The following is a 55,624-nucleotide window of genomic DNA, read 5'->3' on the forward strand; positions in this document are numbered from 1 at the left end:
CACTCACCGCATCACGGTACTCCTTTACACCTTCTGCGAGTTTCTTTTTCAGTTCACTTTCAAATTCTTTATCTCCCAGAATCCGGAATGTTCCTTTTTTCCCCGCCTGCTCAAGGAGTTCTGGTATTTTATCACGGACTAATTTATTGTAATACGCCATTGACCTTTTTCCCTTCCAGCAATTTCAATTCAAAACCTTTTTAATCCAATCTATTCATCAATTCAGTTTTTTAGCAGAAATAACGATTAAAAAGATAAGAGCGATCATTCCGAAGACTGGGTATAAATAATGCAGCAATTCTGCGTAACCCACCTGGCTCAGCAAATAGCTCCCCAGCATCAAGGAAAGTAAAATCACATTGTTCGATAGTCTCATATTTTTTCCGAGAGATCCCGCAAGACCAAATAAGTTTCCGATTAATGTAGAGAAAATCTCGCCATAGATCACAAGAACAAAAAAGTAATGAACGAATAACCCAAGTCCGCCGACTATTTCAGCAATTGGAATTTCGTAACTTAGGACGCGCGGAACCGAATAAAGAACATACTGGCTGTTTAATAAAATACAGGTCAGACCCAATCCGCCTAAGAATCCTCCCCATTTTATAACAGACTCATCAGCTGCTTCCCGCGATAATGGGACTAGCACAGCCTGAGCCAGCGTTAAGTTGAAAGCAGCATAAGTAAAAGGACTTAAAAGCCACTTCCAATTACGCGTGAAGTCCTCTGCTACTAAGAGCTGCCTTCCACCAGAAAAATCAAAAATGGAAAAAGTCAGAATCAATGAAAACAAAATCATAATCGGGACGATCAGAGAGTTCGTCCACAGAATACCATCTATTCCTTTTTTCATAACCACATATGTCACGATAAGTGTAAGCACTACACCCGCTTGAAAAGGGAGATTTAGTTGCTCTCGAAATAAAGCACCTGTTCCTGACAGCATGACACCCGTTACCCCAAAAAGCATGATGAGCATTAATACGTTCACAACACGAGATGCTGCCGAACCGAATAAATAATGGTTCATATCATCAAAGGAAGATGCGTTTATCCTTCTAGCCATCAGCATCAGTTTTGTCCCGATGGCTATAAACAGAAATCCGCTGATTAAAATTCCAGCAAAGCCAGCTGAACCATACTTTGTAAAAAACTCTACGATTTCCCTTCCGGTTGCAAACCCAGCACCTACAACAGTGCCGATGTAAGTGGCGGCAATCTGTAATATTTGTTTTATCCGTCCACTCATGCCCTCACCTCCATGGCCATATCTTTACAAACATATGCATGGACAAGAGTTTTAGAAGAAAAAGAAAACAGCAAGGATCTCTCCGTGCTGTTTCAAACAATTTTTATTAAATTTCTATAGCCTGATTGCATTCCTGAATGATTACGCGATTCTTCCCCTGGCGCTTGGCAACATATAAGCTGTTATCAGCACCTTCAAAAAAAGCTTGTTTGTGCATACCCGTCCTGTATGTTTGCAAACCAACACTTATCGTTACACTTTCTTCCTTGATCTCAGGATGTTCAATATTCTGTACGACTGTTCTTATTTTATCGAGTGTTTGAAACGCATTTTCTTCATTCACATCATTCAAAATAACGACAAACTCTTCACCGCCGTAGCGAGCTACAAAATCATCATTTGATGTATTTTCTTTTATAGCGGCAGTGATTCTTTTTAAAACGATATCGCCAATACCATGTCCGTATGTATCATTTACATTTTTAAAATTATCAATATCAATTATCGCCAGATGAACCGGATAATGATACGTGTCAGCTTGCAGGAGCAAAACTTCCATATATTCATAAAAAGCCATATGATTATATAATCCCGTCAATGCATCAGTCTTCACTTGTTTTTCCATAATCGTTGATTTAACCATAAGCTCTTGATGTTCAGCCTGCGTTTTTATTAAATACTGTGCAATTTCATAGCCTCTGCTCATGATTCCGATACATATCGCAGATGCAGTTAACAAAATGCACGTCATTGACAGCTGTGCCATAATATCATTCAACTCTCGCACAATGGGATGGAAAGTTGTTAATCCTAAATAAATCGTCAAACTGAAACCGAATGAGACCCATACTTTTTTCTTCTCAAAATAGATCGTTGAGATCAGCATCGGGAAAAATAAGCAGGCATTCATCACATACATTTCAGAATGCACCCCGACTAGGATACCTGAAATAAGACTGGCTGATCCGATAATGATATAGTCTGTGTATTTTCCTCGTTTACGATAACCCCACTCAGCGATCAACGTCGTCAGTGATAAAAGCAGCGTCGGCAACAAAATATATTCTAAATAAAATTCCATTAACGGTCTTTCAGTAATAAAGCTGTTGATTACCTCAACGCACACTGACACAAAGACAATAACCCAAAAAACATTTAAAATTTTCCGGTTCCACGCGATGTGATTTAAGTGTGCAGGCAGGTGTGTCATTCCCAATTTATTCACCCCATCTACACGAATACAACTTTTATTATAACATTATTTTCCTTAACAACCGTTTTGCTTCATAAAAAAATATTTCCTTGCAATGGCTCTTTTTTGCAGGTGTATACGATTTATAAAATGAAAACGCACAGCCAGAATGAACCAGCTGTGCGGCAGTTTTTATTTTAATTTTACGCGTTTCTTTTTCGGTAACTTATCTAGAAGCCAGCCTCTTCCCACTTCACAAAAACGAATAGGCATTTCAAGAGTTGCCAGTATCTTATCCTTTCCATGAATCGTAAGCAGTCCTGTTTCTTCGTTCACTTGGTCGACGACCGCATTCTCTGTTCCAGAGAGCGGAAACGTCCATTTGTTATTTCCAGAGTCTTTAATTTTGATCATTCTTCCGTCACAAGATACTTTGTGGCAATGTGGAGGCAAGCCCAACGTAATTTTGTTCATTGCATTTCTTTCCTCCCTTTCCGAATTTATCTCATTGTAACAGATATAGTGCGTGTCTGACTCGTTATTTTTTAAATTTTTTGACTATTTAACACATTTGAAATATACCTTCTAAAAAATAGGAGGACAACCCTTAGGCATTCGCCATTTCGGTTTATAAAGTACAAGCATATACTAAATTATTGGGAGATAAGGGAGGAAAAAAAAAGTGGAAAAATGGTCAATGTTCTACCATACGGCAGTTGTTACGTTAGGTGCTGTTTCCAGCTACCTTTTTGGGACACCTGGCATTTTACTAAAAACACTAGTTCTATTCGTTGTTTTAGATTACATCACAGGCATGGCTGCATCAGCATATGAAGGAAAATTAAACAGTAAGGTTGGCTTTAAAGGAATATTAAAAAAGGTTATGGTTTTTGCCATAGTTGCAGTAGCCCATTCTCTCGATCAATTAATAGGCGGTTACTATATTCAATCCGCCACCATCTTTTTCTATTTATCGAATGAACTATTATCCATGATTGAAAATGCTGGCAGGTTAAATGTACCGATACCGCCATTCATAAAAAATGCCGTTTCCCTGTTAAGACAGAAAAGCGGCATGAACAATAAAAAATAAATTAAGTTGTGTAAAACTGTGAAATTTTCTTTGCTATTTCATGCGCATTGATCTGGTACTCGCCTGCATCGATGCGCTTTTTGATATCCAAAAGTTTCATTTCTCGTATATTTAGCTGAGCATTATCATTCAATTGCTTAGCTTCATTCGATATGTAGAGTTCGTCTTTGGCAAATGACGGGGGCTTAACAGAAGGCTGCTGATACATTTTATTTACATCATATTTTCTTTGTACCGGTTGTTGTCCATCAATTCTCATGATTTCACCTCTCCTGTGTTATTAAAAGTTCCGAGCCATTTCCATTGACCATCGTGATCCAGGTTGTCCAGAAGTCTGAAGAATAGCTCCTGACCAGACGTATCCCATTTTATTTCGAATTCATTTCCGTTTTCTTTATCCTTGCAAAAAGAATGAATCCATTGGGATGTAAACAAGTAAGGGGTAAACTGTTCAAAGTCCAATAGATGTTTCTCTAACCATTGAATTACATCATCGTGAGTAAGTTTCTGCATCATAGATCGTCCTTTGTTTAGGTTCGTCATTACCTGTGACTATATGTTTCGACTATTTCATATGATTTATGAGGATAGCCGAAAAAATATTTACAGAAAATTCAAACCTCATATTAAAATTGCATCTTACCAAGAAATACCCTCATAAAGCATTCCTTTAAACTTCTTTTCTTCTGCTAATCTGTTATAAGGTCTATAATGAATAAGAAGAAATACATAACAGTAGGTGTTTATATGAAACTAACATTCTCCTCCCTGCAATGGATGGTCTTTATACTGGCTGGCAGCCTGGTAGCTCCGATCGCAATTGGAGATGCATTCGGAATGACACAAGCAGAGACTGCAGATCTGCTGCAGCGATCGTTCTTCATCATCGGTTTATCTGCTATTTTACAAGTCTTGTTTGGTCATAAACTTCCTATCAATGAAGGTCCAGCAGGATTATGGTGGGGTGTTTTTACCGTATATGCCGGAATTGTTGCTTCAGGCGCATTAACGGCTGCGGATGGACTTCAGCAGCTGACAGCCGGTATGCTTATCAGTGGAATTCTCTTTTTTCTGCTAGGAGCCTTTCGTGTGATTACTTCGGTCAGAGCGCTTTTTACACCTCTTGTTACCGGTACTTATCTTATCTTACTCGTTTCACAGTTAAGCGGTTCTTTTATAAAAGGAATGCTGGGGATCGGCTATTTGCAAGAACGTGCAGATGCAAAGGTAGCTGTTGCCTCTCTTTTTGTTCTTGTCTTATCGATTGTCTTAGGGAAATCACGGGTAAAAGGGTTAAGAAGCTATTCTATTCTTATTTCATTAATCATTGGGTGGGGGCTCTTTAAACTATTAAACTTAACAAAGGATACGATGAATGCTGTAAAGGTGATTTCATTTCCGGAATGGCTGGCATGGGGAATGCCGGAGCTTTCTGGAGGGGCAATTCTTACTTCCCTTTTTGTTGGATTGTTATTGCTGACAAATATGGTGGCAAGTATCAACGTGGTTGAAAAAGCTTACGAATCGGAAAATGAAAAATATGAACCTATTAACTATAATCGTTCCTCTATTATAATGGGTCTGAATACTTGGATCGCCGGTCTGTTCTCTGCTGTTGCTAGTGTTCCTATTTCTGGAGCATCTGGGTTCATCTTAACAACAAAAATGTTTAGCCGATTAGCGTTCATACTTGGAAATGCACTTATTATCGTGATCAGCTTCTTACCGCCGCTAACCTTTTTCTTTGCTGGAATTCCAGCACCAGTAGGCTATGCAACTATATTCCTGCCGTTCTCAAGTATGATCGGCCTTGCATTCAAAGAATATAAATCAGAGCTAAAATCCGATACAAATTTGTTTATCATCAGTACGTCGTTGATGGTTGGTATCGGCAGCTTATTTATTCCTGCTGCCGCACTCAAAGAGTGGCCAAGCGTAATCGTCACCCTGCTCAGCAACGGACTTATCATGGGAATGCTGACCTGTATGGCATTAGAACAATTCTATAAACGAAAAAACGGACGCAAAGAACAACATTCATAAAAAAAGGGCTGCCTTAAAAAATAAGGTGCCCTTTCGTTTTATTTTGAGATTGATGTAACTGGCATTTCGGCATAAAAATCTTTAATTGTTTGTACGAGTTCTGATTCATGATCGTACATCATTAAATGTGTTGTGCCAGGAATGAAGACCGTCTTGCAAACGGAAAGCACTTTAGATGCTTTTTCAATAAATCTCTTCTTTTTTTCCAGATCTCCTTCTTGTTCTGCAGGTAAAAAAAGGACGGGACACTTCACTTTTTCATACAACGTTAAAAAGTTCGTGTAAAAAATTTCTGAAATAATCTTCTCCATGGTTTTACCTGTCGTGCACGGCCCCACTTTCCCGTTCTCCTTCACACGAGGCTGATAGTGTTCTACAAAATATGCTCTTGCCTCATTCCAAGGCTTCCAATTTTCGCGATAATATTGTTTATATGACTCAACTGAATCATAATCGGGGTCTAATTGATCTCTAAACTTCGCGATATGTTCTTCAAAAGATTCTTCATATCTGCCATCTTCCCCGGTATCATTTACAAGTGCACCTTCGGAATTCACCAGGGACAGGACCCGGTCAGTACGGGTTGAAGCAAAGAATGCTCCTACCATGCTGCCGTATGAACTTCCAACAAGATGTGCGCTATTAATAGAAAAGAAGTCCAATACTGATTCCAGATCCTTAGCAGTATCTTCAAACGTATATCCTTCATCCGGTTGACCAGATAATCCGTGCCCGCGCAAATCATAGGTAACTACCCGGTATTTATCCAAAAAATGCGGAATAACAGGGTGCCACAAATGCGCACTTCCACCTAAATAATGAATAAAAATAAGAGCCTCTCCTGTACCGCCATGGTCATATGCTGTTATCTTTGTTCCATCATTTGACGTTAATTCGTATCTGTCAGCCTTAATGTTCACTTTTTCATCTCCTCTTTCATCCGTTTTTGCAAATTTGGCTTACTGCGGTTATTAATTTCCTCAAGCTTGTTTCGAATATCTACTTCGATGTCCCGGTTAAAGAACGTTGCAAACTTACACAGGTATGCAATGCTGTCAGCAATTTCTTTCCCAATATCCTCTGCCACTTCCTTTTTAGCTAATAAAAACGCATGTTCTTTATCGATGCCATCTTCCTTTAATTCGTATGTAAGATTCATCAGTTTCCTGAGTTCTTCTGCAATTTCAGCGATTTCTGTGGTTAAAAGCATATGATTAAGCAAAAGTGATTCTATACTGCTCTCTGAGTTCTCCTTACTAATCTCCCAACCTTTTTCCAATTGAAATGCTTCTAATTCTTTATGTATGTAATTCATTGTGTCTTTCCTCCGATCTATTCCTATACTTTTACTTTCTTCTTGTTTCTTGCTTTTCCTTCCCTTAAGAATGAAAAATTGCTATAATTTTACAAAATCTGGAGGTGCTTATGGAACATAAAACGGCTGATAGACCGAATTGGAAAAGAGTAACAGAACGATCGTTTGAAGTAGTGCATAGAGAAGATGGCTGTTTTAAGGGGAAAGTGACAGCTACTCATCTAAAAAAAGTTTCCTATCCACTTATCGTACAATATAAAAATTACGAACTTTGCATTGCAGATTCTGGATACACATGGCTGCAGCACTTTCCGGAAGGAAAAAACTATACGGTAACAACAGTACTGGATCAAAAGGGAGATGTTGTTCAGTTCTATATCGATATGTGTTTGGAACACGGTGTTAACGATGAGGGTATTCCGTGGTTTTTAGACCTTTATTTAGATATCGTTATACTTCCTGATAAGGGGATTTTTATTTTGGATGACAATGAGTTGATGGAAGCTTTCAACAATGAAAACATTACAGAAAAGGAATTAATACTAGCCCATCAAACTTCAGAAGAAATCATTGATAAGTATAAAAAAGGAAAATTTGAGGAGCTCGAAATATGTGAAAAACATTCGGCAGAATGGCTTCACGAAAAAAAATTCACTAAAAGTAAACGTACTGAAAACAACTCTTCAAGCCAGCCTAAGTTGCACTTCAGCTAACTAGTATTCGGGCAATTAAAAACCAGAGGTTTTCGTCCTCTGGTTTCATTAATTTACGGGTTGATTCTTTTCTAAAAAACGCTGCGCATCTTCTACTTCATCAAGAACTTGCGACCCAATAATCCCTTCTTCTTCATCTAAATAAGTCACTTGAAAATATCCGCCTTCACCTTGTGGGACATATCGCATTCTAACAAGCTCCCGTTGCTGGTCTTCTTCTCTCCAAAACTCCAACTCTTGTTCCGGATCACTCATCAGCTTTTCTATTTGATTTTTCTCCATGTTTGTTAGACACCTCTAAATTATCTGTGATATTGTACATTCATTTTTACCCTAAAATGAAACCTCTAAACCATTAACAGTATCCGACATTTCCTGGGGAATATTGTCTACGTCTGCTATTGAATATAATGGGAAGATCTTACCCATTTCACCAAAACTTCCTCAGTACTCAATATTTCAGCAAATTCATTATTTAAATGTGATAGTGCTGATTCATGTACATCCTGAGCTGAGAATATCCTTCCATTGTAGGACACCGTTCTAAAAGCTGCTGTAGCATCATGAACTAATGAAACGCCAAAACCATAGTTAGCTGCCATCCTTACTGTGGTAGATACACAATGATTGGTCGTCAGCCCCGCTATAATAAGCTGCTGAATCCCATTCTTGTCCAGTTCTTCCTTTAACGACGTTCCAATAAACGCACTATTCACACTCTTTATAAAAAGCGGTTCATTCTCTTTCGGTTCGAAGCCTGTTTTCAGTTGATAACCTAACTTCGTTGGATGAAGTGGTGCATTTTTATTCTCAGATTGGTGCTGAACATGAAAAATCGGTAATTTTGAATTTCTAAAAGCATCGATCAACGTAAGCATATTCACTTCTGCATTGGGATTGTTTCGCTCTCCCCAAAAATCGACATCATCAAAACCTTTTTGAACATCAATGATAAGCAAACATGCTTTTTTCACGGAAACGGCTCCTTTGTACAGATGATAGTTAGACCTTTATGTAATTCTTCGTTGAATTTTTTACATTTCCTGCCGTAATATTCTTTTTCAAGCATTCATAATCTGTACAAATGATAGACAAGCCCTATAATCAGGAGGAGTACCTTGGGTGACATTTGGGTAATATGCATTCATTTTATGATGCTCGGTATAAGTTTAGCGGTTCCGGTGGGTCCGATTAAACTTGAAATGATAAAAAGAGGGTTAACTGGCGGTTTCTGGTCCTCCTGGCTTGTTGGGCTTGGAGCAGTAAGTGCAGATTTTATTTTTATGTTTACTATTTTTTTAGGTCTTTCCCCCTTCCTTCAAAATAATATGGTTCAGATCGGCATGCTTATTGCCGGGACAATCATTTTGTCGTATTTAGGAACTTCTACGTTAATCGATTCATTTTCGAAAAAAAATATACTTTTATTAAATGAAAACAAACTTCGTCAACATCCCTTTTGGACAGGTTTTATACTTGCATTGATGAATCCTTTTAATTTTGTATTCTGGTTTGGTGTTTATGGAGGCACGCTACAAAGTATTCCTCCTCAATTTAGCAGGTGGATCACAGCTGGTTTAAGTTTGTTTATTATTGCTGGCATTATTTTATGGAATATAAACATTGCGTTTACCGTTCACTACTTTCGCACACTTATCAATGAAAAAGTGATTAGATGGATGACAGGTTTAGCAGGGGCAGGTCTGCTGGGGTTTGCTTGTCATTTGTTTTTAAAGCTTTTAAAAAACATATAAAAACAGTCCGTGCTTCAAGAACACGGACTGTTTTTTACTTATCATATTTATCTCGGTCTAACTGTCTTTCTTCCTCTCGATCCAGTTCTTCTTCATACTCTTCGTGTTTACGGTTTTGTACAACGTTTACTTCTGTCCCTGTAATATCCGTTGTTACAAACCCCTCATAGTTTTCTACATAACCGTCATCGTCATCGGAGTCCTCATACATCTCATTATAATCTTGTTTTTCATGATCAGTAAAATCCGATGGTGTTTCACTTGTTCCGTATCTAGCTACTGTTTGCCAAGTGTCTTCCGCGTCATAGAAAGTTGCATCATTATTATCGTTGCTTCTCCTAGAATAATCTGGGCCAGAGACAGCTTCCTCAACTGGCCTGTCATCTGAAGAATGCTGACCAGGACTGTGTTCTTTACAATAAAGCGTAGAGGGTATCGCCTCCAACCGTTCTTTAGGAATGTCAACTCCGCATGTTTTACAAACGCCGTATTTTCCTCTTTCAATGCTGTTTAGTGCGGCATCGATATCTTCTAGCTCTTTTTCATGAAGGTCGTTTAATGCAATATCTTTTTCTTTTTCAAACAACTCAGTTGCTAAGTCACCGGGATGGTTATCATAATTTGATAATTCTCCCACTGATTCTTTCGGAAATTCATTATCGCTTCCAAAAGAGTCGTTCCTTTCTCTCATTTCTTTTATTTCATTTTTACGAGAAGTTAAGATTTGTTTAAAATGATCCATTTCTTGTGTAGATAATGACATTTTTCAAGCTCCCTTCCTACATCCTTATACCATTTCATACCCTATTTCCGAAGAATATATCCATCCCGTGTATTTTGTACATTTCCCACCCATGCTATACTTTAAAGAATTCTCCTGATCCCCTTTACTTACTTCATTTATTTAAAAAATACACGATAATCATCATACAACCTTTATTCCTTTAATCCCTTGAATAGTTAAAATGGACTAAAAGATGCGAATAAAATGTAAAAAAGTGTAGAAAAATAGCTTTTTTTCCAAGTTTTTGTAAGGTATGCTATTAGTATCTTTTTAAAAGTAACAGTAAGAATGGCGGGTGGGACTTTGACGATTTACGATCAATTTGAAAGACGTTTATTAAAGAACTATGTGATAGGATCAACTGCTGCAGTTTTAGGAGTTGGCGGCGTCTTTCTATTTACTACACTCCGTTTTTCTGCGCAAGAATTCCTTGTACTTTTCGGTATACTTGTGTCATCTTGCTTAATTATGTTTTCATTAGAATATCTGTTTTTTCGTATGCATACATCCGTTTTTAGAACATATTTCAGCAAGAAGCATCCATCATTGCAGATGGCTGAAAAAGCATACTTTCATGCTCATCATTTTCCGATCAGAACGGTTAAACGGATCCTGGGACCACATCTTTTAGGACTTTCGATCCCCGCAGTTTGTTTAACCGCTGCTGCTATCTACTTTAACTATTTATCGTTGCCTTATTACTACATATATCTTGCCTCACTTGGGGCGATTTTAGTTGCTGGCATGCATGCAATTATTGAGTTCTTTTTAACGACAAAAGCTGTTCAGCCAGTATTAAAGAATATTCAGGAACGGACATTGAGGGATCACGGTGTTATCCTGTCCCTTGCAACATCAAGACATATTTCGATCCAGAGAAAAATTCAGTGGAGCACACTTTTCATTGGTACTTTTCCGCTTTTATTGTTCGCACTTGCCAATCAGGTTCGACTATATCAAATCTCTGCACCAATTAATGATTCTTATTGGAGCTGGGCATTTTTTGTACTGTTAATCGGCATTTCTTTTGCTATATTTGGTGCATATCTTCTGTTCAAAGATATACAGCAGCCTATGAATGAACTTCAAGCGGGCATGTATGAAGTCCGGACAGGGAATTCAAATGCAAAAGTAGATGATCTTTATTCAGATGAATTTTCAAAGCTCATCAAAGGCTTTAATCATATGGCACGGGCTATCCAGTCGCGTGAACATGAAAACAAACAGCTGCTCGAAAGTTTTTTTGCGACCATGGCTGCTACATTAGACGCGAGAGATCCCTATACAGCAGGGCATAGTTTACGTGTTGCCGATTATGCGATGAAAATCGGGCAGATGGCCGGTCTTCCGTTTCAGCAGCTGCTCCAACTGAGAAAAGCTGCACTTCTGCATGATATAGGTAAGATCGGCATACCAGATATTGTTCTTTTAAAAGAAGAACAGCTTACTCCCGAGGAATTTGAGCAGATTAAAAAACATCCAGTTATCGGTGCTGACATCCTTGCACAAGTTCAGCCTTATGAAGCGATGAAACCCCTCCTTCCTGGTGTGCGTTATCACCATGAACGATATGATGGCAAAGGATATCCTGAACAGCTCTCAGGTGATGAGATTCCGATCTTCGGCAGAATCATCGCCGTAGCCGATGCTTATGATGCTATGACATCCGACAGACCGTATCGAAAAGGGATGACCCATGAAAAAGCATTAGGTATTTTAGAAAGCGGAAAAGGCACACAGTGGGATCCCTACTTAACAAAGCTGTTTATAGATGAGATGAAGCTTAAATCTATATCTTAAAAATGGAGGTGCTTTTTTGAACACTTACAATACTTTTCCTGTTATTGATACCGAACGGCTGAAACTTCGTCCAGTCCTTCAATCAGATATCGCAGAAATTTTCTCCACCTTTTCAGATGCCGATGCACTGAAATATTATGGGATGGAACCATTAAAATCTGAAGAAGATGCTTTTTCACTTATTGAAGCTTTTGAAAAAGGTTTTAAATCTGGGAGTGCGATCCGCTGGGGAATTACATTAAAGGAAGAAAACAAGCTGGTTGGTACATGCGGTTTTCATAACTGGAGCAAGTCAGATCAACGAACAGAACTTGGATACGAACTGAACCGAAGCTATTGGCATAAAGGATATATGAACGAAGCATTGCGCGCAATCCTTCATTATGGATTTAATGGACTTGAATTTAATAGGATTGCTGCAACGATCAGACCAGAAAATTCGTCTTCTCGTGTACTGGTAGAGAAGCTGGGCTTTACACAAGAAGCGCTTTTAAAAGAGTATCAAAAAGCAGAAAATGAATTTTTTGATATGTATGTTTATTCTTTATTAAAAAGAAATGCAGATCTATATTAAAAAGAAGCTGTCATCATGATAGCTTCTTTTCTTCTTCTTTAATCGTTTTCACTTTCTTATTTACATACTTCACACAAAAGATAACAAAGATGGTCATGATAACAAGAACTGCAGTCATCACATACAACGCGATGATGGGTCCGTTAAAGATTAACAACTCCAAATCATCACACTCCTCTTAACATAATTCCTTTGTAAAGACGCTGTATCCTTCATGTTTCGAAAACTCTTTCAGGAGGAATGGAAAGAAAAAGGAGGTTTTAAATATGGAACAAAAAGAAATATTCTTTGTAACCGCTAAAGGGGAAATTCAGCCGATTCCGGCAGATGATCATATTCACTATTTTGAAATTCAAGCTTCATACGATGAAAAAAAGCAGCTAGAGCACCTTTTTTATGAGATGAAAGCCAACAGCAAACAAGAAGGCCTAGACATTTTTTCACCTAAAAGACACTTCGAAGAATCGCATGCGGATTATCATCGCGGTAAAGACAGCAAACTCGTATACGAATTGTTCCGAAGCCTCTATTTACTCGGAACGGAAAAAACAAAGCGTGAAATTGAAGAGATGAATGTACTTCCAGAGCTTTATGAAGATAGTCATGAAAGAATCGAAAAAGTAAAATAGCACCGGAGAAATTCTCCGGTGCTTTCTTTAATCTCTTTTTACTCCCACTCAATACTTCCATCCTCTTTTACCCAGAACCGGATAACGCCAAGGTCATCTAGAGCTTGCTTCATGTTGTCTGCCAGTTTCCTTAATCGAGGGGTATCCGGGTTCGCCATCACCAGCGTCTTCGCCGGACTTTTTTCGTAGTTTCTAAGCAGTTTTACAAGCTGGCAGCCGAGATGTTGCTCCAGCTGGCTTCCTGTAAATACAATGTCTTTTGCATGATGTTCAACGTGGTTTCCTTGAGCCTCAATAACCAACGTGTGGTATTCGTTCGCAGCTGCAAGATCAATACCGCACAAATCTACAAGATCTCTTGTTTCATAGCCTTCACGTCCCAAGTATTCCTTTACTGCGTGTAGAACTTCGGATTTGCTCAAAACAAAAGGGTCTGCTTGAATCGATTGATCGTTTTGTATAGGCAAACCGATCCCTCCTTCTCATCTTTACAAATCATTCGATATCATTGCATATCAATTGAGGGGTACAAATTTCGTATACCCGCTATTGTATATAAAAAAACGACAGAAAAAGGTATTATCACGAAAAAGAAACTTTCTTTCCACTTCAAACGTATTTCCTTTAAGATAGATGTAAGAATTCATATTTGGGGGATTTATACATGGCTGAAAAAGCACACAAGCAAAACCAATCTAGGGCTTGGACCATCCTAGCTGGTGTTGGTATATTCTTAATGAGCAAATTAAAATGGGTATTTGGCCTATTAAAACTAGGTAAATTCGCAACACTTATTTCCATGTTTATATCACTTGGCGCATACGCGGCTTTTTATGGATGGAAATTTGCAGTAGCCATTGTCTATTTAATATTTGTACACGAAATGGGACATTTGGTCGCCGCTAAACAAAAAGGAATCAAAACTTCTCCTGCCATATTTATACCTTTTATGGGGGCAGCAATCGGAATGAAAGAAATGCCTAAGAACGCCAAGGATGAGGCATATATCGCTTATGCCGGCCCGTTGTTTGGTCTGTTATCGTTCTTACCGGCTGTTTTCTTATATGAAACGACTGGCCAGCCTTATTGGGGTCTCGTTATCTTTTTAGGAGCAATGATCAATTTATTTAATCTATTTCCTGTTTCACCGCTTGATGGAGGACGAATTGTAGGTGTCTTGTCTACAAAAATTTGGTTTATCGGTTTGCTTATCGTCATACCGTATTTATTCATTTCACCTGATCCGATTATCTTCTTAATCTTCCTTTTCGGTATCCTGACGTGGTGGAAACGGGTACGTGAAGACTTTGAACATAAAAAAACAGAACTTACACTCGAAGCGTTCGAGACAGAACAGCAAAAACTTGCGGATATTCAACAAGGATTGAACGAATATCGAGATATGCCAAACTTCTCGTATATTATCGGAACCTATATCGAAGAGGTACGCATTGCCAGAAACAGAGTTAAAGACAGTGTTCCAACCGGATTCACATTCCCAATATTGCAAGACAAGAAAAAGATTGAAAAACATCAAATAAGTGTAGAGCTGGAAATGCTTAATAACCGCGAACGCTTTTTAAAAACACTTCAAGATGAATATGATAAAAACTGCAGAAACAGAGAAAAAATAATAGAAGCATATCAAGAATCTGACCCTGAAGGAATTGCAACGCTTCCTCAGTTTCCTGATTTCAATATTGCTGCTTATTTCGAAGCGTATGAAAAAAGTTTACTAGCTGAAAAAGCAGAAACAGAAAAGGCTTATGCTCAGCAGAAAAATTATTACGTTTCAAACTTAAAAACAAAGATTGTTGTACTGATCTTATATCTTCTCCTTGCCGGTGTGTTATCTGCATTTGTTGTTTACGGAAACCACCTGATGGAAGTGAATCGTTTATTAATCAGTTAAAGGGCTGACTCAAAGGAAATATTCTTTTGAGTCAGTTTTTTTCATAATTAGATGCTCTTTAGTTCACAGTTTTACGGTACGTGTTCTCATATTTATTATCCTTTCACGCCATTTAATGTAGGTTGTCACCCCAAGTTCTATGAGTTTCACACCGAACACCTTTTGTTTCAACCATGTTCCTACATTTTCACATTTTCACCCAATCACCCTACTGTTTCATACCATGGCTTTTTATCCTTCTTTTGACCTGCAAATCCCCTTAATTAGTTCATTAGGTTGAGGGTATGATCCCTCCAGAAAAGGATATTTGGCTTATCTTTAAACTTTCCAAAAGGAAAACCTTAGCAAAGACACGAATGGTGAACAAAAAGAAAAAAAGGAGCGACAAAAAATGCGAAAACTAATGAAAATCCTTTTTTCGCTTGCGATGTTACTTGGCTTATTCACAAACACCGCTTCTGCTGAAAAAGGAACAACAGACTCCAATGTTGTAGGGACAGATTTGTATGTTGATGTAGCTGCAGCTACCCTATGGGTAGGGCCAGATGCTGCAAGAGAAGATATTGATGCACCTTCTCTCTCAAATCCCGTTGATCTCAGAAGCTGGACAACCAGTATGTCTTATGAAGAAAAACTTTGGCTTGTTGGAGAGCTTGAGACACAAGCTCTTTACGGACAAAAGGTACGAGTCTTAGAGCAGCAAGGAGAATGGGTGAAGGTGGCAGTCTACGGACAACCTACCCCAAGGAACTCGCTCGGTTATCCGGGATGGATGCCATTAGCGCAGCTGACAACTTCCGACCGTTTCGAGAGTGCTGAAGGTAAGCCTTTTGCTCTCATCACGAGTCCGACTGCATGGCTGTCTAAAGCACCATTCGGCCATAAACAAGACCTAGAGTTAAGTTATAATACAAAACTTCCTGTTGTAAAAGAATTTCCCCATACCATTGCCGTCTTAACACCAGAAGGCAAAGTACGCTGGCTGGATGCGAAGGATGCGAAGATTTATACAAGTGAAAGTGATATTCCTGTTCCAACGGGTGAGCAGCTTGTAGAGGAAGCGAAAAAGTTCCTCGGCCTTCCTTACCTTTGGGCAGGAGCGGCAGGTTTTGGCTTTGACTGTTCCGGATTTACACATACCGTTCACAAAGCTAACGGTATTACGATTCCAAGAGACTCCGGTCCCCAATCCAAAGAAGGTTTGATAGTAGATAAAGATCAGCTTCAACCAGGAGATCTGATGTTCTTTGCTTATGATGAAGGAAAGGGACGAGTGCATCATGTTGCTATGTACGCTGGAAATGGTATGATGATCCATTCGCCGAATACAGCATCTACAGTTCGTATGGACCCCATCTCAACTCCTGCATACGCAGTTGAGTTCTCTGGCGCAAGACGTTATGTGCCAGCTCAATAATAGGAATGAAAAAAGCAGCAGCATTTCCAACGCGAAATGCTCTGCTTTTTGTTTTACTCCAGACCTTTAATTTTCATTTCGGTTACAGGAAGGAACGCTTCTCCTGTATTTTGATAAGTCACTTCCACTTGATCTCCTTCTTTTAAGTAGATCGCGAGCGGATTATTTTCAGAGGAAGCCATATAGTTCTGACGATCGTCTAACAGAAATGACACGATGGTAACGTCTCCTGTTTTTTCTTTATAGACCCGAAGCACCGTTCCTTCTACTTGTTCCTCTTCAGCATTGGAACTTCCGTCAACAGAACCTCCTCCACGCTGCAAGGCTGTCTTGTATAATTTCAGTGCACTATTTGGCGAGTTTCCAAAAGCTGAAATCTCAGGATTTGCTGCAGATACAATAAAATAATTCTGAAGGAATCCATTTGAATCAAGTACAGGTGTCAGCCAGCTTGCTTCTCCGTAGAAGTTATAAAGAACTGGCATTTCACCGTCCCATTTCTTTTCGATGAACTTCTTCTGAATAATCTGCAGTGCACCTTGAGAGTCCATATAAGATTCCTCTAGATTAACAGTATAGTAGGTGGCCTTGCCGGTTCTCGCATTCGTCAGCGAGTAGCCCAGCATAGAATCGACTCCCTCTTTCGGACTCGTGAAATCTGTAAAATAGTACATATCTCCGTTTTCATCAAAGATCGGACTTACGTTAGCTTCTGTCCCTTCATCAGATGGCAGTTTTACATCTTTCTTGCCAAACAAGCTGTTCAAGAACCCGTGAACATAGTTTCCAAAATAACTGTTTTGCAGACTTACCGTCTCTGGTGAAACTGCACCGTCAATAAAGGATGGCACGTCTTTCAATCTGTAGTCTTTCGTCTGCCCGTTCTTAGGATCGACGACAACACTTCCTCTTACTTCAAATCCGTTTCGTGCAGAGATAAACTCCCCATATGAACATACGTAAAAAGGTTTTCCGTTATCATCGATCTCCAGCTGGGGATCACCATAAAAGATGTATTCAGGATATTTCGATCGCATGTGACGTTCCATGTTTTTATTAAAATAAGACGATGGTGTATAAGACATATCCGTTTTTATAAACTTCGGGTTCGCTGAACTATCAGTTGCACTAAGCGTAAAGTAACCTGGTGTCACATCGCCGTTCCACCATTTAAAGAAGCCAGAAAACTCTACAGGTGCAATATACACGTATTCTCCTTTAATTTTTTGGATCTGAAGATTTCCAAGTTCATAGTAGCTTGTGTTCGGCACCTGCCCAAATGACTTTCTCATCTTGTTACGGGCAAATTTCGGCGGTACACTCGCAGGTGTTTCTTTCTCATCAAAAGTATCAATCTCAGTCTTTTCCTCCATTTTTGCCGTCTGATATTTTTCATCAGCATTGAATAAGCCTGCCGTAAAAAAATAAAACCCGATAAGAATGCTTAGTGTGAAAAGCAAAGATTTAATCAGCCGTTCTTTCCCAGTTGCAAAAAACGCACCTATTGCAGTGATAATGATTGCGAGAATCCAAACAGAAGAAAAATTGCGGTCAAGATTTGTAACATAATAGAAGACGAACACAATAGGAACCGTACAAATGATTGTACCTATAATAGCGCCTTTGAAATTGTATTTTGTTTCTTTTTTTGACGGCTTTGACATCGGTGATATCGGAAGGATCACAAGCGATGCTGCCAGCCCCACCACAATTGAAAATAAAAAGATATTCATATACTGTCCCCTTTTTAGTGTACTTCTTTACCCTATTAATCAATACGGATGAATATGAAAAAAGTTACACAGAAGGGAAAGGATTGAAAAAAGAAGAGCTTAAAATGACTTAAGCTCTTCATCTGAATCAAGGTGGCTCGTATTATTTAAAAAATGAACGACTTTACCTGTGTCTCGTTTGAGTCTGCTAGAATCTTAAAAAGAATGGTTTCAATCCTCATTCGAAATTCTCTAATTCTCCGTGTCAAGATTAATAAGATCTCCATTTCGCATCCACCATTATTTTTATCCTGCAAGCCTCACCTATTTTACCGTATAATGGAAACGATGGGTACTATAGATTGGACGCGAAAAGATGAAGCATCGTTTAATAGGTTTCTTTTTATTAGTTGTTATCTTATATCCTGTTTTCCCATGGCTTGTCCGTTCTTATCTCCTACACGATTACCATTTTGCGGTCTTTTTTATTCTAAATAGCATTGTATTCTTGTTCGTTATTTATTTTTTTCAGGTACGCGTATAAAAAGAAAAACACAATTATCATCACGCTTTGTATGTTCTTAGCTCTTCATCTAATGATTACATCAATCAATCTTATTGCTGGAGGTGTTAGCCATTAAATTCACATCGAAAAGAGATTTTTGGCTGGGATTGGTACTTTGGGGCAGTATTGGTTATGGTATTTTTATCAGTTTTTCTGCCATAACCGCAGAGAAAGCGAGTTTAGGAGAGTCGATTCTAACCATTTTATTGAACGTTGTAATCATTCTTTTCATCAGCTGGCTATGGTTTTCCACCTATTATGTTTTAGACGAAAACGAACTAATCATTCGCTGCGGACCGATTCGTAAACGAATTCCTTACCGGGTGATCACTTCTGCACACAAAACATGGAATCCATTATCGAGCCTGGCACTATCACTCAAACGTATCCACATCACGTATCAATTCGGAATGGCACTAATTTCGCCTAAAGACCGGAATCAATTCTTAACATTGTTAAAAGAAAAATGCCCTCATGCCAGCATAAAAATCGATTAGGAGCTGATAAAGTGAAAATACAAGCTGTTTTCTTGGACCGTGACGGAACAATAGGCGGCTCTGATGTCGTAGAATATCCTGGAGAGTTCGAACTGTTTTCATATTCAGCCAATTTGATTCAACAGTTAAAAAGGAAAGACCTTCAAGTGTTTTCATTTACCAATCAGCCCGGGATCAGCAGAGGTGAAGCGAATGAATCTGACTTTATCAGTGAACTTAAAGAATTTGGTTTTGATGGCGTCTACTTGTGTCCCCATCATCACAAAGAAGGCTGTTCATGCCGAAAACCAGCCACTGGAATGCTCGAAAAGGCAGCACAGGAACATTCTTTAGACTTATCAAAATGTGCTGTTTTCGGAGATCGCTGGACAGACATTTTATCTGCAAAATCTGCAGGGTGCATAGCGGTATTAGTTCTTACCGGCTCAGGAAAAAGTGCCTATGAGCAAAACCATAATACATCACAGATTCAGCCAGACTTTGTTGCCGAAACCCTGCTAACAGGTATAGTGTGGCTATTAAAAGAATCACTTGTAAGCAAGTAAAAAAACGCCCCTTAATGAGCTAAACCCCATTGATAGACATATTCTAACAATAAGAGGTTTAGTTCATAGTTTGAGGCGTTTTTATATTTTAGTGGATACCTCTCTTTTTAAACCTTCCGCCTTTCACTTCAGCGATGTCTGCAATCGCAAGAAATGCACTGGCATCAAACTCGTCTACGATGTCCTTTAATTTCGCTTCTTCTAAACGGGTAATGACACAGAACACAACACCTTTTTCGTCTCCGGTATAAGCTCCTTCACCTTTTAAATAAGTAACACCTCGCCCAAGTCTGTGAAGGATGGCTTCGCCAATTTCTTTATGATTTTCACTGATAATCCAGGCCGACTTTGATTCTTCCAGTCCTGTAATGGTTAAATCAATTGTTTTATAGGCAATAAAATAAGCGATTAAAGAGTACATTGCTCTGTCCCATGTAAAGACAAAACCTGCTGCTCCAAGAATAAAGATGTTAAAGAACATTATGATTTCACCAACAGAAAAAGGAAGTTTGCTGTTGGACAAAATAGCTAGTATTTCTGTACCGTCTAATGAACCATTGCTTCGGATAACCATGCCAATCCCTACACCGATAAAAATTCCGCCAAAAACGGTAGCAAGCAGCAGATCATCTGTAAAAGGCGGAACTGGATGAAGTAATGTTGTTGCAATAGAAAGAATAATAATTCCATATAAAGTTGAAATAGCAAAAGTTTTACCGATTTGTTTATAACCAATAAAAATGAATGGCAAGTTCAGCCCAAATAGAAAGATTCCGAGACTTAAACCAGTTAAATGAGAAGCCATAATTGAAATTCCGGCAATTCCGCCATCAATAACGTTGTTTGGTACTAAGAAAATCTCCAGCCCGACCGCCATCAAGATTGCGCCAAATGTAATTAATGTTGCTCTAAGGGCAAGTTTCCCCTTTGTTAGTTTTCGGTGCTGCTTATTCAATTGTTCGGTTAGCTGATCATTAATTGCCGCTTCTTCTGTCATGCTTTGTACCTCCAATTTCAGTATTACTAATAAAAATTTAAAGTCTTACATCAATCTGAGTTTTAATATCTTCACATTTTGATATCCCCAAATATTTAAATGTGTCAGAAGGAGTTGAATGATTGAAGTGTTTTTGCAGAAGAGATATCGCAACTCCCCGTTTAAATGCATGAAAACCAAAAGTTTTACGCATGGAGTTGGTGCCGATCTTACCCTTAATTCCTACATGATTGGCAGCCTGATTGATGATTCGGTATGCTTGCTGTCTGGTTATAGGCAGTTTTGTTTTTTTTGATAAAAACAAATAATCGTCTCTTTTCAAGCAGGAAGACTGGATATATTGAAGCAAAACCTTCTTTACGGACTCATTCAAATACACGTCTTTTTTGGGTTCTTCCTCTTTAGGCACCCAAGTATAAAAGTCTTTAATGACTGGTTGTTCAGTCATGATATCTTCGACTTTAATGGAAAGTATCTCAGTGATTTTCAATCCAGTATTAATACCAAATACAAAAAGAACATAATCTCGTTCAGATTGTTTCTTTAAATATCGTTTGATTGCGTTAATCTCTTTAATATCTCTTAGTGCTTCAACAGTTTCCACTTGAATCATCACCTAATCTAATGTTACTTAACACTAGTTTATCACACTATTATGTAACATTAATAACCATATGCTTTTTCATTTAACAACTTTATTAATATGTACGGATTCATTTAATTAGATGAAACCAATTTTATAACATTGAAGTTTAATCCAAAATAAAAAAACCTCCTGCTAAAAGGAGGTTTATGTATCAGTTACAAGTTAAACGATGATTTTATACGGATTCAATGTGTTCTTCATTTATCCGGATAATTTCAAGAACAGGGTATGCTTTCTGAATCTTTAATGCTAAATTCTCCACACCAAAAATTTCGGTATACGTATGGCTTCCCACATATAAGTTCATTCCAGCAAACTTAGCGTATTGCACAGAATATAAGGTGCGTTCCCCGGTAATAAAAGCATCGCATCCATTTTCTTTTGCATACTTAATCAACGCAGAGTTGTTGCCTGCACCTGTTAATATCGCGACTTTTTTAACCGGACGATTATTGTTTTGCCATGCTTTCACTGGTTCTTCCAGCTTATGTTCCAGACGGTTTTTCAGCTCCGAAAATGAAAGAGATATGCTAAAGGTTCCTATTCCCGGATACTCCTTATCATTTTCATAAGTGGAATAGCAAGTAATCTCATCAATATCAATCTGTTCAAATAATGCTGTACATGTTCCGAAATGTATAAAATCAAGCGGTGAGTGAATGAAAAAATGTGAGATTTCATGCTTCTCCAGTTCTTCCACACACACTTCTCTCATGCCAAAAAGAAAATCCCATGCATCGTGATGCGTAATAAGAAGATCAGCATTTACTTTTGCTGCTTTCTCAACCGTCTCTGGTGTGAGGTTAGTCGCATATGCAATCTTTTTTATGTCTTTTTCAACTCGGTATGTAAAACCATACTCTCCCTCATCGTCAAAAGTGGACAGCCATTTTCCAAACAGCTGCGGCAACAACCGCTCGAAATCCCTAGTTTTCATGATAAACTCCCCTATTCAAACTTTTTTATAGTATGACAGAGCTTTCCATAATTCACCATAGAAAAAATATAAACAAAAAAGCCAGGTGAAGAATTTCACCTGACCCATATTCACTCGTATTTAATTTCTTCCTGAAGAGAGCTCTCGAGATGCTTCATTAAGTCATAATAATCATCGGGTTTTTGAAATTGCTCAACTGACCAGTGCTGCTTGATCCATTCCGCTACTTCACTCGCACTGTTGAACACCTCACCCGTTGTATCGCTGTCTCGTACAGTAAAAACCATGTTTTCATAATCAACCGTAACATCACATGGAAACTTGCCATCTTTTTTGTACAGCGAATATTCCACCTCTCCCGCCTCCTTATAATTTCTTACTTATTGAAGTAATACCCACTCTCCAACCTTTTTATGACACTTTGAACGATTACTTTTGAAAAAAGGTATAAAACATTCTCTCAACGTTCATTCTGATAGGGATTGTGTAATTGGAGGCGAAAAAATGAAGGCTGTTACGTATCAGGGTAAAAAAGATATACACGTTAAAAATGTGGAAGATCCGAAGCTGCTAAAAAAGGATGACATTATTGTCCGAATCACATCAACCACCATTTGCGGATCTGACCTCCATCTTTATCAAGGTAATTTCCCACTTCCTAAAGGCTATATAATTGGTCATGAACCGATGGGAATCGTTGAAGAAATCGGGACAGACGTAACTTCTGTAAAAAAGGGAGACCGTGTCGTTATTCCATTTAACATAGCGTGCGGCAGCTGTCACTTTTGTACACACCAAATGGAGAGCCAGTGTGATAATGCTAACCCTCATTATGACTCTGGAGGATATTTAGGATACTCCGAAAAATTTGGCAATTACCCGGGTGGTCAGGCAGAATATTTAAGAGTTCCTTTTGCAAACTTCACGCCTCTGTCGATTCCTCCTACCATCGAAATGGAAGACGAGTATTTCCTTTTTTTATCTGATGTTCTTCCGACAGCGTATTGGAGTGTTTTGAACAGTGGGATGAAAAAAGGAGATTCTGTGATCGTACTAGGCTGTGGTCCAGTTGGACTGTTTGCTCAAAAATTTGCTTGGATGCTTGGAGCGAATCGCGTTATTGCTGTTGACCACCTAGAATACCGGCTTTTAAAGGCTAGAAAGATGAACAATGTAGAAACCGTTAATTTTACAAAGTTCGCAGATGCGGGTGAACATTTAAAAGAAATGACATTAGGCGGAGCTGATGTTGTGATTGATTGTGTCGGGATGGACGGCAAAAAATCACCTTTTGAAAAAGTTGGTCAGACCCTAAAGCTTCAAGGCGGCACACTTGGTCCTATTCAAATCGCCACAAAAGCAGTCCGCAAATTCGGTACCGTGCAAATTACCGGAGTTTATGGTGGATTATATAACAGCTTCCCTCTTGGTGCATTCTTCTCTAGAAACGTTACGTTAAAAATGGGGCAGGCACCTGTTATCCATCTCATGGGGACATTAATGAACAAGATTTTAGCAGAAGAATTCGATCCACGTGAGATTATTACACATACAATACCGCTGGATGAGGCTGCTAGAGGATATGAATTGTTCAATGACCATAAAGAAGATTGTATTAAAGTAGTTCTAAAAACGTAAGGGGTGTTTATGATGACAAACGATAAAAACAGAGAAAAAAGAGAAACAAAAACCGCAAAAAATAAGAACTTCCGCGGAGAATCTTTGGATCAGCATCAGAAACTGGAAGATGCCAACCTCTATCTGAACGAAGGCGAAATTAGCCAGCAAAATAACAATTTATAAGGAGTGGTTCTGCATGCAGAGCTTATTGATTAAATTTATAGGGATTCCGCTAGCCCTTATTCTAGCTAATTTCCTTTTTAAAAGTGTAGACTTTAAGCTTGTCCAGCCCATTATTTGGTTCACAGCCGTACTGGCTCCTATCGGTGTGCTGATGGAGTACATCATGATTTCGAGAATCTCATATGGAAAACAACTAATGGCCGATTTTGTCTCTACTTTAATTCTTGTTTACCTTTTATCTCTTATTTTACCAGCTGTCACGATCACGTTTTGGGGTTCAATCTTAGTTGCTTTACTTATTACAGCAATGGAAGCCATGGTTCATAAGCATCTGATTTCTGACCATTTGGATCATTCTTATCGCTAGTATGGATGTTAACCGGGAACCTTTCATGGTTGTCGGTTTTTATTTTTCACAAATATATACGAATGCAGGCGGGAAATTTTTCGGGACAAAAGTAATATCTACTTGTTTAAAATACATTTGAAACGTCTTTTTCATCTGTGTTGAATATTGAAATGCAACTAGTATGCCACCTTCTCTTAGAGAACGATGTACTTCTTGAACAATTTGACTGCGTAAATTTTTATTAAAATTTGAAAAGGGAAGACCTGAAAAAACAGCATCAAGTGAACCCTCACCCTTTCCTATACTGTTTAATAGATCGCAAGCATCTTCATGATAAATGGCTTGAGGATATTTTAACTGTAGTCCGCACCTCATTTGAGTGTCTTTTTCAAAAACATGAAGATGGCTGCCGGCATGCATATTTTTTAAAATTTCATGGGTTATAACCCCAGTACCAGCGCCAAGTTCAGCGGCTGTTCGAATGTTTCCCCAATTTATGTTAGATGTCATTTTCTTAGCTAACGCAGCGGAACTAGGAAATAGACTGCCTACCTGTAATGGAGATTGTATAAACTTTTGTATGAATAAAGCTGTTCCGCCTTCCATTCCCGATCCCTCACTTTAATTCCGATTAAATCAATCGACTTTATCTATATTATTCAAGAGAGAAAATGTGGTGAAGACGGAATCACCATATGCGAGCCAAATTTATAAAGAAAAGCCGGATTATGATTAAATGAGCAGGAAATATATATTGGCAAAAACATGTAATAATCTCATTTTTTTAGTTGCTTTACACCATACATAATTTAAATAGGAAAAAATTTTAATTGAAAAACATGTGAGGTTTTGTTACATTTGATAAAGGTGTACAGCTGAGATAGACATAAGATTAATTGAGGTGTAGAGGATGGATTTACTTAACAACTTTATTGGGGATGTTAACACGTATTTATGGTCGTACATCCTGATCGTTATGCTGATTGGATTAGGCCTTTATTTTACGGTTCGAACTAAATTTGTTCAGTTTCGTATGTTTGGTGAAATGATCCGGCTGCTCGGTGAAGGAGCGAAAGCCGACAAAAAAGGTGTTTCTTCATTCCAGGCGTTCTGTATCAGTACTGCTTCACGTGTTGGTACTGGTAACTTAGCTGGTGTAGCACTTGCTATTACAGCCGGCGGACCTGGTGCTGTTTTTTGGATGTGGCTGATTGCATTGATCGGTTCTGCATCTGCTTTTGTGGAAAGTACACTCGCACAGATCTATAAAGTTCGCGATGGTGTTGCCTTCCGCGGAGGCCCTGCTTATTACATGGAAAAAGCACTAAACGCTCGCTGGATGGGAGTAATTTTTGCAGTATTGATCTCCATTACGTTCGGACTTGCATTTAACTCTGTTCAATCAAACACGATTGCCAGTGCTTTTGGACAGTCTTTTGATATTAAGCCCGCTTATGTTAGTATTTTTCTTGCCGTTGTAACGGCAGTCATAATCTTTGGCGGTATTAAAAGAATTGCAAAGGTATCAGAGATTATTGTGCCGATTATGGCAGGTCTCTATATTTTGATAGCACTATTTATTGTAATGACAAACTTAACAGAACTCCCTGGTGTATTCAGTATGATTTTCCAAAGTGCTTTTGGAGTTGAGGAAGTGGCAGGCGGTGCTCTCGGTGCTGCCATGATGAACGGAATCAAACGCGGACTTTTCTCTAACGAAGCGGGTATGGGTAGTGCGCCGAACGCCGCTGCTACAGCTGACGTCAGTCACCCTGTTAAGCAAGGATTAATTCAGTCACTAGGTGTTTTCGTTGATACACTATTGATCTGTTCTTCAACGGCATTTATCGTTCTATTATCCGGAATGCACACATCTAAAGAAGCAGATGGCATTATATTGACGCAGCAGGCGTTAAGTAACCTGCTTGGATCATGGGGCGGACCTTTCTTAGCTATTATCGTTCTGCTTTTTGCTTTCAGCTCTGTTGTTGGAAACTACTATTATGGTGAATCAAATATCGAGTTCATCTCAACGAATAAAATGTGGCTGTTCATTTACCGAATGGCTGTTGTAGGAATGGTGGCATACGGTGCTATAGCATCACTCGACTTTGTTTGGAGTCTGGCAGACATGTTCATGGGGTTAATGGCAATCATCAACCTTATTGCCATTTCGCTATTAGGTAAGATTGCTTTTGATGCACTCGGTGATTATATGAAACAGAAAAAAGAGGGCAATGACCCTGTATTTTATCCTTCCAGCATCGGTCTTAAAAATACCGAGGCATGGGGAGAGAAATCCGCAGATAATAAATAACGTAAAGATAGAAGACTTCAGCCCCTGGAAGTCTTCTTTTTTGTTGAAACTTTTCTTAAAATTAGCCGTATATATTTATGGGATACAAAAAATGTACGGCGGAATCAAATAAAAAAACCGGCTCACTACATGCCGGTTTGCTTCATCTATTCATATCATCTAAGTGGTTTTTTCCTGTGCAGGCGAAGATAAAATATCCTGAAATTGTTGTTCAAGATCCTGCAAAGAAAGCTCGTATAAGTGACGTCCATCTTTTGTTTTATATATATTATGTAGCAATAGATCGGCAATTAAATTCTCTCTTTTTTGATGGTCCGCTGACACGTTCAATCCCTCCTGAAAATCTCTTCAACTACTTCTTACCCGCAAATGAAGGAAGAAAAACTTTACTTCATTAGTTTATGTTCTAAAACAACTATGGTGATGTGTTTTTATCTTATTTTGTTTATTTGTCAACATTACCCGCTTTTGGATGAATTGTCAATTGTTTCTAGACAACAAATGTCGTCAATACTGTTTAGGCAGATTATGAAAACTTATGTTAAGTACATAAAATTAAAATAAAGGAGAGCTGATATGTTTGAAGGCAGTCTTAACGTAGATTATTTTATTTTACTCTTAGCAGTTCTATTGCTGCTGGGCGTTATCACGACGAAGTTCTCATCGCGTTTCGGCGTTCCTGCCCTCGTCCTTTTTATTGGAATCGGGATGCTTGTCGGAAGTGATGGCCTTAACCTTATTTATTTTGATGATCCTCACCTGACTCAGCTAGTTGGTGTAATTGCACTTATTATTATTTTATTTGAAGGGGGCTTACAAACAAAATGGACGAACGTGAAACCCATCTTGTACCCTTCCCTCTCACTTGCTACAATCGGTGTTTTTCTTACCACTGCTGTTGTTGCTGCAGCGGTGAAATTTTTACTCGATGTCACTTGGCTTGAAGCCTTTCTTTTCGGATCAATCGTAGGTTCAACAGATGCCGCAGCCGTGTTCTCCGTGTTAACAGGCAAAAACGTAAAAGATAAACTGGCTTCAACGCTAGAAGCGGAATCAGGTTCAAATGACCCAATGGCTGTTTTTCTGACCATTACGTTTATCGAATTGTTAACCAAGGAGACAAGCTCGATCTTTGGCCTGATCTTCTCTTTCTTTTGGCAGATGGGTATAGGAATCGTATTTGGCTACCTTTTTGGGAAGCTCGCGGTTTATTCGATCAACCGGATCCAGCTAGAATCAAGCGGTCTATATCCGGTGTTTGCCCTTTCATTTGCTATCCTTTCGTATGGTGTTACGATGCTTGCCGGTGCGAGCGGTTTACTCGCGGTATATGTAGCTGCTGTATTGATGGGCAACAACCATCTGACGTACAAAAACTCTATCGTTCGCTTCAATGAAGGATTCGCGTGGATGATGCAAATTTTAATGTTTGCCATTCTGGGCCTTCTTGTATTCCCTAGCGAATTGTTCCACATTGGCATCATTCTTAAAGGAATGATTATTTCACTCATCCTTATTCTGATTGCACGGCCGATCGGAGTATTCTTAAGTACTTATTTTTCTCCTTTCTCATTAAAGGAAAAGGTGTTTTTATCTTGGTCTGGACTGCGGGGAGCTGTTCCAATTGTGCTGGCTACGTTCCCATTGATTGAAGGTGTAGAGAACAGTCAGCTGTTTTTCAACCTTGTATTCTTCGTTGTTCTGACATCAGCACTCATCCAGGGTTCAACCATACCTTGGGTCGCACAAAAATTAAAACTTACTGAAAAAGAAAAACCAACTTCTCCTCACGTTCTGGAACTTGTTTCAATTGGTAAAGCCAATGCTGAGATTGTAGAATTCTTTGTCCCAGAGGATGCGAGGATTATCGGACAGACGCTTGAAGAAATCTCTCTTCCGAAAGAGTCAATCGTGAGTGCTATGATCAGAGGCGATGAACTCATTACCCCTACTGGCAAAACGGAAATTCATGCGCATGACATTCTGTATATCATGACCAATAAAAAGAGGATAAAGTTGTTAACCGATTATTTATCAGAGCAAAATATGAAGCAGAGTTCCGTTTAGCACACTTCCATTATAATCAAAAAAGCCGGGAGTTTCCCCGGCTTTTATTATGCACCTTTTTCAACATTGACTTGGTGTGGATATGGAATTTCGATGCCGTTCGCATCCAATGCTTCTTTTAAAGCCTGACGCAATTCGCGCTCTACTCCCCACTGCTCCCCATTTCTTGTTTTAGAGATAATCCGAATGACCACATCTGAAGCACCAAGTGCCTGTACGCCAAGAACATTTGGTCCTTCCACAATGTTTTCATTGTGTGCTTTCACACGATCACAAGCCTCTTGAAGTACTTTTACAGCTTGATCAATGTTCTCTTCATAGGCAATACCAATATCCACTAATGCACGCATATTGCCTCGAGAATGGTTTTGTATCGTACTGATCTCACGGTTTGGCATGTATGAAAGTGTCCCGTCAAACGCTCTGATATGTGTCGTTCTCAGTCCAACTTCTTCTACGATTCCATCAACACCGCCAATGGTTACGTAGTCGCCGACTTCCATCTGCTTTTCCAGCAAAATGAAGAAGCCTGTTACGACATCACTCACTAGTCCTTGTGCACCGAACCCGATAGCAAGTCCCACAACACCCGCACCGGCAATCAGAGTACCTATCTCCAGTCCAAACTGTTTAAACAGAATCCCTGCAAAAACAAAAATTAAGACATATGAAAATAAATTCACAACGAGCTTTTGCAGCGTAAGGATACGTCCGCTCGACATTTTGCGGTGAGATGCCGCCCTTTCAAACATCCGGTTGATCACTCGCCGGCCGACTGATCGTATGATTAAAAACATCACGATAATCAATAAAAATTTTGCTGCCCATAATCCGGCTTCGAGCATTAATTCAGCCCAGTTTATTTTTCCTAGCCATTTTTCCCATTTCTCCAAAAAAAACCACTCCCAGTTGTTCAATAGAATAGTATCTATTGTACCAAGGCGGGGAGCGGCTTATCAATAAAGATAACTTGTCTGACGCCAGACTTTATCCGTCAGTCTTAGCTGCACTTATACTTTATTCCTAAACTCGTTTGACCTTCGTCGTTTAACAATCAGTTAACAAGTTATCCTTTCTTAAAGTGCAAAAAACGAGATTATTGCGCTGCTACTGGAGTACGGTCGATGTCAAACCCCATATCTTTCAGCATCTTGTGATCTGCTGTTGATTCCTGACCAGCAGTAGTGAGATAGTCTCCAACAAAAATTGAATTTGCTGCATAAAGACCGAGCGGCTGAAGGCTTCTTAAATTCACTTCTCGTCCGCCGGAAATCCGGATCTCTTTTGTCGGGTTGATGTAACGGAATAACGCCAAAACCTTTAAGCAATAACGAGGATCTAATTCATCCGTTCCTTCGAGAGGTGTTCCGTCAATGGCATGCAAAAAGTTGACCGGAATGGAATCCGCATCAAGAACTTTAAGACTGCGAGCCATATCGATTACATCTTGTTTCGTCTCCTTCATTCCGACGATAACCCCGGAGCAAGGAGAAATTCCTGAATCTTTTACAACGTTAACCGTGTTCACACGATCGTCATATGTATGAGAGGTCGTGATGTTTTCATGATTTCGTGCTGATGTGTTTAAGTTATGGTTGTAACGGTCCACTCCTGCTTCTTTTAAACGAGCTGCTTGCTCTGGTTTTAAAATCCCTAAACATGCACACACTTTTAATCCATATGTATCTTTGATCTCTTTAACTGCCTCTACCACTTTATCTACATCGCGGTTTGTCGGGCCACGTCCGCTCGCAACGATGCAGTATGTCCCGACGTTCAAGTTATAAGCTGTTTCAGCACCTTTTACCATCTCGTCTATGGACATCATTTTATATGTTTCAATTGGAGCTGTTGAAATGATAGATTGCGAGCAATACCCGCAATTCTCTGGACATGCACCTGACTTGGTATTGATGATCATGTTCAGTTTTACGAGATTGCCATAATAATGCTTTCGAATCTGATAAGCTCCGTGAAGCAGTAAAAGCAAGTCTTCATCTGGACATTCTAAAATGGAAAGAGCTTCTTCGTTTGTAATCTCTTGACCTTCTAAAACCTTTTTTGCAAGTGAATTCCAAATCATGTTGTGTCCTCCCTTTTATGATGCGTGTTTTGTTTGATGTGACATCGTCTTCTTTCGTGCGATGTTAATGCGTGGAGCGATGAATCCTGCAAAGACTGCTAGAATAATATCTTTTGGCAGCGGAACCATCATCCAGCCCCAGACAAGTGAGTAATTGAAACCTTCTGGAGCGGCAGCCCACATCTTATATGCCATAAACATGAGATTTGTTCCAACTACATAGTTGATCGCCGTTCCGATGAGTGTTGCCGCAACATAGGACGCTTTGCTGGCATTCTTTTCAATAATCAATCCCGTCACATAGGCTACTAGAATAAAAGATAATAGAAAACCGAAAGTTGGACTTACAACTGTTGCGAATCCGCCTTTAAATTGAGCGAATACCGGCGCCCCAACTAAACCGACCAATACGTAAACACTCATCGCAATCGCACCTAATCTGCTCCCTAAAAGAGCCCCGGCAAGGATACAGAAGAACGTCTGCAGTGTAATCGGCACCCCGCCAACAACCATGAACGGAAAGATGGTCGTAATATTAGCTCCGATAGCCATTAATGCCACAAACATACCTATCAGCGTAATGTCGATCGTTTTCAAACCATTTCTTCTTGCTGTCATTTTCCTAAACCTCCATATGTATGAACTGTATACGTTTTTAGAATAGCGAAGGTTTTTATTTGCGTCAACTTAAAATAATATATGGTTAACATATATGAATTACAAAAACCACTCTAAAGTTAGAGTGGTTTCTGAAGGCTTTTTTTGATTTTAGTTAGCAAATTGTCATCCAAACCTGCGTATAATCTGTTGGTTTCAATGTTTGTTTTTAGATTATTTAAGGTGTAGTCTTGCCAATCTTGCAGGTTTGAAGAATCCCAAACTTTTAGAAAGAGAACATACAGGAATAACTCTCGTAGCTTAAGAAAGCCTGGCAGCTGGTCGATCAGCTCATTTGTCAGTGTATTTTCCTTGGCGTATCCTTTTAGGAAATGAGTCAGAAATTCAAAAGTGAAATCATCTTCTGTTGGGTTAAAAGATGTGTGCTGCCAATACGCATGATAGAACGCTGTCGCGATATCATATGAAAAATAAAAATAAGCAGAGTCGTCGAAATCAAAAAGTGTGATTTCGGCTTTATCAACAAAGAAGTTTCCCTGGTGAAAATCGTTATGTATTAAACCGAAATGCTGCTGGTCCCTTTGAAAATGCCTTATTTGTTCAATCAATTCAACATACTTTTCGGTTATGAATTCAGATGGCAGATTCGTAAAGATGTCATGATTATAAGGATGTTCTAGACTCCAATGAGGTCTATCGATATTATATTTTTCAACAGAATACTGTTTTCCTGCATGATGGACCTGTCCTAACAAACTTCCCCATCTTTGATAAATTGCATGATTCCATTGAGAAGGATCCTGAACCTGAATTGGACCACCAGCAGCTTTTTCAAATGCAGTTACAAAATAAGTCTCACAGTTGTAGTTGAGATTTTCTAAAAACTGATTATGAATGGATCGTAATGGTGCACTCACCGAGATTCCTTTATCTTTTAAAAATCGGAGCCACTGGATTTCACTTTGAACCATACTTAGTGTTCGTTTGTTACCAGAAGTGATTCGCAAAATAAAACCATTACCGCTGAACACCTGGTTTTGAAAGCCTTCAGAAATAACCGTTAGACCTTTTAGAGTTGTATGATAAAGTGCTGCGGCTCTTCTAATGATTACCGCATCTAACTGATGTTTCATATCTTCACCTATTAAAATTAATTTTCTTATACATTCATTCCTCACTGAACCTGGATTTCCCTTTTTCTCAGTTGCTGTTTAGATCAGATTTTGTCGAAAATCGTTTTTATGTCAATTAACGTGGGATTTTTTGATTTAATGTGGGATTAAATGAAATAACGTGGGATTATTTCGTTTAACGTGGGATTTGCGAGTTTACCAGATCCCTCATATGTCTTAAGGAACTGTTTCGGAATTCCAAACTGCACATTTTAGCAAAAATCCTTCTGATATAAAGAAAAAACTGGCTCAAGATGTGATTTCTCACCTAGGTAAGCCAGTTTTTCATCTAAATAGCTGCTTATCCTCTTAAACTTAATTCCTTTTCCGAAATACCGGTTAAAGAACGCCTAAAACTACTTTCGAAAAAGGAATTTGTTTTCTTAGAGAGAAACATTAGATTTATAACGTAAATGAACAACACATCGAAAGAAGGTTTCTTACATGAACGAACTTCTAGACACAGACTTAATCCATTTTGCAGAAAAACTTCAACTGCCTGAAATTGTAGTGGATACAGAAAATATGCCTTGGGTTCCTTTTGATGATGGAACATGTCACTTTAAGCCAGTTAGGTTTGATTTTACAACCGGATCTTGGACTTATCTATTTAAAATTGAACCAAACAAGATATTAACACGGCACAGGCACACAGGCGGCAATGTCATTGGATTTAATCTAAAAGGTAGATGGCGTTACGCTGAAAGAGATTGGGTGGTAAGACCTGGAACCTTTATCTTTGAACCTCCTGGAGATATACATACATTGATTACGGATGATGAAGAAGTTATTACCCTATTTATTTTAGGCGGTTCACTGCAATATTTTGATGATGAAAATCAAGTTGTAGGACAAGATGACATTTTTACGGTTTACAAAAAGTACTGTGATTTTTGTAATTTTAATGGTATCCCTATAAATCAACAGCTAACAGGAAAATGAAAAACCCCTGATGAAAACCAGCAATGGTTTCTTCAGGGGTTAATCATCATTTGTCCTCTGCTTTTTCGTGTGGTATATCTTGAGCTGGTTCAACGGTTTCAGAAACAGTCTTATTTCTTTCTTCCGCTAACCACGTTTCTTTTTCATTGTGAATATGATGCAGCTTTTTTACTTGGCGCTGCAGCTGGATTACTTTAATCAAACCGAATAATCCGACTGAAAGACCTCCAATAACAGCTGAACCCAGTATTACTAGGACCAGCGGCCAATTGGCAGTTCCAAAAAGATAATTAATTTCAACATCACCCACATTAATTACCGCAAAGGTTGCAATAATCAGCGCAAAAATAAAACCAAATAACAAGTACAATTGCATTTTCATCATTATCACCTCATTGTTATCTATTCCCGTATTGCTGGAAATTCTACCTGCATCACGTAAAATATTTAATTATTTCATTTAAGACGGATCTATTAGGTATTCTTTATGAATAAGGTGGTGTTTATATGACAATAAAAGCTTATGTATATGACGCTTACGGAACTCTTTTTGATGTACACTCTGTTTCAGAAAAAGCCGAATCTATTTTTAAAGGATACGGCAAAACGATCAGTGAACAGTGGCGCAAAAAACAGGTTGAATATTTTATGCTCCATCAGCTGACAAAGAAATACAAACCCTTTTTTGAAATAACACGAAACGCACTTTTATATACTTTGAAAAATTTATCACTTCAAAGGAAAGAAAATGAAATCGATACTTTGATGCAATCTTATTTAGAGCTTGAAGTGTATGATGAGGTTCGTGACACATTGGAAATCCTGCAAAAACAAAATAAAAAACAGATTATCTTTTCAAACGGTAACTATGAGATGCTGAATCCTCTTGTTGAAAAAAGAGAGCTAAATCACCTGCTTTATGTTTTATCCGTTGATGATATTAAACAATATAAACCCGCACCAGATGCTTATAAATATGCTCAAGAAACTCTTGATGTTGAACGGTATGAAATCTTATTTATGAGCTCTAATTTCTGGGACATTACTGGTGCTGCTTCTTTCGGTTTTAAAACGGCTTGGATCAACCGAGGAGAGATGGAAGTGGATGAACTCGGTATAAAGCCTGACTTTATCTTTAAAGATTTACATGCAATCACAAAAATTTAAAAAAGAGTGACACCTGGTTACTCTTGGTGGCACTCTTTACAAGTTCAGCAATTTTTCAAATATCGACTTTTTCTTTTTCATTTCTTCTTCTTGTTCAACAGATGTTGGGATCTGTTCTGCTTCAAGGTTTTTTATGAGTGAGTCAGCCTGGAACTCAGAAAAATGACTCTCCGGGATCACCCATTTCCCATTCTCAGCCTTGATTCGAACCCAAACATCTTTTTGGCATTCTGAACAAGACTTTATTCCATAATAGTGAAACTTATAAATATATTCATCCTTGTTCTTTTTCCATTGGTAGAGGTCATATTCCTCAAACTCGTATGTAACTTCAGGTTTCTTTTTTTCTGCTGGTATTTCATCTACATAATTAATTCTCGCACCTTCTGATAACAAAAGATACTTCATGGATACGTTTGATTGAAGTTCAGCTTCCGCCCATTGTGAGGCAATTCCTTGTGCATCTAATTCGCCCTGGTCGTCCCTGCCAACAAAAAACAGGAGGATAGAACTTAAAATTAAACTGACAAAAATTACAATGAGAACAAAACTTAAACTCTTTTTCTCCTCTTGTAGTTCCAATTTGAATTTTACTTTATCTGTACTCATGATGTTCTCCTGTTATTGATCTAGTTCTACACTCACTACCGTTCTCCATGTATCTGGTTCATGGCATTTCATTGCGGGTGTAAGATAGATTTCTCTATGATTCTTTTTTACGGTATAGCCTACGCTCTCCGCATACTGAACAACTTCCAAAAGAGTCCTTTCGGTGTTCCGATAATGACCGACATGCAACTTTTGAGCACATAAAACCGACTCAGCAGTAACAAGCTTTGTAGCCGGCATTTTCTGTCCCTTAAAATGTTTTACAGCATTTATCTTTGCTTCTTCAAACATTTCTTCTGTTATGCACTCTGGGACCTGCATGACTTGGGTTGTAATCGCTCGTTTATCATGCTTTTCATGCCAGATGATTTCGTGAGGCATTAACTTAAACTTATAATCTAGTCTTGTTTTCGTAATGTGTTTCAGCTGGTTTACAATTTTCCAGACAATCCACTGCTGGTCTACCGGTTCCGGACGTCCTGCCCAATCCATATAATAAGCGGTGTTCATTTCTTGCACCACATATTTCAGTTCAGGCATTCTTTGGATTCTTACCTGCCCCTGTTTCATGTTATAAATTTCTTTATGTATCTTTCGATGATCGTGTGTAAGAACTTTTGACTGCATAAGAATTCACCTCATCTTATTAATTGGAAAATTATGATAATATTAGACTACCATAAAGTGAAAAGGAATAGGCTAAAAAGGAGGGAATTTATGAAGAAAAAAATATATTATTCTACTGGATTAATTATTTTAACTTTTCTTATGATCTTACTCGTTATGAGCTTTACCTTCCAACAGTCTGTTCCAGACAGTCATCAAGCTTTTATTGAAGAAAAGGGCTGGGATCTTGCATTCTATTTCCCTAAAAAAGAATCTTTTCTCGTGCCAGATTACCCCGAAGCCCTTCAAACGTACAAAATAGCCGGAGTTGATTTTACGGGATATGAAAATATAACCCGGCACCGTTACCGGTTAACACAACCATGTGACAGCCGGTATTTAGAAGCTGTCATCTTAACTGCTGATAACAAAATCATGGACAGCTATATTAATGTTTCAGAAACGGTCCCCGGTGTTACGGAAATGACGGAAAAAGATAAATACATAAAAAAAGAGATTTGTTATGAAAAAGGCACATGAGTTTTTACACTCCTGCGTCCTTCTAGTTATTGTTCAATTTGTTTCAAACCTTTTTCCAAGCTCTCCGTATCAAGATTTTCACCGATAAACACTAGTCTTAACGGCATCTTCATCAGTTCTTTTTCATAATTCGGCAGTCCGTAAGAATATTGAAAAAGATAGATTTGCCCGTCTTCAAGCTTAATGTAGCCTTTAATTCGGTAAATAGATGATGGCGCTTCACGCAGCCAGTTTTCAAAAGCCTCTTTTTTAACAGCATTTTTAAACGGATACACCCACGTTTTCACCTTTAATTTGTCTGCAGTTACTTTTTGATGATCTTTTCTGTCTTTTACAGATAGGGAAAACAGCTGATCAAGATCCACTTTTGCGTAATCAGTTAATACAAATGGTGTAGCTTCATTTAAGCGTTTGGCATCCTCTCTCAATTGCTGCTTCTGTTCAGCGGAAAGGCTGCCCGTCTTGTTCCAGATGATGTAGTCTGCATGCTTGATTTGTTCCAGCATGAGCATTTTCGCCTGAACACTCATCGTATTTTTTTCGAGCCATCTTGGTGCATCCATAACAGAAATGATTCCGGGAACATGCAGTTCATCAAGCAAGTATGGAGATAAACACGCATCGAGTACATCGATTGGGTGTGCTGCCCCTGTTGCTTCAATGATTAAAGTGTCGAGCTCATTTTCCTTGCACAGCGCCCAAAGCTGCTTTTCAAGCTGGTCTGATAATGAACAGCAGATACAGCCGTTCAGCAATTCTTTTAATGGAACATCTCCTGGGACTGCATCTGAATCGATGGAAACTTTACCAAGCTCGTTCATGAGGACAGCTGTTTTATGTTTATTTGTCTTTTCCCGCTGCAGAAGCTGTTTGAGCAATGTTGTTTTCCCGCTGCCTAAAAACCCAGCCAATATCATCACATTTACTTTTTTCATAGTACACCTCATACCTTGTATCTCTTCTTGCATTCTACTATTAAGAAACGCAAAAAAACAGCCAGTTACAGGCTGTTGACGCTCAATTTAGCTAATAATTTTTTTATGATATCAAGACTGACCTCTTCCCATAGTGCATGGTCTGTCGTGAATAAATTTGAAATTTTCTCCGCAAAAAGTTTAAATGCTTTTTCATAGCGGGGATCGTCTTTTGAAGGAAGTTTCCTTTTCCGTTCTTCTACAAGCTGCTGCAATTTCGGAGCTCGTGGTCCCCACTTCACGATTTCTTTACCTTTCTCATCGATAAAGATAATGATCGGAATAGACTTTGCTTTATTTGTAAGGTATCGATCCATCAGTTCCGGATTTTTGTCACGTTGAATAAAACGGACGTCAATGAGGGCCTCATCCGCCATACGCATGAAAACAGGAAGATTCAGCATTGCGTCACCACACCAGTCTTCGGTAATCACAACTGCTCGTAACCGGTTTTTTTGCATGCCTTGCAATGCATCTTTCATTGGATCTGGAAGTACGAATGCATTATAGATAGATAGCAAGTTCTCTTTGTGCGTCTTCATAGTATTTATATAAGCATAGCGAGTCATGCCTTTTTCAAACCAAGTATTGAGGTCAGCCATTCTGTGTTCCTCCCTGTTCTTTATCTACTCCTATTGTAACCCAAACAAGGGGGAGTTGTGGCAATGAAAACGCCTTAAATTAAATATTTTGGTTCTTTTAACCTGCTCGCAGTTTTTTCTGCAGTTGGGAAACAGCGAATAAAAGCAGGTATCTCTCACGCGGCGTTAACCGGAGCCAGTCCTTAACTTTGTACTTCATACTGATTTCCACCTTTCGCTTACATTTAAACCTCGTACTTCTTTAATACCACTTTTTTCATAAAAAGAAACTTTTTTAAACACATTTGTTTTCGTCAAATAATGAGCTCTTTCGCAAATATGCTCTTATTTTCATCTTTCCATTAATTATTTTTAGGAAAGGTTTTGGTTTCCTTATATCGAATTAAGGGAAAAGGTATCAAAAACGGGTGAGGAGAATGCGGATATGAAAATGCTTAGCGAGAATGTAAAAACGTTATTCTTTACCGATGACGGCAAGATTCCTAATCATCCCTCTTGGCCAGTACTGCTGTATGTTGGGACGTTAAAAGAACCTCAAGATGCTTTGGAGGTTTTTGAAGAAAATGGCTGGAAGAACGGCTGGAAAAATGGCGTTTTTGACTATCATCACTATCACAGCAACACACATGAAGTTCTAGGGGTTATAAGCGGTGAAGCTGTATTGCTTCTTGGTGGTGAAGAAGGTGTTTCAGTTACTGTTTCGAAAGGTGATGTCATTGTTCTCCCAGCTGGAACGGGGCATAAACTGATTGGTTCCAGCACAGACTTCAAAGTTGCAGGTGCCTATCCGGACGGAATGGAACATAATTTAAAAAAAGGCCAGCCCGATGAACGTCCAGAAGTGCTTGACGAAATCATGCTCGTTCCATTGCCAAAGACAGACCCTATGTTTGGAAAAGATGGTCCACTATTGGAATTATGGAAAAACAATTAAAAATGGGGTGGCTCAAAAAAACTTTTGAGCCACCCTTTTATCGTGATAAAATAAAAACACTATTTACCAAATATGAAAGAGGTGCAAAATAAAAGAAAATTTAAAAGGAGCACTATATGGATCCCTTTTTGTACTTATTGGATTCCCCATAATTTTTATTGTGTGTTCCTTATTAACTGATGAATGGAGATACTTCATTTATAGCTTGGGTCCAACTCTTACTGCTGGAATGACTGGTCTGATGTTAACTTTAAATCGGTTAAAAAAGAAAGCTTATAACATTTAATCAAGTTTCCCACCACATTAAACGCGGATATACATCATCTTCAATCGTAAACCTTTCTCCAATTTGAGGCGTGCAAATCATAACATTCTGTTTATTTGCGGCTTTAATTACCCGCTCTATTGGATCAGTCCAATCATGCACAGACAAAGTAAATGCTCCCCAATGAATGGGAATCATCACCTTTCCTTTTACGTCAACATGTGCCTGAACGGTTTCTTCCGGGATCATGTGAATCGCAGCCCACTTCTCATGATACTGGCCGCATTCCATCAGTGTTACATCAAACGGACCATATTTTTCACCGATCTCTTTAAAATGAGGTCCGTACCCGCTATCACCGCTAAAGTAAATTTTTGTATCTTTTCCATTCAGAACCCAGGAACACCAAAGTGTAGAATTACGATTAGTGAGACTTCTGCCGGAGAAATGCCTTGCAGGTGTACAGACGAGTGAAAGACCATCAGCATCAGCATGATCCCACCAGTTACATTCTTGTATTTTATCAAGCTCGACACCCCATCTTTCCAGATGACTGCCGACTCCGAGAGGAACTATGAACTTTTTAACCCTATTCGTCAACTTTTTAATTGTGCCATAATCCAGATGGTCGTAATGATCATGAGAAAAAACAACCAGATCTATTTCCGGCAAATCTTCTACGCTGAACGGCAGTTCTTTGCTGTATCGCTTGTTCCCGAACCACGGAACCGGGGATGGAGCTTTTCCAAACATCGGATCAAGGAGTATCCTCTTACCATCCATTTCTATTAAGAAAGCAGAGTGACCAAGCCAAGTAATTTTTGTATTCTGGCTGGTATTTTGTAAAGAGAACTGAAGTGGTTGTACTTGAATAGGGTGTTTTGGCTGCCGTTTAGGACTTCCTTTTAGAAACTCTTTTAGCACAGAAAGCATAGAACGGAAATCTGTTGTCATTTCAGTAGGTATTTGATTAACAAATGTGCCGTTAGAATAATGCTTGAGTGATCTGAACTTCGTTTTAGTTTCTTTAGAAGGGGTACTTCCGAACACCGGATGAAAAGTGATGAACAAGAATACAACCCCTATGACAGCAAATAGTAAGAGTAAAGCAAGCATATGTACGACCTCTCTTAAAACAATGTAGTGTAAATATACTACTCCTTTTCTTTCCAGTGGAGCAACTTTTAAGCTGCTTGTCCCTTTGACAGCAATGGGCTTGACCAAATTTGGCGACAGGAGTCAACTCGTGGATAAATAGCCAAAACTTCTGGATTAAAGGCAAAAACTTTTGGATTGAGCGCCAAATCTCGTGGATTAAGCAACAAAACTTTTGGATTCGGCCCTATTTGGAGCCCTCAGCATGCCCAACATGCCCTTCCAGCACCTAGACCGCGCATTCTATAAACCTATTCAGACCAGTTTTTTTCAAAAACTGTACCTTATTTTATTAAAAAACCTCGTGGAGCTCCCTATTCCGCAAAAAAGCTGATCTCTCTGGTTGATAACTTGTCCAGCAGATCAGCTTTCGTTCCAAATATTCATTTAAGCACTTTCCTTTTCCTTTTTCTTAGCGTTTTTCTTTCGTTTCCGCTTCTTTTTCTTTTCCTGCTCTTCTTTCTTCGCCTGATTTTTTGCACGCCTTCTCATCTCTTCATAGATTCTTACAATAAGTGTTGCGAAACTGATGAGAAGTGCCAGGATTTTATAAGCCATTCTCCAACACGCCCTTTCTTCCTAGAAACGGGCTTAAATTATGATTCTGGATCTTTGGCTGCTGCCGTTTCGACAGGAGTTCTCATTACTTTGAACGTATCTTCCTCACACACTGCCTTTTCCTGTGCGTTTAAAACGAGCAATCCGTTACCTTCAGCCTTTTTCGTTAAACCGATGCTTAATGTATTTTTAACGAGCTGCGCATATACTTCTGCTTCAGAAAGCTCTCGTTCAAACAGTTTTTCCTCTCGTTCGATCAGCAAAGCGGCTGCACCTGATACATGCGGTGTTGCCATTGATGTTCCAGACAGCTTGGCATATTTATTTCCAGGATAAGTTGAGATAACATCAACGCCTGGTGCCACAAGATCGATCTCATCATTTGTGTTTGAAAAAGGAGCCAGTTTCATATTCTTATCAACAGCACCGACTTGTACCACTTCTTTATATGCTCCAGGATAAGCGTGTTCGTTTGTATCCTCTTTGTTGTCCCCCTCATTTCCAGCCGCACAGACTACCAAAACATCTTCTAATACTGCTCTTTGAATCGCTTCATGAAGCTCCGGAACATCGTTCGGACCGCCGAGTGACATCGAGATTACACGTACTCTCTCTCCGTTCTCTCCACGCCATTTTACCGAGTAGTCTATTGCATCAATGATTCCCTGATACGTCCCGCTTCCGTCTTTCCCGAGTACTCGGCAGATCAAAAGTTTCACGTCCGGTGCAACACCAGCAACACCCGCATTATTTAACGTCGCTGCAATCGTACCTGCAACATGTGTACCATGAAAATGCGCATCCGTATAATCGTCTTCTTCTCCTTCTACAAAATTCCGGCCGCCTGCGATCCGATTCGCGAGCTCCGGATGATTTGTGTCACAGCCCGTATCAAGCACAGATACGACTACACTTTGCCCTTTTTCGCCTTCACGCCAGAAAGCCGGAGCATTGATCATTTCAACCCCATATGGGATTTCCTCCTTCGATATTTCCAATACATCTTCTAGCACAAAGGGAATTAACCGAATTTCACTCATGATTCTTACCTCCTTTTTAATAAAAGATAGATTTAAATCATATTGAAAGATAGATTCATACTGGACTCGAGCGGTTAGAAACGTTAGATGCAGCAGTATGAGAGATGAAGGGAACCTCCTTTCTTTTTAGTGTAAGAAAAAGAATAAAGATTCTAGGTGAGGGTACTATTACCACTATTCTAGCAAACTGTTAAAAGTTTCTACAAGTCCTGTTTATAAAATAAGGAATTATGTCTACATCGACATTTTACGCAGAAGCAACATATACCCTCATTCATGTTTCACCCTATCTCTCGACAATATTTACTAGTCATTTAAAACTATTTTCAGAAAAAGAAAACTCTCAAGACCGGACGATATATCCATGCTCTTGAGAGTCTCTGAATCTTTATAGATTAATAACGAACCGCGTTAGCTGCGTTTACGCGTCCTTTAGAATAGTAAGTTCCAGTTCCTGGTGTAGTGTTCGTTGTGTTTTCTATAGCTGCACGGATGTTTGATGCACTTCGTCCCTGGGAAGCTAGTAATCCGGCAATACCTGCAACTAGCGGACAAGCCATTGAAGTACCAGACATGTACGCATAACCCCCGTTACGTACAGTAGAGGCAATGTCTACTCCAGGGGCTGCAACGTCAACCCAAGATCCATAATTAGAGAAAGATGCTTTGTTATCGTTGCGGTCAGTAGCCGCTACTGCAATCGCGTTAGAGTAGTATGCCGGATAACTTGGAGCAGATGTGCTCTCGTTACCAGCTGCAGCGACAACAACTACTCCTTTTGAAGCTGCATAGTTTACAGCGTTTTGAAGTGAAGTTGCTCCGCTTGGTCCGCCAAGGCTAAGGGAAACTACTTTTACACCGTTATCAACAGCATGATAGATTCCGTTTGCAACATCATCTAATGATCCGCTTCCGTTCGCATCAAGTACGCGCACTGCATAAATGTAAACATTTGGTGCCATACCGGCAATACCGCGTGAGTTATTTGTTGTAGCGGCAGCGATACCTGCAGCATGAGTACCGTGGTTGTTCAGATCCATTGGATCCCAATCGTTATCTACGTAGTCATATCCTTTAATAACTCCGCCAGCTAAATCAGGGTGGTTGTAATCAACACCAGTATCGATGATCGCCACTTTTACTGATGAAGATCCGCGTGTGATGTCCCAAGCAGACTGTGCACTAACTTTTTGTGGTGCCCATTGAACACCATTGTTGAAGTACGTATCATTCGGTGTCCAAGAAGCATGGTATGTATAGTTTGGCTCCGCGTACTCTACATCACCGCTTTCCTCATATTCTGCAATAGCATCTTCTACAGATCCTTCCTTAACTTTAATGACGTGGAATTTTGGTCCTTTTTCTTTTAATTCATCATTTGCTTTCACAGCCAATGCCTTCGCTTTTGAATCTGAAACATCATCTTTGAACTTAACAATAATTTCCTGAGGAGTAACATTCGCTTTTACTTCAGTGCTTTTAGCGGCTGTTGCTGGTGATGCAAGAGATACAACTAATGGTAGAACTGCTGCCATTGTGGCCATCTTCTTTAACATTTACTTCACTCCTTTAATTTGGTTGTCGTCCGACAATTCCTAATATAGGGGTGAAATGACTGAAAATAAAGAAAAATTTTACTATTCTAGTAAAAACAAATAAATCCTACTAAATTTTGAAAGTTTTTATTTAAAATAGGAAAATCGTCATTGTATTTGTTTTTCATTTTTTGAAACTTTTTACATATATATGTAGAATAGACCTAGAGCTATTACTACATTTTATACTCCAAAATATGGAGTGAATCATCAATTTTTGGTAGTTAAAGTCGATTGTTTAATTTTTTACATAAAAGGAATACCTAAAGAAGAAGTCTAATTTCTTGGAGGGATGTTAGTATGATAAAAGTTGGCGATAAAGCACCAGACTTCACTCTAAAAAGTGAAACAGGAGAACCGTTTTCTTTTTATCAGCACCTGGAAAAAGATGATCGTTTCCACCTGCTGGTTTTCTTTCGGGGGGAATGGTGTCCGGTATGTAACGATCAGTTAAAGGAGATTGAGCAGAACATCGACACCTTTAATGAATTAAACACACACATTTTAGCGATTTCGACCGATGAATCGAAAAATTTGAATAAAATGAAGGAAACTCATTCTCTCTCTTTCCCTGTATTCAGTGATCCAGAGAGAGCAGCAGCAGAACCCTTTGGTGTTCAATATCATAACGGAGAGCTCTATGAAGATCATGGACAGCACGGTGAACCAGCACTATTTTTAGTGGATGATCAAAAACGTGTGCTGTATTTCGATATTCAGACCGGACCCTTTGGACGTCCAACTGCTGAGGATTTAAGAAAGACGATAAAATACATCATGAAAACATTGCAGAAATAAAAAAGCGGAGTGATGGCGAACGCGCCTCACTCCGTTTCCTGTTCCTGAGAATGGTAAAATAATCCAAATTATGTGATGATAGCAAATTTTTATGTGATGAACAGCGTTTTTTATGTGATTAACCTAGATTTTTATGTGATCATCGCAACTTTTTATGTGATTACTCCCGGCTACTCCTCTTCCCCGCCTACAAAATAGTCATTCTTCCTGTAGGACAGTGCACTTAAATGAGCAACCGTCTCGTTTGCGTTCTCAACTGTCACTTCATACCAAGATGTGCGATGATTCCGCTTGATTTCTGAAGCTTTTGCCGTTATTTTATCCCCTTTTTGGGCAGCAGCTAAGTAACCGATATTCACCGATAGCCCAACCGATGTTTTTCCATATGAATTACATGCTACTGCAAACACAAAATCGGCGATCGCAAAAAGCACTGCTCCATGCGCGGTCCCATGTGCGTTCAGCATGTTCTCCGTTATCGTCATCTCAGCCTCTGCACTTCCTGGCCCCATTTCTGTTAGTTCAATTCCCAGCCACTGGGCAAACGTGTCTTGATTCAGTTTTTCTCGGATTTCCTCAGCATATTGATAATGGACCTCTGTATCATCTCGTTTTATCTTCATCCGTATCACCTCTTATAAATGATTCTTTTATTCCGCCATAATCCCCTTCTTAAATTTAATAGTGCTTAACACTTCACATATCGACCGAATACACTTACACTATAATAACTAAACCTATAAGAAAGGTCGGAATTATTATGACAAAAAGCCCTGCTTCTATCCCTAGACCTTTAGTCCGCACGAATCAATGGTTTATTTTTTTATCAGTTGCAACCACATGGCTCACTGGTCAAGCATGGATCCTATTATTGCCGCTTAGCGCTGGAATACTTGGAATGTTCTTTAACTTTAATCCTGTGATGAGGTTCGCGAAATTATTCTTGAAAAAGAAACCCTCTGAATATATTCCTGAAGATAAAGGTCAGCAGCAATTTAACCAGTTTATCGCTATTACGTTATTAGCGATAGGATTCATCGGATACACACTAAATTGGACTGGGGTCGCTATAGCAGCAACTGCAATGGTAGCAGCTGCATCATTCATCGCTATATTAGGATTTTGCGTTGGCTGCTTTATCCGGTTCAGATGGCAGCAGTATAGGTATCAGAAAACACAAAACCAGCAATAATTTCGTATAAAAAACCATTCGCCGGAAGGGAAATGGTTTTTCTTCATTATTTTGTTGCTTCAAAAACAAAGCTTTGACGTGCATGAGTTGGTTTTTTTCCGAAATCGAAGTCAGCGCTCACAGATACATTTTTAAAACCTACGCCCTCCATAATCAGCTTCAGCTCTTCAATGCTGTACCAGCGGATCGAAAACCGCTGCAGCTCTGTTTGAATAAGACTTCCTTCACGCCATTTTTCGTATTTCAAATAAGATACTTTGTACTGTTCAAAGAAGTTCACTTCCACAAGCTTATCTTCCAACGTAATAATGTCCCCATTCGGGCAGTCTACCGTTAATGTTCGAAGCACTTTCCCCGCTTCAAAATGATCAGTCGGCAGAAAAATATCAAGGATCAAGCGGCCGCCATCTTCAAGATGCTCATACATTTGCTCCAATGCCTGTCTGGACTCTTGACGCTTTTCAATCAATAAAAAAGAGCCACCAGGGATAATAATATTTTTATATTTTTGAGGCAGATTCAGGTTTTGAAGATTGCTATGATAAAGGTTTGCCGATAATCTTTTTTCGTCGATTCTCTTTTGACAGGAAGCCAGCATCTCAGATGAGTAGTCCATCCCATCAACAGTAAGTCCTGCTTCCAAAAGCGGAATGATCACTCGGCCAGATCCGACCATGGCCTCCAAAGTGGTCCCTCCGTTTTCCTTCAGTCTGTTTGTGTAATACTCGATATCCCCGCCAAAAGACTGTCCAACCTTTTTTGTTAGATCATAAACTTCTGTACAAAGTTCTCCATAATTGCTAAAAGACATAAATTCATTCCCCCATTAGTGTTATATACACGGAGGGTCATTGTTAACGTAATTTAACCCTTCCGCACCCTCATCATTTGAACTTGGCTAGTATTGTTTTTTAACATCTCTAATCCCTCATTTCTTGTAATCTAGGTTAATTATGGGTTTTTCTGAAATTTTCGTCAATATTTTTCGCAACATCCATTACTTTGTTCAAAAAGCAGAGTGCCCCGTAAGTAAACTCCAATTAATAAATATCCCCTATTAAATAAACTTCAGGTCCCTCTTACACAAGGGATCTTTTTTTGTGAAAGAAAATGAGTGAGTACTCACTTGACATATTTTTGTCCACTGACATATGCTATACGTACGAAATGAGTGATTACTCACTTTTTATATCAACCTTCAAGGAGGTTCTATATGAACACTGTTATACAGGTTTCTAGTGTTTCAAAAAGCTTTGGAACACACCATGTTTTAGAAGAAATTTCATTAAATGTTGAAAAGAATGAAATCTACGGTTTACTCGGTCCATCCGGTGCCGGAAAAACGACTATCGTTAAGATGATTGCGGGAATTGAAACGCCCACAAAAGGAAGTATTCAAGTACTAGATACATTTATGCCCAACCTTTACAACATGACTCGTATCGGATTTATGGCTCAATCTGATGCTCTGTACACAGAATTGAGCGGAAAAGAAAACCTGGAATTTTTTGCATCCATTTACGGTTTAAAAGGTAAAAAACAAAAAGAACGATTGGAGCACACGGCTTCCCTTGTAAACCTGACTGACTTTCTAAAAAAACCGGTTCATCAATACTCAGGAGGAATGAAGCGACGCCTTTCGCTCGCTGCAGCCCTTCTGCATGAGCCAGAAATCTTAATTCTTGATGAACCAACTGTTGGGATTGATCCCGTTTTACGCCAGTCGATCTGGAACGAGCTTTACAAGTTAAGTGAAGCTGGAACAACGATTCTTGTGACGACACACGTTATGGATGAAGCAGAAAAATGCGGCAAGCTTGGCATGCTGCGTGATGGAAGATTAATAGCTTCAGGCTCTCCAAAAGAGCTTAAAGAAAGCACATCGAGCGCAACAATTGAAGATGCTTTTCTTTATTACGGAGGTGTCCGACATGAGAACTAGAGCACTTGTAAAACGAATTATCCGGCAGTTTATACGCGATAAGAGAACCCTTGCCATGATGTTTTTAGCACCATTATTCATCTTAACGCTTGTGAACCTCGTTTTTTCTGGCAACGAGTATGAGCCAGAGATCGCTGTAATAAGTGATCAGGTACAGCTTACAGAGCTGCTCGAAAAGACTGATGAAGCTTTTATTACCTATGAAAATAGTAAAATTGCAGCGGTAGATATAGAGGATGAGAAACTAGACGCGATAGTTAAGATTAATCCGCCATCAACAACTATCACGCTTGAAGGCAGTAACCCAACAGCTAATAAAGCAGTAATGGTGACGGTGGAAAAGGCACTTAAATCGTTAAATCCCGAAAACAATCAGCAAATCTCAATGAAAACAGAAATCGACTACCTGCATGGATCAGCTGAGATGGAATCCTTTGACTATATCGGACCGTTTCTTATCGGATTCTTTATTTTCTTTTTCGTTTTCTTGATCGCCGGTGTTTCGTTTTTGCGTGAGCGAACAACTGGAACGTTGGAAAGGCTGCTAGCAACACCGATGCGTCGCTGGGAAATGGTTGCTGGATATGTTCTGGGATTCGGAGTTTTTACCATAATCCAGTCTGCAATCATCGTTTCTTTTGCTATTTACGTTCTCGATATCATGATGGCCGGCTCCATCTGGTTCGTTATCTTGATTACGCTCATGCTCGCTGTAACTGCTCTTTCACTCGGAACATTATTATCAGCCTTTGCCAAAAACGAGCTGCAGATGATTCAGTTCATACCGCTCGTTGTCGTTCCGCAAGTGTTTTTCTCAGGACTCTTTAACATAGAAACGATGGCTGACTGGCTGCAGCCGTTAAGCTATCTCATGCCTCTTACTTACGGCGGCCAGGCGATTCGTGACGTTATGATTCAAGGCGGCGGCTGGTCCCAGGTCTATGACGAAGTTCTTATTCTCGCAGGCTTTTCATTGTTATTTATGGTATTAAACGTCCTTGCATTAAAAAAACACAGAAAGCTGTAACACGTTTGTCCACTGCTGAAAATGTGTCTATAATAAAAGAAATGCACGTTTAAAGGAGAAACAGTCATGTCCGATCAAGAATGGATCAAAGAACTGATGAATGACACAGGAGACACTGTCATTAGTGAAAAACAACAAAAAATATTAGCCGCTGCGATTGATACTTTTTCTGAAAAAGGCTTTGCCGCTTCATCCACTAGTGAAATAGCAAAAAAAGCCGGGGTTGCAGAAGGTACGATCTTCCGCCACTACAAAACAAAAAAGGAACTTCTCCTCGCCATTGTTACGCCGACAATGGCAAAGTTTGCAGCTCCTTTCTTTATAAAAACTTTTGCAAAAGAAGTCTTTGAGAAGGAGTATGAGCATTACGAGGATTTCTTAAGAATGATCGCGAAGAATCGTCTGGAGTTCGTAAAAAAACATTTCTCTGTATTGAAAATTTTCATCCAAGAGATTGCGTTTCACGACGAGCTTCGCGAACCCTATCAGAAGCTTTTCAATGAGCACGTATACGGGAAGTTTAAGAAAATCATCGAGCACTTTCAGGAAAAGGGAGAAATTATCGACTTGCCTCCTGAAACCATCATACGCATGTCAGCCTCAAGCATCATCGGTTACATTCTCCCCCGCTTCCTTCTCTTTCCTAACCAGGAATGGGATGATGATAAAGAGATCGAACACATCGTTGAATTTGTGATGTACGGATTAAGCGGAAAAAGATAAGAGTATACAGAAACCCGCCCGGTTTATTGGAGCGGGTTTTGTTTATCATATAATACATACTCATTTTCGAAGATTGTTGTGCTGATCGGAGTATACTGAGACAGGTTCACAGATTTTTCACTGAATGTAGGGGACAATACGCTTGCCGATGGACCAAGCAATAAATATCCGCAAATCAATACGAGTACAAGTCCCTTTTTCATACTCTCACCTCCTCAGCACATTTTTAGAAAGAAAAAAGAACCGTGAGATATCATCCCTGGTTCCAACTATGATCTTGCTATGAAATTTCCCATTTCGCTTTAATCTCAAGCATGATTTTTTCTGCGAATCGGTTTGAATGTGTTTTTTTCCTTCAGGAGGATAACAAAAAGTGAGACAGCAAGAAGCAAAAGAATCGTGCCTGTTCCTAAAAAGCCATTAGCATAAGTCGGTATATCGGCGGTTGCCACTTTATCATTGATTTCCATTCCTAAGAAATAAACGCCGATACCATCACCGTCTACGGTTTCCGCTCCAACCGCTCTTAGAGATAGACCTTGCGTCAACAACAGAACGCCTAACAAAGAGAAGATAATGCCGGTCACCCATCTCATTTTTAAACCTCCTCATAAAAAGAAGCACGCAGGTTTTTGAATGAAGGACTTAATTCACTCCATACATCAAACATGTTTCCGTCTGGATCGCAGAAAACAAAATTCTCGCCCGCATGACCGCGGTCCTCAATTTCACCAGTTTCTATGCCTAGACCTTTAAATTCCTCATGCAATTTATATAGGATATCAATTCCGTCGACTTCAAACGTTAAACAAAACCTTTTGTTGCCCTTGTAATCTGTGAAGTTAGCACTCTCATTTTGCTCAGATTTCACTAAAAAAAAGCTTTGGTTAGCTAGGTTAATAATTGCTTTATCTACATCCTGATAATTAATTTCAGCTCCCAGTTTCTCAGCATACCATTTAGCAGATAAGTTTGGATTCCGAACTGGTACATACGCAGTACCTACTCGGATTAGTTTTTCTTTCATTGATTCTCCTCCTTTAAGAAACGACATATTTAATCACAGCCGCCCAAATGATCAGCATCCCATAAAGAACACCGCATAGTTTCATAGCGTCCTCCCTTTAAATTACAATTCTTTATTCTGGAAGGAAAATCCTCCATGAACATAAAGGTATCTGCAGGTTAGGAAGAGAAAATTTAATGATAGGAGGTTATTACATGAATCTGACTGAAAATAAACATTTTGAACTTCATAAAGTAAAAGAAGGTATATATGCAGCTATTGCTAAGGATGGCGGCGGTGCCGTTGGAAATGCGGGTTTCATAGATTTGGGTGATAAAACTATCGTATTTGACACATTCAATACACAGCAAGCAGCACTGGAATTAAAGAAGTGTGCAGAAGAGATGACAAATAGGTCTGTTTCCTGGGTTGTTAACAGCCATTATCATGGAGACCACATTCGCGGAAATCAAGTTTTCCCGTCCAGCAAACTGATTTCAAGTGATTTGACCTACCAAAAAATGAAGGATATTCAGCCTGAACGTATTAAGGGACAGAAGCATGATATCGCTGGATTAGAAAATTACATACAAACGTTACAAAGCGAATATAACGAGACAAAAGCTCAAAAGACATTCACACAGATTCATTTTTTACAAGAAATCTTAGCGTCCTTGCCAACCTTGACGCTAACTCTCCCTTCTTGTACGTTCCTTGAAGCTTTTACTATTCATGGTACTGAACGGACAGCTCAGCTTTTTACAAGAGGCGCTGGTCATTCGCCTTGTGACGCGTTCTTATATCTACCAGAAGATAAGGTCATGTTTATGGGAGATTTATTATTCGTCCAAACACACCCTTCTTTCTTTGATGAATCCGATCTGGATAACTGGATGCATACGCTGCAAGAATTGAGTACCTGGAATATTCAAACAGCCGTACCTGGACATGGTCCATTAGGTACAAAATCAGATTTTCATCAAATTATTCAATACATAAAAGACGTAAAGAGGCTCGCTGAGAGTGAAAAAGATGTGGAAGACATAATAATCCCTTCTCCCTATAAAGATTGGGCTCTGAAAGAACTCTTTGTAACAAACCTAAAACAATTAAAACAACTCTTAAAAAACAAAATGGAGGCCTCTTTACATGATTAAAGCAAAAAGCATTACTCCGGTCCTTCGAATATTTGACGTAGAAAAAGCAAAAGAATTTTATTTAGACTTTTTGGAGTTTCACCTAGATTGGGAGCACCGTTATGAAGAAGATTATCCTTTATATATGCAAGTGTCATCAGGTTCTTGCCAATTCCATCTCTCAGAACATTATGGTGATTCCAGCCCTGGCATCAAAATCCGTATACAAGTTGAAGGAATTGAAGAACTGCACAATAAACTGATTTCGAAAAAATACAAGTATGCAAGACCTGGATTAGAAAAAGCTCATGGCCATCTGGAAATCAGGATTGGGGATCCATTCGGAAATAACCTTTGTTTTTACGAGCCTCAACAGAAGTAGGGTATACTCCTTCATAATGTGGATATCCCTTCTGATTATTTTTAGAAGGGATATTTCATTTTTTAGGGGGCAAATGAGGTGATTTCACAAAGAACTAAACAAGTCAGGTTGAACACATCGTAAAACGTTCAAATCATGTGCAGTTTCGGGTGCCGAAACTGTTTACAGATGATACCTTTAGGGGTATTCAGCCTTATCCAAGAGTTTGATTCCAGAAAAAAGCGGCATCAATCCAGAAATTCGGCCAGTTTATCCACGAGTTTTAGCCCTCAATCAAAAAGTTTCGGCTGTTTATCCACGAGTCTACAATCCTCGACAAATCCCGCCCCTTTACATACCCCCTCCCCACTTTATCGAACAGCAAAAAAGCCTTTAAGCTCTATGATGAGCTGAAAGGCTTTGAAGATTACAGCTATTCATTTAAAGCTCTCTTCGCCATTGCACTAATGACCATGTCATCCATCGGCGGGTTATGAAGTCCAGCACGCACATCCCGGTAATGACGCTGCAAGGGACTGGACATCGCTAAGCTTCTCGCTCCAACAATACGCATCGCCAGATCGACTACTTTTGCAGCAGAGTTTGTTGCCACATGTTTTACTGCCATAAGTGACGGTCCCATATCCATTCTCGCTTCAGGTTCGTCCACCCATTTTGCTGCCGTTGTATATAAAAGCTCTCTTGCCTTAAAGAGTTCAAGCTCCATTTCACCAATCTTTCGCTGAACTTCCGGAACTTCTGCAATAGCCCCTGGCAAACTATTCGGCTTATAATTTTTCGCAAAATTTATAGCTTCGTTGCGCGCAGCTACAGCTACACCAAGATAGCAAGCAGGGATGTGAAGCAGCCATGCTTTTGGCAGATCCAGTTTTCCGCGCTCTTCTTCAACAAGAGCTTCCTCACTTACTTTTACATCCTTCAAAACAAGGTCATCACTTCGGGTTCCCCGCATGGCGACTGTATTCCAAGTATCTTCTATAGAGACCCCCTCTTGCTTCATATCAACTAAGAAGTTTCCTTTTTTTCCTGTATCACCGATCTGAGCAGAAACAATCGCATAATCTAATGCCGGTGCCATTGAGGTGAATGTTTTGGTGCCGTTTATCACCCAATTATCACCTTGTTTAACCGCTTTTGTTTGCGGCATACCGCCACGTGTCGGACTTCCAGTGGCAGGTTCTGATGCTGCGCGGTTCACAAGGGCCAGATCTTGAACCACTTTTTCGCATAATGAACGGAACGTCTCTTCCTTCCACGTTCGCTCTTCGGCCAGTTCCAGAAAACAGCCGAGGTGCCAGCCAAGACAAAGAGCTGTTGCTGCATCACCTGCAGCGATTCTTTCTTGTAAGAGTACAAACTCATACAGACTCAATCCCTCGCCGCCAAATTCTTTCGGTATTGTTAATGATAGATATCCCGCTTTTTTAAGCTCATCTACATTTTTAAACGGAAAACTGCTTTCACGATCATATTTATCTGCACGCTCAGCGAACTTCTCAGCCAGTGCATCTATTTTCTTAAACCAATTCTGCTGCACATTATTTTTTATATATGCATCGTATAAATAGCTCACAAAACGACAATCCTTTCCTAACAAATCAGAACACTATGATTTAAAATATAGTGTATGCCTTTTTTGTAAAAAACGGCAAGGTATATGACCCATAATTCCCCTTTGACATCTTCCTGACACATTCCTTTTTTACACTTTTTACTCATAACCCTTAAATGATTTGAAGTACTTGCTTCATTTTTAATTCAAAAAAAAATGAAAGATATTTTTTATTATTCTCTTTCCTGACATGGTGCTGACATCTCCACTGGTTACATTAAGTGTACAAGGTTCGAACCTTAGAAAACCTAAACAAAACCATCTAGGAGGAAAACAATTTATGAAAAAATCAGTAATCGGTTTTACAATTGCAGGCGCACTATTGGCTGGTGGTTATGCTACCACTTCCCTTGCCGCAGACAACGATCAGACGAATTCAACATCTTCTGCCCCTAATAAATGGGAGATGAAGATAAAAGGACATGGCCATTTTGGAGGAGGATTCTTAAAAAGAAACTCAGAGAATTTGCTTGAAAAAGCGAATGGGCTAGGCATCAGCACGAGCGGTAAAGACGCAGAAACCTTAATGAAGGAAATCAGAGAAGAGCAAATCAAAAAAGAAGCGAAGGAGCTAGGTATTAATACTTCCGGAAAAGACATCGAGACATTGGCTGAAGAAGTTCAGCTGGCAAAGCTTCAAGAAAAAGCGAAAGATCTTGGTATCTCAACAAAAAATAAAGATGCGGCAGATCTGCACGAAGCCATTCACTTAGCCCAGCTTAAAAAAGAAGCAAAGGAACTTGGTGTTTCAACAGATGGAAAAAATGCTGAAACCTTAAGACAAGATATCCACCTGGCTTCTCTCAATAAAAAAGCGAAGGAACTTGGCATCTCAACTGATGGTAAAGACCTTCAAACGCTTCAACAGGAAGTGATGACTGCATCCATTAAGAAGGAAGCGAAAGAGTTAGGAATATCGACAGACGGTAAGGAAATGAGAGAACTGGCTCATGAAGTAATGTCTGCAAAAGTTAAAGCAGAAGCCAAAAAACTGAATATCACGATCGACGGAAAAGCGATTCCTGAAATCGCGATGGAAGTGCAAGAGAAAAAAGTAGAGAACCTGGCAAAAGAACTCGGAATCTCTACAAAAGACAAAACAACACACGAATTAATCGAAGCGATCCAAGAAAAAGATGCGGATAAGCTTAAAGCATTGCGCAACGATGACTTCTTCCTTCCGATTGGAAAAGGCGGGTTTGGACATGGTGGTCATCATGGTAAAGGAAAGCATCATGAAGGCGGTAAACAATTTGGTCCCGGAGCTCCTTCAGCAGCTGAAGGACAGCCGCAATTGAACGATGAAAGTCCAGTTGAAACAGGAGATGAAATTTAAGTACAATTAAGTTTTAGTGCGTCCCCAGTCTATAAAACTGGGGATTTTTCAAGTATAGTAAGGGTAACAGGAGGGGCGCCATGAAAACGATTTTATTAGTAGAGGATGAAGAAACCATCTCAAGAGTTTTGACCGTATATTTAAAACATGAAGGATATGAAGTGCTTCAGGCATTTGATGGCGAATCAGGAATTAAACAGTTTGCTGAACATACGCCTAATCTCGTTTTGCTGGATGTTATGCTTCCAGATCGAGACGGCTGGAACATCCTTCAGGAAATCCGTCAGAACAGCTCCTGCCCTGTTATTATGCTTACTGCTCTTGGTGACATCGATTACCGGTTAAAAGGATTGAATCAAGGCGCCGACGATTACATTACGAAGCCCTTTATCGGCGAAGAAGTAATTGCAAGGATTAATGCAGTATTGCGCCGTTCTGCAAATGTTTTTGAAACAGATAACATCAAACAATATGGAAGCCTCAGCCTTAATCTAGACTCTCATGTTGTTAAAATCAATGGAGAACCTGTCGTTTTAACTCCAAAAGATCTTTCCCTTCTCTTCTTTTTGGCAGCACGGCCAAATCGGACATTTACGAGAGACAATTTGATTGAGCAAGTTTGGGGGCTGGATTATGACGGCAGTGAGCGTGCTGTAGATTTAGCAATAAAACGAATCAGGCAAGCATTGGCACCTTGGCC

The 55,624-nt window shown here is 39.3% G+C and carries 67 protein-coding genes and 1 pseudogene (2 of these 68 only partly in view); 29 read left to right on the forward strand and 39 right to left on the reverse strand.

Features of this window, described 5'->3' with window-relative positions; genetic code table 11:
* The 4 genes from M3196_RS12760 to M3196_RS12775 all read right to left on the reverse strand — a co-directional run.
* Positions 1-160 carry the 5' portion of a nucleoside triphosphate pyrophosphohydrolase gene (locus M3196_RS12760; protein WP_251322706.1) on the reverse strand. It extends 164 nt beyond the left edge of the window, so 160 of the gene's 324 nt are visible here — the first part of the coding sequence; its start codon is at positions 158-160; its stop codon lies beyond the left edge, outside the window.
* A 57-nt stretch (positions 161-217) separates the two neighbouring features.
* Positions 218-1,249: a YkvI family membrane protein gene (locus M3196_RS12765; RefSeq protein WP_251322707.1), complete on the reverse strand. Its 1,032-nt coding sequence runs from the start codon at positions 1,247-1,249 to the stop codon at positions 218-220.
* Between the two features lie 106 nt (positions 1,250-1,355).
* Entirely contained in the window at positions 1,356-2,459 is a 1,104-nt protein-coding gene (locus tag M3196_RS12770) for a GGDEF domain-containing protein (RefSeq protein WP_251322893.1), read from the reverse strand.
* A gap of 174 nt (positions 2,460-2,633) precedes the next feature.
* Positions 2,634-2,915, reverse strand: a complete 282-nt coding sequence (locus M3196_RS12775; RefSeq protein WP_251322708.1) for a hypothetical protein — start codon at positions 2,913-2,915, stop codon at positions 2,634-2,636.
* A 208-nt stretch (positions 2,916-3,123) separates the two neighbouring features.
* Here M3196_RS12775 and M3196_RS12780 point away from each other — a divergent pair, with 208 nt between their 5' ends.
* A complete protein-coding gene (locus M3196_RS12780) occupies positions 3,124-3,534 on the forward strand; it encodes a phage holin family protein (protein ID WP_251322709.1) in 411 nt (136 codons plus the stop codon).
* A 1-nt stretch (position 3,535) separates the two neighbouring features.
* Here M3196_RS12780 and M3196_RS12785 read toward each other — a convergent pair whose 3' ends face one another.
* Positions 3,536-3,793, reverse strand: coding sequence for a flagellar biosynthesis anti-sigma factor FlgM (locus M3196_RS12785; protein ID WP_251322710.1), 258 nt, complete (start codon positions 3,791-3,793; stop codon positions 3,536-3,538).
* The gene (locus tag M3196_RS12790) at positions 3,790-4,047 is read right to left on the reverse strand and encodes a hypothetical protein (RefSeq protein WP_251322711.1); all 258 of its coding nucleotides are present in this window, start codon (positions 4,045-4,047) and stop codon (positions 3,790-3,792) included. The genes M3196_RS12785 and M3196_RS12790 overlap by 4 nt, the downstream gene beginning before the upstream one ends.
* A gap of 198 nt (positions 4,048-4,245) precedes the next feature.
* On the opposite strand from M3196_RS12790, the gene M3196_RS12795 reads away from it, so the two are divergent.
* Positions 4,246-5,577, forward strand: coding sequence for a purine/pyrimidine permease (locus M3196_RS12795; protein ID WP_251322712.1), 1,332 nt, complete (start codon positions 4,246-4,248; stop codon positions 5,575-5,577).
* Between the two features lie 38 nt (positions 5,578-5,615).
* Here M3196_RS12795 and M3196_RS12800 read toward each other — a convergent pair whose 3' ends face one another.
* Together M3196_RS12800 and M3196_RS12805 are read right to left on the reverse strand one after the other, a co-directional pair.
* A complete protein-coding gene (locus M3196_RS12800) occupies positions 5,616-6,497 on the reverse strand; it encodes an alpha/beta fold hydrolase (RefSeq protein ID WP_251322713.1) in 882 nt (293 codons plus the stop codon).
* Complete coding sequence (locus tag M3196_RS12805; protein ID WP_251322714.1) at positions 6,494-6,892, reverse strand: hypothetical protein; 399 nt, start codon at positions 6,890-6,892, stop codon at positions 6,494-6,496. The genes M3196_RS12800 and M3196_RS12805 overlap by 4 nt, the downstream gene beginning before the upstream one ends.
* Positions 6,893-7,002: 110 nt before the next feature.
* Here M3196_RS12805 and M3196_RS12810 point away from each other — a divergent pair, with 110 nt between their 5' ends.
* Positions 7,003-7,605, forward strand: a complete 603-nt coding sequence (locus M3196_RS12810) for a DUF402 domain-containing protein (RefSeq protein ID WP_251322715.1) — start codon at positions 7,003-7,005, stop codon at positions 7,603-7,605.
* Positions 7,606-7,653: 48 nt separating this feature from the next.
* Here the strand turns inward: M3196_RS12810 and M3196_RS12815 are convergent, their stop codons facing one another.
* Complete coding sequence (locus tag M3196_RS12815; protein WP_251322716.1) at positions 7,654-7,887, reverse strand: hypothetical protein; 234 nt, start codon at positions 7,885-7,887, stop codon at positions 7,654-7,656.
* A gap of 116 nt (positions 7,888-8,003) precedes the next feature.
* Positions 8,004-8,579 (reverse strand): cysteine hydrolase family protein, encoded by a 576-nt coding sequence (locus M3196_RS12820; protein ID WP_251322717.1) that lies wholly within the window; start codon positions 8,577-8,579, stop codon positions 8,004-8,006.
* A 144-nt stretch (positions 8,580-8,723) separates the two neighbouring features.
* Here M3196_RS12820 and M3196_RS12825 point away from each other — a divergent pair, with 144 nt between their 5' ends.
* Complete coding sequence (locus tag M3196_RS12825; protein ID WP_251322718.1) at positions 8,724-9,359, forward strand: LysE family transporter; 636 nt, start codon at positions 8,724-8,726, stop codon at positions 9,357-9,359.
* 34 nt (positions 9,360-9,393) lie between these two features.
* On the opposite strand, the gene M3196_RS12830 is transcribed toward M3196_RS12825, so the two are convergent.
* Entirely contained in the window at positions 9,394-10,122 is a 729-nt protein-coding gene (locus tag M3196_RS12830; RefSeq protein ID WP_251322719.1) for a TraR/DksA C4-type zinc finger protein, read from the reverse strand.
* Positions 10,123-10,446: 324 nt separating this feature from the next.
* Between M3196_RS12830 and M3196_RS12835 the strand changes: the two genes are divergently transcribed.
* Together M3196_RS12835 and M3196_RS12840 are read left to right on the forward strand one after the other, a co-directional pair.
* Entirely contained in the window at positions 10,447-11,943 is a 1,497-nt protein-coding gene (locus M3196_RS12835; protein WP_251322720.1) for an HD-GYP domain-containing protein, read from the forward strand.
* A gap of 16 nt (positions 11,944-11,959) precedes the next feature.
* A complete protein-coding gene (locus M3196_RS12840) occupies positions 11,960-12,517 on the forward strand; it encodes a GNAT family N-acetyltransferase (protein ID WP_251322721.1) in 558 nt (185 codons plus the stop codon).
* Between the two features lie 13 nt (positions 12,518-12,530).
* On the opposite strand, the gene M3196_RS12845 is transcribed toward M3196_RS12840, so the two are convergent.
* On the reverse strand, positions 12,531-12,680 hold the full coding sequence (locus M3196_RS12845; protein ID WP_251322722.1) for a hypothetical protein: 150 nt from the start codon (positions 12,678-12,680) through the stop codon (positions 12,531-12,533).
* 103 nt (positions 12,681-12,783) lie between these two features.
* Here M3196_RS12845 and M3196_RS12850 point away from each other — a divergent pair, with 103 nt between their 5' ends.
* On the forward strand, positions 12,784-13,146 hold the full coding sequence (locus M3196_RS12850; protein WP_251322723.1) for a hypothetical protein: 363 nt from the start codon (positions 12,784-12,786) through the stop codon (positions 13,144-13,146).
* A 38-nt stretch (positions 13,147-13,184) separates the two neighbouring features.
* On the opposite strand, the gene M3196_RS12855 is transcribed toward M3196_RS12850, so the two are convergent.
* Entirely contained in the window at positions 13,185-13,613 is a 429-nt protein-coding gene (locus M3196_RS12855; RefSeq protein WP_251322724.1) for a hypothetical protein, read from the reverse strand.
* Positions 13,614-13,810: 197 nt separating this feature from the next.
* On the opposite strand from M3196_RS12855, the pseudogene M3196_RS12860 reads away from it, so the two are divergent.
* Positions 13,811-14,354: pseudogene (locus M3196_RS12860) on the forward strand (site-2 protease family protein); the annotation flags it as partial.
* A 1,095-nt stretch (positions 14,355-15,449) separates the two neighbouring features.
* A complete protein-coding gene (locus M3196_RS12865) occupies positions 15,450-16,475 on the forward strand; it encodes an NlpC/P60 family protein (protein WP_251322725.1) in 1,026 nt (341 codons plus the stop codon).
* A gap of 53 nt (positions 16,476-16,528) precedes the next feature.
* Here M3196_RS12865 and M3196_RS12870 read toward each other — a convergent pair whose 3' ends face one another.
* The gene (locus tag M3196_RS12870; protein ID WP_251322726.1) at positions 16,529-18,208 is read right to left on the reverse strand and encodes a DMT family transporter; all 1,680 of its coding nucleotides are present in this window, start codon (positions 18,206-18,208) and stop codon (positions 16,529-16,531) included.
* 606 nt (positions 18,209-18,814) lie between these two features.
* Between M3196_RS12870 and M3196_RS12875 the strand changes: the two genes are divergently transcribed.
* Both M3196_RS12875 and M3196_RS12880 read left to right on the forward strand, forming a co-directional pair.
* The gene (locus tag M3196_RS12875) at positions 18,815-19,249 is read left to right on the forward strand and encodes a PH domain-containing protein (RefSeq protein WP_251322727.1); all 435 of its coding nucleotides are present in this window, start codon (positions 18,815-18,817) and stop codon (positions 19,247-19,249) included.
* 11 nt (positions 19,250-19,260) lie between these two features.
* Positions 19,261-19,794: an HAD-IIIA family hydrolase gene (locus M3196_RS12880; protein ID WP_251322728.1), complete on the forward strand. Its 534-nt coding sequence runs from the start codon at positions 19,261-19,263 to the stop codon at positions 19,792-19,794.
* Between the two features lie 88 nt (positions 19,795-19,882).
* Here the strand turns inward: M3196_RS12880 and M3196_RS12885 are convergent, their stop codons facing one another.
* The 4 genes from M3196_RS12885 to M3196_RS12900 all read right to left on the reverse strand — a co-directional run bounded on the left by M3196_RS12885 (position 19,883) and on the right by M3196_RS12900 (position 22,727).
* Positions 19,883-20,791, reverse strand: coding sequence for a YitT family protein (locus M3196_RS12885; RefSeq protein WP_251322729.1), 909 nt, complete (start codon positions 20,789-20,791; stop codon positions 19,883-19,885).
* A gap of 37 nt (positions 20,792-20,828) precedes the next feature.
* Positions 20,829-21,395: a tyrosine-type recombinase/integrase gene (locus M3196_RS12890; protein WP_251322730.1), complete on the reverse strand. Its 567-nt coding sequence runs from the start codon at positions 21,393-21,395 to the stop codon at positions 20,829-20,831.
* Between the two features lie 217 nt (positions 21,396-21,612).
* Positions 21,613-22,374 carry a Nif3-like dinuclear metal center hexameric protein gene (locus tag M3196_RS12895; protein ID WP_251322731.1) on the reverse strand — a complete coding sequence of 254 codons (762 nt, stop codon included), beginning with the start codon at positions 22,372-22,374 and terminating at the stop codon, positions 21,613-21,615.
* Between the two features lie 110 nt (positions 22,375-22,484).
* Positions 22,485-22,727 (reverse strand): hypothetical protein, encoded by a 243-nt coding sequence (locus M3196_RS12900; RefSeq protein ID WP_077362128.1) that lies wholly within the window; start codon positions 22,725-22,727, stop codon positions 22,485-22,487.
* 151 nt (positions 22,728-22,878) lie between these two features.
* On the opposite strand from M3196_RS12900, the gene M3196_RS12905 reads away from it, so the two are divergent.
* The 3 genes from M3196_RS12905 to M3196_RS12915 are packed head-to-tail and all read left to right on the forward strand — an operon-like array spanning position 22,879 to position 24,544.
* Complete coding sequence (locus M3196_RS12905; RefSeq protein ID WP_251322732.1) at positions 22,879-24,012, forward strand: zinc-dependent alcohol dehydrogenase; 1,134 nt, start codon at positions 22,879-22,881, stop codon at positions 24,010-24,012.
* Positions 24,013-24,024: 12 nt separating this feature from the next.
* Entirely contained in the window at positions 24,025-24,177 is a 153-nt protein-coding gene (locus M3196_RS12910) for a hypothetical protein (protein WP_251322733.1), read from the forward strand.
* A gap of 13 nt (positions 24,178-24,190) precedes the next feature.
* Positions 24,191-24,544: a DUF2512 family protein gene (locus M3196_RS12915; protein WP_251322734.1), complete on the forward strand. Its 354-nt coding sequence runs from the start codon at positions 24,191-24,193 to the stop codon at positions 24,542-24,544.
* A 39-nt stretch (positions 24,545-24,583) separates the two neighbouring features.
* Here M3196_RS12915 and M3196_RS12920 read toward each other — a convergent pair whose 3' ends face one another.
* Positions 24,584-25,132 carry a class I SAM-dependent methyltransferase gene (locus M3196_RS12920; protein ID WP_251322735.1) on the reverse strand — a complete coding sequence of 183 codons (549 nt, stop codon included), beginning with the start codon at positions 25,130-25,132 and terminating at the stop codon, positions 24,584-24,586.
* A gap of 304 nt (positions 25,133-25,436) precedes the next feature.
* On the opposite strand from M3196_RS12920, the gene M3196_RS12925 reads away from it, so the two are divergent.
* Positions 25,437-26,843, forward strand: coding sequence for an alanine/glycine:cation symporter family protein (locus M3196_RS12925; RefSeq protein WP_251322736.1), 1,407 nt, complete (start codon positions 25,437-25,439; stop codon positions 26,841-26,843).
* A gap of 159 nt (positions 26,844-27,002) precedes the next feature.
* On the opposite strand, the gene M3196_RS12930 is transcribed toward M3196_RS12925, so the two are convergent.
* Positions 27,003-27,167 carry a Fur-regulated basic protein FbpA gene (locus tag M3196_RS12930; RefSeq protein WP_251322737.1) on the reverse strand — a complete coding sequence of 55 codons (165 nt, stop codon included), beginning with the start codon at positions 27,165-27,167 and terminating at the stop codon, positions 27,003-27,005.
* A 252-nt stretch (positions 27,168-27,419) separates the two neighbouring features.
* Here M3196_RS12930 and M3196_RS12935 point away from each other — a divergent pair, with 252 nt between their 5' ends.
* Positions 27,420-28,910 (forward strand): potassium/proton antiporter, encoded by a 1,491-nt coding sequence (locus tag M3196_RS12935; protein ID WP_251322738.1) that lies wholly within the window; start codon positions 27,420-27,422, stop codon positions 28,908-28,910.
* A gap of 47 nt (positions 28,911-28,957) precedes the next feature.
* Here M3196_RS12935 and M3196_RS12940 read toward each other — a convergent pair whose 3' ends face one another.
* The 4 genes from M3196_RS12940 to M3196_RS12955 all read right to left on the reverse strand — a co-directional run bounded on the left by M3196_RS12940 (position 28,958) and on the right by M3196_RS12955 (position 32,744).
* Positions 28,958-29,755: a mechanosensitive ion channel family protein gene (locus tag M3196_RS12940; RefSeq protein ID WP_251322894.1), complete on the reverse strand. Its 798-nt coding sequence runs from the start codon at positions 29,753-29,755 to the stop codon at positions 28,958-28,960.
* Positions 29,756-30,006: 251 nt separating this feature from the next.
* Positions 30,007-30,993 (reverse strand): biotin synthase BioB, encoded by a 987-nt coding sequence (bioB, locus tag M3196_RS12945; protein WP_251322739.1) that lies wholly within the window; start codon positions 30,991-30,993, stop codon positions 30,007-30,009.
* 15 nt (positions 30,994-31,008) lie between these two features.
* Positions 31,009-31,611 (reverse strand): biotin transporter BioY, encoded by a 603-nt coding sequence (locus M3196_RS12950; RefSeq protein WP_251322740.1) that lies wholly within the window; start codon positions 31,609-31,611, stop codon positions 31,009-31,011.
* 119 nt (positions 31,612-31,730) lie between these two features.
* Positions 31,731-32,744 carry a phosphotransferase enzyme family protein gene (locus tag M3196_RS12955; RefSeq protein ID WP_251322741.1) on the reverse strand — a complete coding sequence of 338 codons (1,014 nt, stop codon included), beginning with the start codon at positions 32,742-32,744 and terminating at the stop codon, positions 31,731-31,733.
* Positions 32,745-33,227: 483 nt separating this feature from the next.
* On the opposite strand from M3196_RS12955, the gene M3196_RS12960 reads away from it, so the two are divergent.
* Positions 33,228-33,725, forward strand: coding sequence for a 2,4'-dihydroxyacetophenone dioxygenase family protein (locus tag M3196_RS12960; RefSeq protein WP_251322742.1), 498 nt, complete (start codon positions 33,228-33,230; stop codon positions 33,723-33,725).
* A gap of 46 nt (positions 33,726-33,771) precedes the next feature.
* On the opposite strand, the gene M3196_RS12965 is transcribed toward M3196_RS12960, so the two are convergent.
* On the reverse strand, positions 33,772-34,110 hold the full coding sequence (locus M3196_RS12965; RefSeq protein ID WP_251322743.1) for a LapA family protein: 339 nt from the start codon (positions 34,108-34,110) through the stop codon (positions 33,772-33,774).
* 122 nt (positions 34,111-34,232) lie between these two features.
* On the opposite strand from M3196_RS12965, the gene M3196_RS12970 reads away from it, so the two are divergent.
* Positions 34,233-34,892, forward strand: a complete 660-nt coding sequence (locus M3196_RS12970; RefSeq protein ID WP_251322744.1) for a haloacid dehalogenase type II — start codon at positions 34,233-34,235, stop codon at positions 34,890-34,892.
* 36 nt (positions 34,893-34,928) lie between these two features.
* On the opposite strand, the gene M3196_RS12975 is transcribed toward M3196_RS12970, so the two are convergent.
* Both M3196_RS12975 and M3196_RS12980 read right to left on the reverse strand, forming a co-directional pair.
* Positions 34,929-35,501, reverse strand: coding sequence for a hypothetical protein (locus tag M3196_RS12975; protein ID WP_251322745.1), 573 nt, complete (start codon positions 35,499-35,501; stop codon positions 34,929-34,931).
* Between the two features lie 12 nt (positions 35,502-35,513).
* Positions 35,514-36,128, reverse strand: a complete 615-nt coding sequence (locus M3196_RS12980) for a hypothetical protein (RefSeq protein ID WP_251322746.1) — start codon at positions 36,126-36,128, stop codon at positions 35,514-35,516.
* Positions 36,129-36,218: 90 nt separating this feature from the next.
* Here M3196_RS12980 and M3196_RS12985 point away from each other — a divergent pair, with 90 nt between their 5' ends.
* Positions 36,219-36,647, forward strand: a complete 429-nt coding sequence (locus M3196_RS12985) for a hypothetical protein (protein ID WP_251322747.1) — start codon at positions 36,219-36,221, stop codon at positions 36,645-36,647.
* 26 nt (positions 36,648-36,673) lie between these two features.
* On the opposite strand, the gene M3196_RS12990 is transcribed toward M3196_RS12985, so the two are convergent.
* Positions 36,674-37,582 (reverse strand): CobW family GTP-binding protein, encoded by a 909-nt coding sequence (locus tag M3196_RS12990; protein WP_251322748.1) that lies wholly within the window; start codon positions 37,580-37,582, stop codon positions 36,674-36,676.
* A 65-nt stretch (positions 37,583-37,647) separates the two neighbouring features.
* Positions 37,648-38,223 carry a thioredoxin family protein gene (locus M3196_RS12995; protein ID WP_251322749.1) on the reverse strand — a complete coding sequence of 192 codons (576 nt, stop codon included), beginning with the start codon at positions 38,221-38,223 and terminating at the stop codon, positions 37,648-37,650.
* Between the two features lie 424 nt (positions 38,224-38,647).
* On the opposite strand from M3196_RS12995, the gene M3196_RS13000 reads away from it, so the two are divergent.
* A complete protein-coding gene (locus tag M3196_RS13000; RefSeq protein WP_338082948.1) occupies positions 38,648-39,157 on the forward strand; it encodes a cupin domain-containing protein in 510 nt (169 codons plus the stop codon).
* Between the two features lie 286 nt (positions 39,158-39,443).
* Here the strand turns inward: M3196_RS13000 and M3196_RS13005 are convergent, their stop codons facing one another.
* The 4 genes from M3196_RS13005 to M3196_RS13020 all read right to left on the reverse strand — a co-directional run bounded on the left by M3196_RS13005 (position 39,444) and on the right by M3196_RS13020 (position 43,731).
* On the reverse strand, positions 39,444-40,376 hold the full coding sequence (locus tag M3196_RS13005) for an MBL fold metallo-hydrolase (protein WP_251322896.1): 933 nt from the start codon (positions 40,374-40,376) through the stop codon (positions 39,444-39,446).
* 588 nt (positions 40,377-40,964) lie between these two features.
* Positions 40,965-41,135 (reverse strand): hypothetical protein, encoded by a 171-nt coding sequence (locus M3196_RS13010; protein WP_251322750.1) that lies wholly within the window; start codon positions 41,133-41,135, stop codon positions 40,965-40,967.
* Positions 41,136-41,173: 38 nt separating this feature from the next.
* Positions 41,174-42,175 carry a S8 family peptidase gene (locus tag M3196_RS13015; RefSeq protein ID WP_251322751.1) on the reverse strand — a complete coding sequence of 334 codons (1,002 nt, stop codon included), beginning with the start codon at positions 42,173-42,175 and terminating at the stop codon, positions 41,174-41,176.
* A 395-nt stretch (positions 42,176-42,570) separates the two neighbouring features.
* Positions 42,571-43,731 (reverse strand): S8 family peptidase, encoded by a 1,161-nt coding sequence (locus tag M3196_RS13020; RefSeq protein WP_251322752.1) that lies wholly within the window; start codon positions 43,729-43,731, stop codon positions 42,571-42,573.
* Positions 43,732-44,070: 339 nt separating this feature from the next.
* On the opposite strand from M3196_RS13020, the gene M3196_RS13025 reads away from it, so the two are divergent.
* Entirely contained in the window at positions 44,071-44,568 is a 498-nt protein-coding gene (locus M3196_RS13025) for a peroxiredoxin family protein (protein ID WP_251322753.1), read from the forward strand.
* Positions 44,569-44,738: 170 nt separating this feature from the next.
* Here the strand turns inward: M3196_RS13025 and paaI are convergent, their stop codons facing one another.
* Entirely contained in the window at positions 44,739-45,191 is a 453-nt protein-coding gene (paaI, locus tag M3196_RS13030; RefSeq protein ID WP_251322754.1) for a hydroxyphenylacetyl-CoA thioesterase PaaI, read from the reverse strand.
* Positions 45,192-45,328: 137 nt separating this feature from the next.
* On the opposite strand from paaI, the gene M3196_RS13035 reads away from it, so the two are divergent.
* Positions 45,329-45,760: a DUF4395 domain-containing protein gene (locus M3196_RS13035; protein WP_251322755.1), complete on the forward strand. Its 432-nt coding sequence runs from the start codon at positions 45,329-45,331 to the stop codon at positions 45,758-45,760.
* 46 nt (positions 45,761-45,806) lie between these two features.
* Here the strand turns inward: M3196_RS13035 and M3196_RS13040 are convergent, their stop codons facing one another.
* A complete protein-coding gene (locus M3196_RS13040; RefSeq protein ID WP_251322756.1) occupies positions 45,807-46,571 on the reverse strand; it encodes a class I SAM-dependent methyltransferase in 765 nt (254 codons plus the stop codon).
* A 402-nt stretch (positions 46,572-46,973) separates the two neighbouring features.
* Here M3196_RS13040 and M3196_RS13045 point away from each other — a divergent pair, with 402 nt between their 5' ends.
* From M3196_RS13045 to M3196_RS13055, 3 genes are all read left to right on the forward strand, one after another.
* A complete protein-coding gene (locus M3196_RS13045; protein WP_251322757.1) occupies positions 46,974-47,702 on the forward strand; it encodes an ABC transporter ATP-binding protein in 729 nt (242 codons plus the stop codon).
* On the forward strand, positions 47,692-48,729 hold the full coding sequence (locus M3196_RS13050; RefSeq protein WP_251322758.1) for an ABC transporter permease: 1,038 nt from the start codon (positions 47,692-47,694) through the stop codon (positions 48,727-48,729). The genes M3196_RS13045 and M3196_RS13050 overlap by 11 nt, the downstream gene beginning before the upstream one ends.
* 66 nt (positions 48,730-48,795) lie before the next feature.
* The gene (locus M3196_RS13055) at positions 48,796-49,452 is read left to right on the forward strand and encodes a TetR/AcrR family transcriptional regulator (RefSeq protein WP_251322759.1); all 657 of its coding nucleotides are present in this window, start codon (positions 48,796-48,798) and stop codon (positions 49,450-49,452) included.
* Between the two features lie 23 nt (positions 49,453-49,475).
* Here the strand turns inward: M3196_RS13055 and M3196_RS13060 are convergent, their stop codons facing one another.
* From M3196_RS13060 to M3196_RS13070, 3 genes are all read right to left on the reverse strand, one after another.
* A complete protein-coding gene (locus tag M3196_RS13060) occupies positions 49,476-49,655 on the reverse strand; it encodes a hypothetical protein (protein ID WP_251322760.1) in 180 nt (59 codons plus the stop codon).
* A 105-nt stretch (positions 49,656-49,760) separates the two neighbouring features.
* Positions 49,761-50,048: a hypothetical protein gene (locus M3196_RS13065; RefSeq protein ID WP_251322761.1), complete on the reverse strand. Its 288-nt coding sequence runs from the start codon at positions 50,046-50,048 to the stop codon at positions 49,761-49,763.
* A gap of 2 nt (positions 50,049-50,050) precedes the next feature.
* The gene (locus M3196_RS13070; RefSeq protein WP_251322762.1) at positions 50,051-50,479 is read right to left on the reverse strand and encodes a VOC family protein; all 429 of its coding nucleotides are present in this window, start codon (positions 50,477-50,479) and stop codon (positions 50,051-50,053) included.
* Between the two features lie 194 nt (positions 50,480-50,673).
* Here M3196_RS13070 and M3196_RS13075 point away from each other — a divergent pair, with 194 nt between their 5' ends.
* Together M3196_RS13075 and M3196_RS13080 are read left to right on the forward strand one after the other, a co-directional pair.
* The gene (locus M3196_RS13075; RefSeq protein WP_251322763.1) at positions 50,674-51,615 is read left to right on the forward strand and encodes an MBL fold metallo-hydrolase; all 942 of its coding nucleotides are present in this window, start codon (positions 50,674-50,676) and stop codon (positions 51,613-51,615) included.
* The gene (locus M3196_RS13080) at positions 51,608-51,976 is read left to right on the forward strand and encodes a glyoxalase superfamily protein (RefSeq protein ID WP_251322764.1); all 369 of its coding nucleotides are present in this window, start codon (positions 51,608-51,610) and stop codon (positions 51,974-51,976) included. The genes M3196_RS13075 and M3196_RS13080 overlap by 8 nt, the downstream gene beginning before the upstream one ends.
* Positions 51,977-52,388: 412 nt before the next feature.
* Here the strand turns inward: M3196_RS13080 and M3196_RS13085 are convergent, their stop codons facing one another.
* Positions 52,389-53,549, reverse strand: coding sequence for an acyl-CoA dehydrogenase family protein (locus M3196_RS13085; protein WP_251322765.1), 1,161 nt, complete (start codon positions 53,547-53,549; stop codon positions 52,389-52,391).
* 319 nt (positions 53,550-53,868) lie between these two features.
* Here M3196_RS13085 and M3196_RS13090 point away from each other — a divergent pair, with 319 nt between their 5' ends.
* A complete protein-coding gene (locus tag M3196_RS13090; protein ID WP_251322766.1) occupies positions 53,869-54,924 on the forward strand; it encodes a hypothetical protein in 1,056 nt (351 codons plus the stop codon).
* A gap of 80 nt (positions 54,925-55,004) precedes the next feature.
* Positions 55,005-55,624, forward strand: the 5' portion of a protein-coding gene (locus tag M3196_RS13095; RefSeq protein WP_251322767.1) for a response regulator transcription factor. 67 nt of this gene lie beyond the right edge of the window; 620 of the gene's 687 nt are visible here — the first part of the coding sequence; the start codon lies at positions 55,005-55,007; its stop codon lies beyond the right edge, outside the window.

The sequence above is a fragment of the Fictibacillus nanhaiensis genome (genome assembly GCF_023715445.1).
Taxonomy (GTDB): Bacteria; Bacillota; Bacilli; order Bacillales; family Fictibacillaceae; genus Fictibacillus; species Fictibacillus nanhaiensis_D.

What these genes read in the sequence shown, in the direction of transcription:
- M3196_RS12765 (WP_251322707.1), bottom strand. Translation starts at nt 1,249, where the DNA reads ATGAGTGGACGGATAAAACAAATATTACAGATTGCCGCCACTTACATC.
- M3196_RS12770 (WP_251322893.1), bottom strand. Translation starts at nt 2,459, where the DNA reads ATGACACACCTGCCTGCACACTTAAATCACATCGCGTGGAACCGGAAA.
- M3196_RS12775 (WP_251322708.1), bottom strand. Translation starts at nt 2,915, where the DNA reads ATGAACAAAATTACGTTGGGCTTGCCTCCACATTGCCACAAAGTATCT.
- M3196_RS12785 (WP_251322710.1), bottom strand. Translation starts at nt 3,793, where the DNA reads ATGAGAATTGATGGACAACAACCGGTACAAAGAAAATATGATGTAAAT.
- M3196_RS12790 (WP_251322711.1), bottom strand. Translation starts at nt 4,047, where the DNA reads ATGCAGAAACTTACTCACGATGATGTAATTCAATGGTTAGAGAAACAT.
- M3196_RS12795 (WP_251322712.1), top strand. Translation starts at nt 4,246, where the DNA reads ATGAATAAGAAGAAATACATAACAGTAGGTGTTTATATGAAACTAACA.
- M3196_RS12805 (WP_251322714.1), bottom strand. Translation starts at nt 6,892, where the DNA reads ATGAATTACATACATAAAGAATTAGAAGCATTTCAATTGGAAAAAGGT.
- M3196_RS12810 (WP_251322715.1), top strand. Translation starts at nt 7,003, where the DNA reads ATGGAACATAAAACGGCTGATAGACCGAATTGGAAAAGAGTAACAGAA.
- M3196_RS12815 (WP_251322716.1), bottom strand. Translation starts at nt 7,887, where the DNA reads ATGGAGAAAAATCAAATAGAAAAGCTGATGAGTGATCCGGAACAAGAG.
- M3196_RS12830 (WP_251322719.1), bottom strand. Translation starts at nt 10,122, where the DNA reads ATGTCATTATCTACACAAGAAATGGATCATTTTAAACAAATCTTAACT.
- M3196_RS12850 (WP_251322723.1), top strand. Translation starts at nt 12,784, where the DNA reads ATGGAACAAAAAGAAATATTCTTTGTAACCGCTAAAGGGGAAATTCAG.
- M3196_RS12865 (WP_251322725.1), top strand. Translation starts at nt 15,450, where the DNA reads ATGCGAAAACTAATGAAAATCCTTTTTTCGCTTGCGATGTTACTTGGC.
- M3196_RS12870 (WP_251322726.1), bottom strand. Translation starts at nt 18,208, where the DNA reads ATGAATATCTTTTTATTTTCAATTGTGGTGGGGCTGGCAGCATCGCTT.
- M3196_RS12885 (WP_251322729.1), bottom strand. Translation starts at nt 20,791, where the DNA reads ATGACAGAAGAAGCGGCAATTAATGATCAGCTAACCGAACAATTGAAT.
- M3196_RS12895 (WP_251322731.1), bottom strand. Translation starts at nt 22,374, where the DNA reads ATGAAAACTAGGGATTTCGAGCGGTTGTTGCCGCAGCTGTTTGGAAAA.
- M3196_RS12905 (WP_251322732.1), top strand. Translation starts at nt 22,879, where the DNA reads ATGAAGGCTGTTACGTATCAGGGTAAAAAAGATATACACGTTAAAAAT.
- M3196_RS12910 (WP_251322733.1), top strand. Translation starts at nt 24,025, where the DNA reads ATGACAAACGATAAAAACAGAGAAAAAAGAGAAACAAAAACCGCAAAA.
- M3196_RS12915 (WP_251322734.1), top strand. Translation starts at nt 24,191, where the DNA reads ATGCAGAGCTTATTGATTAAATTTATAGGGATTCCGCTAGCCCTTATT.
- M3196_RS12920 (WP_251322735.1), bottom strand. Translation starts at nt 25,132, where the DNA reads ATGGAAGGCGGAACAGCTTTATTCATACAAAAGTTTATACAATCTCCA.
- M3196_RS12925 (WP_251322736.1), top strand. Translation starts at nt 25,437, where the DNA reads ATGGATTTACTTAACAACTTTATTGGGGATGTTAACACGTATTTATGG.
- M3196_RS12935 (WP_251322738.1), top strand. Translation starts at nt 27,420, where the DNA reads ATGTTTGAAGGCAGTCTTAACGTAGATTATTTTATTTTACTCTTAGCA.
- M3196_RS12940 (WP_251322894.1), bottom strand. Translation starts at nt 29,755, where the DNA reads ATGCTCGAAGCCGGATTATGGGCAGCAAAATTTTTATTGATTATCGTG.
- bioB (WP_251322739.1), bottom strand. Translation starts at nt 30,993, where the DNA reads ATGATTTGGAATTCACTTGCAAAAAAGGTTTTAGAAGGTCAAGAGATT.
- M3196_RS12950 (WP_251322740.1), bottom strand. Translation starts at nt 31,611, where the DNA reads ATGACAGCAAGAAGAAATGGTTTGAAAACGATCGACATTACGCTGATA.
- M3196_RS12955 (WP_251322741.1), bottom strand. Translation starts at nt 32,744, where the DNA reads ATGAAACATCAGTTAGATGCGGTAATCATTAGAAGAGCCGCAGCACTT.
- M3196_RS12960 (WP_251322742.1), top strand. Translation starts at nt 33,228, where the DNA reads ATGAACGAACTTCTAGACACAGACTTAATCCATTTTGCAGAAAAACTT.
- M3196_RS12965 (WP_251322743.1), bottom strand. Translation starts at nt 34,110, where the DNA reads ATGATGAAAATGCAATTGTACTTGTTATTTGGTTTTATTTTTGCGCTG.
- M3196_RS12970 (WP_251322744.1), top strand. Translation starts at nt 34,233, where the DNA reads ATGACAATAAAAGCTTATGTATATGACGCTTACGGAACTCTTTTTGAT.
- M3196_RS12975 (WP_251322745.1), bottom strand. Translation starts at nt 35,501, where the DNA reads ATGAGTACAGATAAAGTAAAATTCAAATTGGAACTACAAGAGGAGAAA.
- M3196_RS12980 (WP_251322746.1), bottom strand. Translation starts at nt 36,128, where the DNA reads ATGCAGTCAAAAGTTCTTACACACGATCATCGAAAGATACATAAAGAA.
- M3196_RS12985 (WP_251322747.1), top strand. Translation starts at nt 36,219, where the DNA reads ATGAAGAAAAAAATATATTATTCTACTGGATTAATTATTTTAACTTTT.
- M3196_RS12990 (WP_251322748.1), bottom strand. Translation starts at nt 37,582, where the DNA reads ATGAAAAAAGTAAATGTGATGATATTGGCTGGGTTTTTAGGCAGCGGG.
- M3196_RS12995 (WP_251322749.1), bottom strand. Translation starts at nt 38,223, where the DNA reads ATGGCTGACCTCAATACTTGGTTTGAAAAAGGCATGACTCGCTATGCT.
- M3196_RS13000 (WP_338082948.1), top strand. Translation starts at nt 38,648, where the DNA reads ATGAAAATGCTTAGCGAGAATGTAAAAACGTTATTCTTTACCGATGAC.
- M3196_RS13005 (WP_251322896.1), bottom strand. Translation starts at nt 40,376, where the DNA reads ATGACAACAGATTTCCGTTCTATGCTTTCTGTGCTAAAAGAGTTTCTA.
- M3196_RS13010 (WP_251322750.1), bottom strand. Translation starts at nt 41,135, where the DNA reads ATGGCTTATAAAATCCTGGCACTTCTCATCAGTTTCGCAACACTTATT.
- M3196_RS13015 (WP_251322751.1), bottom strand. Translation starts at nt 42,175, where the DNA reads ATGAGTGAAATTCGGTTAATTCCCTTTGTGCTAGAAGATGTATTGGAA.
- M3196_RS13020 (WP_251322752.1), bottom strand. Translation starts at nt 43,731, where the DNA reads ATGTTAAAGAAGATGGCCACAATGGCAGCAGTTCTACCATTAGTTGTA.
- M3196_RS13025 (WP_251322753.1), top strand. Translation starts at nt 44,071, where the DNA reads ATGATAAAAGTTGGCGATAAAGCACCAGACTTCACTCTAAAAAGTGAA.
- paaI (WP_251322754.1), bottom strand. Translation starts at nt 45,191, where the DNA reads ATGAAGATAAAACGAGATGATACAGAGGTCCATTATCAATATGCTGAG.
- M3196_RS13035 (WP_251322755.1), top strand. Translation starts at nt 45,329, where the DNA reads ATGACAAAAAGCCCTGCTTCTATCCCTAGACCTTTAGTCCGCACGAAT.
- M3196_RS13040 (WP_251322756.1), bottom strand. Translation starts at nt 46,571, where the DNA reads ATGTCTTTTAGCAATTATGGAGAACTTTGTACAGAAGTTTATGATCTA.
- M3196_RS13045 (WP_251322757.1), top strand. Translation starts at nt 46,974, where the DNA reads ATGAACACTGTTATACAGGTTTCTAGTGTTTCAAAAAGCTTTGGAACA.
- M3196_RS13050 (WP_251322758.1), top strand. Translation starts at nt 47,692, where the DNA reads ATGAGAACTAGAGCACTTGTAAAACGAATTATCCGGCAGTTTATACGC.
- M3196_RS13055 (WP_251322759.1), top strand. Translation starts at nt 48,796, where the DNA reads ATGTCCGATCAAGAATGGATCAAAGAACTGATGAATGACACAGGAGAC.
- M3196_RS13060 (WP_251322760.1), bottom strand. Translation starts at nt 49,655, where the DNA reads ATGAAAAAGGGACTTGTACTCGTATTGATTTGCGGATATTTATTGCTT.
- M3196_RS13065 (WP_251322761.1), bottom strand. Translation starts at nt 50,048, where the DNA reads ATGAGATGGGTGACCGGCATTATCTTCTCTTTGTTAGGCGTTCTGTTG.
- M3196_RS13070 (WP_251322762.1), bottom strand. Translation starts at nt 50,479, where the DNA reads ATGAAAGAAAAACTAATCCGAGTAGGTACTGCGTATGTACCAGTTCGG.
- M3196_RS13075 (WP_251322763.1), top strand. Translation starts at nt 50,674, where the DNA reads ATGAATCTGACTGAAAATAAACATTTTGAACTTCATAAAGTAAAAGAA.
- M3196_RS13080 (WP_251322764.1), top strand. Translation starts at nt 51,608, where the DNA reads ATGATTAAAGCAAAAAGCATTACTCCGGTCCTTCGAATATTTGACGTA.
- M3196_RS13090 (WP_251322766.1), top strand. Translation starts at nt 53,869, where the DNA reads ATGAAAAAATCAGTAATCGGTTTTACAATTGCAGGCGCACTATTGGCT.